The organism is Spirillospora sp. NPDC049024 (assembly GCF_040649235.1).
In the GTDB taxonomy this organism is placed as follows: domain Bacteria; phylum Actinomycetota; class Actinomycetes; order Streptosporangiales; family Streptosporangiaceae; genus Spirillospora.
The window spans coordinates 1-57,671 of the sequence record NZ_JBEZFD010000016.1 but is presented as its reverse complement, the minus strand read 5'-3'; the positions used below and the strand labels follow the sequence as shown (position 1 = coordinate 57,671).

Sequence of the window (57,671 nt, the reverse complement as noted above, 5' to 3'; positions counted from 1 at the left end):
CGCATCTGGGAGTGGACCCGAGACTTCGGGCGCCTCCAGGTCCTCCCCCCGGGGTTCCGGCCCTATGCGGAGGTGGAAGGGGACGCCTCCTACGTCAAGGCGTTTGCGCCCTTGCTTGTGCCGGGGCTTCTGCAGACTCCCGAGTACGCACGAACAGTTCTGGAGGTAGGTCAGCGGCCCGAGAAGCTCGAGGAGTTGCTCACGGTGCGCTTGCGGCGGCAGGAACTGCTGGCCAGGGCCGGTTCGCCGTGGTTCCTTTTCGTGATCAGTGAGTATGCCGTTCGGCGGCCTGTGGGCGGACGCGAAGTGGTGCGCGGGCAACTTGAGCGCCTCTTGAGCGCGGCGAGCGAACCGCACATCACTCTGCAGGTCGTCCGGGATGATGCTCCGGTCTATCAGGCGAGCGGCTTCGTACTGCTGGAGTTCGAAGATCGTCCCCACATGTGTTACATGGACAGCGGCGGCGGTTATGGACCCCTCCTGGAGAACCCTCGCGACGTGAACGAGCGTGCCGTAGCCTTCGATCAAGTGCGGTCTGCTGCACTACCGGCTGGCGACTCCGTGCGGTTCATTTGCGCGGTCATGGAGGGGCTATGAGCGTGGTCAACCTGTCGTCCTGCATCTGGCGCAAGAGCAGCCGCAGCGATTCGTCAGGTGCCGAGTGCGTCGAGGTCGCGTGGGTTCCGACAATGGCTGACGCTACTTGGCGCAAGAGCAGCCATATTGACGACACTGGCGCCCAGTGCGTCGAGGTGGCGGATCTGGCGTCCGGGGTGGCGGTGCGGGACTCCAGGGACCCGGACGGGCCGAAGTTGGTCTTTGGTGCCGCCGTGTGGGAGGCGTTCGCGGGCCGGGTCAAGGGCGGGCACCTCGACTTGAGTTGAGATCGACCAGACGCTGCCGCGGGTTCGACGGAGGCGGTGACCTGGGAGCCGCTGGTGGAAGAGGACAGTCCCCGGGTCGACCCCGGTGCTAGTTGTGGGTGAGCCGCCAGCACTGTTGAGACCGCGAGGAGACCTCTGATGGCGGCGATGGCTGAAGGGGCGCCGTTCGTCCGCGACGACCTGCGGGAGGCGTTCGCTGCGCTTGAGGTGATGCCGGGTTTTCGTGCCGAGTTGGTGGATGGAGAGATCGTTGTGTCTCCGCCTGCCGATGGGCGGCACGAGACCGTCGTCGTGGCGGTCGATGACTGGGTGCGTGACGTCCATGGTCTGCGGTTGCATCGCAACCTGACGCTGATCAGCCCGGAGGGGGAGTACGTGCCCGACGGAATCGCCGCCCCCAAGGGCGCGTTCGCGGGACGCGAGTGGCACAGCAAACCCGACGGGGCGGCGATGGTCCTGGAGGTGACGTCCGGGAGTCGGCGGGACCGCAAGGGCGCCGAACGCGATCGCGGGCCCAAGCGGCGCGGCTACGCCGCCGCCGACATCCCGCTTTACCTGCTGATCGACCTCCTGGACGGAAAGGCCACGATCTTCTCCGAGCCGCGCGGGGATGACTACGCCCACAGCGTCTCGGTCGCCTTGGGAGAGGACCTCCCCATCCCCGCCCCGCTCGATGGTGTGCTGCCCACCCGCGATTTCTGACCCCAGCGCCCCACCGGCCTGCCCCTCCATCGGCCCGCCGCCCCGCCGCCCCGCCGCACGGGCGCCCGTGTACCTGGGCGCAGCAAGAGGGGGCATGGGCACCCGCTCGCGGTGCGTCCGTTTCAGGGGTGGGGGGCGCGGAGGCCGGCTACGAGGATCGACAGCAGCCGTGGGGCTCGCGCGTCGAGTTCGGTGTCGTCCAGTCGGGACAGCCAGCTGATGAGCACGATGACGTCGCGGGCTTCGGCGTCGGCGCGGACGCTGCCGGCCGAGCGGCCCGCGGCCAGCAGCAGTTCCACCGCCTCACCGATCGGGCCGAGGCTGTGGGCGGTGAGGTCCTGCCACGTCGCCGCCTCGACGGCGGCGAATATGTCGCGCTTGACCCGGGCGTAGGCGGCCACCCGGTCGAACCATGCCGCCAGCGCGTCGAGCGGCTGGTGGGTCGCCAGCAGCCGCGGAGCCTCGGCGACCAGTTCCTCCACCTCCCGGCGGTAGACCTCGGCGAGGAGGTCCTCGCGTGTCGGGAAATGCCGGTACAGCGTGCCCTGCCCGATGCCGCATGCCTTGGCGACCGCGTTGAGCTTCAGCTCTCCCGGCTTGTGGACGAGATCGCGGGCCGCCTGGAGGATCCGCTCCCGGTTGCGCTGCGCGTCCGCACGTCGCGATCCGCGGCTCTCGGCAGAAGCGGACACGTGTCCGCTATGGTGGTCGTCGTAACCGGACATGTGTCCCATTCTAGGTGGAGGTTCTTCATGACCGTTCAAGGCAAGGTCATCGCCATCACGGGCGCCAGCAGCGGAATCGGCGAGGCGACGGCTCGCCACCTCGCCTCGCTCGGCGCTGCCGTCGTCCTCGGCGCCCGGCGCACCGAGCGGCTGGACCGGCTGGCCGCCGAGATCAAGGCCGCCGGCGGCGAGGCCGCCGCAACGCGCGTGGACGTCACCGACCCCGAGGACCTCCGGTCGCTCGTCTCCCTCGCGGTCGAGCGCTTCGGCAGGCTGGACGTCCTGGTCGGCAACGCCGGGATCAGCAAGATCAGCCCCGTCGCCGACCTTGACGTCGAGGGCTGGTCGGCGATGGTCGACGTGAACGTCAAGGGTGTCCTGCACGGGATCGCCGCGGCCCTGCCGGTGTTCCGCCGCCAGGGCAGTGGCCATCTTGTCACCGTCGTCTCGACCTCCGGCCTGAAGATCGTGCCCACTCAGGCGGTGTACGCCGGGACGAAGAACGCGGTACGCACCCTTATGGAGGGCCTGCGGCAGGAGAGCACCGACGGGGTCCTGCGGACGACGTCGATCTCCCCGGGGTACGTCCGCACCGAGTTCGTGGACAACGCCGTCGACGACCCGGCCCTGCGCGAGCAGGCCAGGCGGAACATGGCCGATCTCGGCATCGACCCCGTGGCGGTGGCCCGGGCCATCGCCTTCGTGATCGACCAGCCCGAAGACGTCGAGATCGGGGACCTGACCATCCGGCCCGCTCGCCAGGGCTGAGGGAGGGCGTCCCGCATCTGGACAGCCTTTCGGACAGGTGTCCGATTCGGGTACGGTCGAGCCCGGCACAGGCGGAGGAGGCCTCGTGGACGATCTGCCAGAGCTCGGGTTCTATGGATTGGCCGGGCATTCGGGAGCCCCGCGTGACCTGCTCGGCGAGGTCGCGGAGGCCGAGGCGCTTGGGCTCGGCTCGGTGTTCCTGTCGGAGCGCTTCAACACCAAGGACGCGGCGGTGCTGGCGGGAGCCGCGGCGGCGGCCGGCACCCGGATCGGCATCGCCACCGCGGCGACCAACCACAACACCCGCCACCCCCTGGTCACCGCGACGTTCGCCACGACGATGCACCGGATGACCGGCGGGCGGTTCGCGCTCGGCCTCGGCCGGGGCTTCGACATGCTCTTCGACGTGATGGGCCTGCCCCGCGTCACCCAGGCCCAGCTGGACGACTCCATCGGCATCATGCGCCGGCTGTGGCGGGGAGAGGCGGTCGTCGGGCACGACGGTCCCGCCGGGAACTACCCGTACCTCAACCAGGACCCGGCGTTCCGCGAAGACATCCCGGTCATGCTCATGGCGATGGGCGAGCGCACGCTGGAGTTCGCGGGCCGGGTCGCCGACGGGGTCGTCCTGCACACCTTCTTCACCGACCAGACCCTGGCCCGCGCGGTCTCCGCGATCCGCCGGGGCGCCGCCGAGGCGGGCCGCGACCCCGCCTCGGTGCGGGTGTGGTCGGTCCTGGCCACGGTCGGCGACCATCTGGACGAGGAGGCCCGCCTGCGCAAGCTCGCCGGCCGCCTGGCCACCTACCTGCAGGGTTACGGGGATCTGCTGGTCCGGGTCAACCGCTGGGATCCGGCCGACCTGGCCCGTTTCCGCGCCGATGACCTGGTCGACGGCTACCCCGGCGCCTTCGACGCGCTCGCCACGCCGCACGAACTCCGCCGCCTGGCCGAACTGCTTCCCCAGGAGTGGCTGGACGCGGCGGCGACCGGCTCTCCCGAACGGTGTGCGCGACGCGTCCTCGACCAGTTCGACGCCGGTGCCGACAGCGTCGTCCTGCATGGCGCCACCCCCGCCGAGCTGGCTCCGATCATCGACGCGTACCGGGCGGTGCGACCCGCTGACCGGTTCGACGGACTGCCCCGCAACCCCGGCCGCTCCCGTGCGGGCGACTCGTGATTGACGCCGAACCGGCTCGGCTGAACGCCGCCTGGCTGAGCGAAGTGCTCGGTGCGACGGTGACCGGCGTCCGGTGGCGGCCGGTCGGGACGGGGCAGATGAGCGGCTGCTTCCGGTGCGCTGGCCCCGGCCACCGAGATCTTCATCGACCGGTTCGCGGGCCGGCTGGCCGCCGAGGACAGGGCGACCCTGCGGGCCGTCGCCGTCCACGCCGGACGGTGGATCGCGGCGCGTCCGGAGCGCTTCGCCCTCGTCCACGGCGACTACCGGCTCGACAACATCATCTTCGCGGCCGGCGGCGGAACCGGGGTCGCCGCGGTCGACTGGCAGACCCTCACCGTCGGCCTGCCCGCCCGCGATCTCGCCTACTTCCTGGGGACCGGCCTCACCGTCGCAGACCGCCGGACCCACGAGCGCGATCTGGTCGCCGCCTACCATCGCGCTCTGGTCGGGCACGGCGTCACCGGCTACTCCCTGGAGCAGTGCTGGGACGACTACGCCTTCGCCTTCCTCCAAGGCCCACTGATCACCGTGCTCGGCTGCGCCTACGGAACTCCCACCGAACGCGGCGACGAGATGTTCCTCGCCATGGCCGCCCGCTCCTGCGCCGCGATCCGCGCTCACGGCTCCCTCGGCAAGGTTCCCTGACCCGTCCGCCGAGGCGGAACACGCCCTCGCCGCTGACCGGTCCTAAGCGGGCTTGCCCATGTCGATCCAGCGCTGGAGCTTCTCCACGTCCGCCTCGGGCCACGTTCCGTCGCAGGGCATGTCGCCGGCCACCAGGGAGACCAGGATGGCGTCGGCGTGTTCGGCGACATCGGCGTGGTCGAACAGGTCGAAGTAGCTCAGCATCGCGTTGCGGTCCTTCGTCCGGAACAAGGGCTTGATGTCCTGCTCGAAGCTGAGCTTGTCGTCCTGCACGGGGGATGGCATGTCCTGCGCTCCATTCGCGGAATGGCGGGATCGGTCTCCTGGAAAGACCGGTCAGCTCCCTGATCCGTGACAGGCCCCGCGCAGATGCGGACGAACGCGCGATTTCCGCTGGAGCTGTCACAGGCGAGGCGGATCGGCTGTCTCTGGCTGGTGACCGGGCGGCGACGGACCCCCGGTGAACGGCGTGACTGGAGGGACAGTGACGACCAACGACGGCACCGGCACAGGCCGCGCCGGGCGGCCTCTCCCCGCGCGGGTGCGGCCATGAGCAAGACCACCCTGAACTGGGAGGAGGCGGCGGCATGCCGATCGCTCGATCCCGAGCTGTTCTTCCCCGTGGCGGAGGAGAACGTCTACGCGACACAGATCGCGGCGATCCGCCGGCTCTGCGCCGCATGCCCCGCCAGGAGCCGCTGCCTTGAATGGGCCCTGACCACGGGCGAGCCGCATGGCATCTGGGCCGGTACCACCCCGGCCGAGCGCCGCCGCCTCCGAGCGGCCAGGAGGGCGTCCCGTCCCACGGACGACCCTGCTCGCCTTCGCGCCCGGGAAGCGGACGCCGCATGACCGGCCAGGCATAGCCCCACCCAGGAAGACCATGGCGGACGGATCGACCGTTCCGTTTCTTCGCGGATCGGGCGGCGCCGCGGGGCTGGCATCGCCCATGACCTGCGGGCACCGTCGGCGGCGAGGAGCCGCCCGGTTCAGTGCGGCCGCAGGACCGGCCGACGACGGCCGGGCGGTCGGCGCGCTCACCCTGGGGCCGTCACAGGGGCCGCCGACCCCGGGCTCGTGGAATTGGTGCGGGCGACCATTCTGGGTCACGATGGGGCGTCCCGATATGCGGTCGAACGGGTCCGGGCGCGCGACGAAGGCGGTAACGGTGGAACAACGCAGGCGCGGCGCGGGCCACGGGGAGAACGCCGCGCTGCTCGGGCGGGGACCCGAGCGCGCCGCCGTCGACCAGTTGCTCGCGGCCGTCGACACCGGCGAGAGCCGCGTGCTGGTGGTGCACGGCGTGCCGGGAGTCGGGAAGTCGGCGCTGCTCGGGTACGCGGAGAAGGCGGCGACGGGCATGCAGGTGCTGCGCGCGTCCGGCGTCGAGTCGGAGATGGAGCTGCCGTTCGCCACGCTGCACCAGTTGTGCGCGCCGCTGCTGGACCGGCTGCCGCACCTTCCCGCGCCGCAGCGCGCCGCGCTCGAGACGGTGTTCGGGATCCGGGCGGACGCGCCGCCCGAGCGGTTCCTGGTCGGGCTCGCGGTGCTCAGCCTGCTGTCGGACGCGTCGGGCGAACGTCCGCTGCTCTGCGTGGTCGACGACGCCCAGTGGGTGGACCAGGCTTCGCTGCAGGTCCTCGGCTTCGTGGCCCGGCGGCTGCTGGCGGAGTCGGTCGTCCTCCTGTTCGGGGCGCGGGAGCGCTCCCAGGATCTGCTCGGGCTCCCCGAGATGGAGGTCACCGGCCTACGGGACGCCGACGCCCACGCCCTGCTGGACTCGGTCACGTACGGACGTCTCGACCAGCGCGTCCGCGAGCGGATCGTCACCGAGACCAGGGGCAATCCGCTGGCCCTGCTGGAGCTGCCGCGCGGGCTGACCGTGACGCAGATGGCGGGCGGGTTCGGTCTCCTGCGCTCGGACACGCTGCCGGGCCGGATCGAGCAGAGCTTCCTGGCCCGGATCCGCGGCCTGCCCGACCAGGCGCGGCTGCTCCTGCTGATCGCCGCGGCCGAGCCGGTCGGCGACCCCACCCTGGTGTGGGGCGCGGCCGCCCGGCTCGGCGTGACGCCGGCGGAGGCGCTCGCCGACGGCACGCGGGAATGGCTGTCGCTGGACGCGCGCGTGACGTTCCGCCATCCGCTCGTGCGGTCGGCGGTGTACCGGTCGGCGTCGAAGGAGGACCTCCGGGCGGTGCACCTGGCGCTGGCGGAGGTCACCGACCCGAAGGCCGACCCCGACCGCCGTGCCTGGCACCTCGCGGCCGCGGCGCCCGCGCCGGACGAGTCCGTCGCCGCGGAGCTGGAGCGGTCCGCCGACCGGGCGCAGGCGCGCGGCGGGCTGGCCGCCGCCGCGGCGTTCCTGCAGCGGTGCGTCGCGCTGACCGTCGACCCGTCGCGGCGCGCCGAGCGCGCGGTTGCCGCCGCCGAGGCCACCCTCCAGGCCGGCGACCTCGACACCGCGCGCCGGTTCGCCGACATCGCCGACCGCAACGCCCGCGACGAGTTCCAGCGCGTCCGGGCGCACCTGGTCAGGAGCCGGATCACCTTCGCGGCCGGGCTCGACCAGGAGGCGCCGCCGCTGCTGCTGTCGGCCGCGCGGCGGCTGGAGCCCTTCGACATGGACCTCGCGCGCGAGACCTACCTGATCGCGTGGGGCACCGCGGCGCTGATCGCCGTGCACTCCGACAGCCTCATGGCGATCTCGAATGCGGTGAAGGCGCTGCCGGCCCCGGCGGGGCCCCCGCACGCCCTCCACCTCGTGCTGGAGGGCTACGCGCTGCTGGTCACCGAGGGCCGTGCCGCCGCCGCCCCGGCGCTGCGGCGGGCGCTGGCCGCGCTCGCCGACCTGCCGGTGGACGAGGTCCTGAAATGGGGCTGGGTGGCCAACGGCGTCAGCGCCGCCGCCTGGGACGACCGGGCGATGCGCGTCCTCGTCGGCCGGGTCGTCGAGGGGGTGCGCGCCGCCGGCGCCCTGACCGAGCTCCCGTTCTGCCTGACCTCCCTCGGGATCGCCATCGCCTGGACCGGGGACTTCACCGCCGCCGCCGCGATCGTCGCGGAGATCGAGGACGTCTCCGCCGCGACCGGGGTGCCCATCGCCCCGCACGTCGAGCTGCGGCTGACCGCGCTGCGCGGCCGGGAGGCCGAGGCCGAGGCGCTGATCGCCGCGACGATCGAGGAGGTCGGCGCCGGCGGCCAGCTGATGGGCGTCACGGTCGCCCAGTGGGCGGCGGCGGTGCTCTACAACGGTCTCGGCCGCTACCGGCAGGCGGTGGCGGCGGCCCAGGTCTGCACCCGGATGGCCGAGCTGTGGGTGTCGGTCTGGGCGCTGCCCGAACTGGTCGAGGCGGCGGTGCGGGCCGGTGAGGACGACATCGCGCGGGCGGCCCTGGACGACCTGGCGGACGCCGCGGAGCCGTCCGGGACGGACTGGGCGCTCGGCGTGCTCGCCCGCTCCCGGGCCCTGCTCAGCGATGGGACGGCCGCGGAGGAGCTCCACCGCGAGGCGGTCGAGCGGCTGGGCCGCACGGAGCTGCGCCCGGAGCTCGCGCGCGCCCACCTGCTGTACGGAGAGTTCCTGCGCCGGAACCGCAGGCAGGTGGAGGCGCGTGAGCGGCTGCGGACCGCGTACGACATGTTCGCGGAGATGGGCATGGAGGCGTTCGCCGAACGGGCCCACCGCGAGCTGCTCGCCACGGGGGAGAGCGTCCGCAAACGCGCGGTCGGCGTCTCGTCCAGCGAGGAGCTGACGCCGCAGGAGCGGCAGATCGCGCTGCTGGTGCGGGAGGGGCTGACCAATCCGGAGATCGGTACCCGACTCTTCATCAGCCCGCGCACGGTCGAGTGGCACCTGCGCAAGGTCTTCACGAAGCTGTCGATCACCTCCCGCAGGCAGCTGCGCGACGTCCTGCCGCCCAGCGAGCACGCTCTGACCGCGGGGTGAGGCGCCGGCGGCCCCGCCCTCCGGCGGGCGCCGCAGCGTGCGCGGCGGTCGAGTCGGGAGCTCGGTCGGTCATCCGCCTCCGAAAGCTCGGGATCAGCTCCCGCAGGCAGCTCGCCGACGCCCTGCCCCGCGGGGGGTTCCGCACGGGGCCGGGCTGACCGCCGCTCCCTGGTCCCGGCCGACCGGGGAGACACCCTGGTGCGGCCCGGCGGCGACCGCCGCGAGGCTTGCGGTGTCGGCGGCCACGCCGCACGCAGCCCGGGAACGCCTGGACCCCTCGGTCACCGCGCCTCCCGTCATCGCGGAAGGGAATGAGGCAGTCATGTCCGATCAGCCGCTGGACGGAGCCGTCGCGCTCGTCACGGGCGCCAGCAGCGGGATAGGCGCCGCGACCGCGCGCCGCCTGGCCCGGGAGGGCGCGGCGGTCGCCCTGGTCGCCCGCCGCCGCGACCGCCTGCGGGAGGTCGCGAGCGGCATCGCGGCGGCGGGCGGGCACGCCGTCGCGGTGGAGGCCGACATCACCGAGCCGGAACGCGCGGAGGGCGCGGTGCAGGAGACGCTGGACCGGCTCGGACGCCTGGACATCCTGGTCAACAACGCCGGGATCAGGCTCCTCAGCTCGGCGCTGCACACGGCCGTCGAGGAGTGGGACCGGATGGTCGCGCTCAACGTGGCGGCGCTGCTGCACATCACGCACGCCGCCGTCCCGCACCTGATCTACGCGGCGTCGACGTCGCCGCGGCAGACGGCGGACCTGGTGAACGTCGGCTCCGCGGCCGGCCGGGCCGCCCGGCCGTCGAGCAGCGTCTACAGCCTGACCAAGTCCGGGCTGAGCGCGTTCAGCGAGTCGCTCCGCCGGGAACTGCTCGGCGAGCGGGTCCGGGTCAGCGTCGTGGAGCCCGGCGCCGTCGACACCGAGCTGGTGGACCACCTCAACGAGACCACCAGGGACGCGGCCCGCCGGCAGCTCGCCGGCATGGAGGCGCTGCGGCCGGAGGACGTCGCGGACGCCATCGGCTACATCGTCACGCGGGAGCGGCGGGTCGCCGTCAGCCGGCTGCTGGTCCGCGCCGCAGACCAGACCTGGTGACCGCGGCCGCCAGGCGTTCGGCGGCGGTGGCGCGGCCTGCTTCGAAGGCCGCGTGCAGCAGGGCGCCGTCGGACTCCAGGCGGCTGATGCGCGGCGAGTCCTCCGGCGGGCGGATCGACAGCACGGCGGGCTTGTCGTGGTCCTGGTCGGCGTCGTACCCGGCGAGGAGCAGGTCCGCCTCCGCCAGCCGGGTGTCGCGGGCGAGGAAGGTGGCCTTGAGCTCCGCGGTGTAGCGGCGCAGCCCGACGTTGGCGAGCAGCCGGGAGCCGAACGAGGGGGCCTGACGCTCGGGCGCCCGGTCGCTCAGCCTCCGCGAGCGGAGGACCAGGACGTGGGTCGCCCCGTCCCGGAGCGCCTGGCCGAAGGGGATCGCCTCGGCGACGCCGGCGTCGTAGTAGAGCCCGGGCCCGATGGCGACCGGGCGTCCCGCCAGGAGGGGCAGCGCCGCGCTGGCCCGCAGCGCCAGCCGCAGCGCGCGCTCGTCGACGAGGGCGTCGTGCAGGTCGACCGGGCCGCCGGTGACGACGTCGGTGGCCAGGGGATGGAACTCGACGGGGTTGGCCAGCACCGAGGCGTAATCCAGCGGGAACCGGCGGATGTAGACCTCCTCGACGAGCTGCTCGACGTTCACGATCGGACGGCCGCGCAGCAGGTTGCGCTTGCGGATGAGCGTCCGGGCGAAGACCGGGTCGGTCCAGCCGCGCACCCCTTCGGGAGTGGAGCTGAGCAGCCAGGCCGCCGAGATCGCGCCCGCCGACGAGCCGTACACGGTGTCGAACAGCGGCAGCAGCCCGAGCTCGTGGACGGCCAGCGCCATGCCCGCCGAAACGGTGCCGCGCATCCCGCCGCCCTCGATGGCCAGCGCCACGCGGTGCCCGTCCTCCCGGGCGCCCGGCCGGCTGCCCGCGGCGGCGCGTTCGGCAAGGACCGACAGCAGCCGGTGCCGGGTCTCGACCCGTCCCACGTTTCCTCCTCTGTGCGGCGGGCGCCCTGCTCGGGCGCTCCCACCGAAGGTCATCGTGCCGCCCGGACGCCGGACAGGTCCAGCGCGATGACGATGATCACACCCCCGGCCGGCGGCGAGGACGCCCCTGCCAGGACGGCGGGACGTCCGCAGCGGGCCCGCCGGAAGGGTTCGGCTCGCCGGGGCGATTCGGTGGGAAGGGTGTCGGAGGACCCATTTCGGGGCGGGCCGCCGACATAGGATCGGGGGATTCGGGGCGGATGGGGAAAGGGTCGTTCTTTGGGGCTGGGCGGCGGCGCCGGTGAATTTCCGGTGGCATTGCGGGGGAGTTTCCGGCCGGTTCGGATCGAGGCGGTCGGCGCCGAGTCCGTCGTCCACCTGGCGGAGCCGCTGGGCGGCGGGTGCGCGGGCGCCGACCTGGTCGTCGTCAAGGTGCACCGGGAGTCCCGGCTGGAGACCGACCAGCTCGTCGTGCTGGGGCGGCTGGAGGCGACCCGGCACGTCCCCCGGATCCACGATTACGGGAACGTCGTCGTAGACGGCGCCGAGGTCGGCTGGATGGCGCAGGAGTACTGCGCGCACGGTTCGCTGGACGCGCTGATCCGGGACGCCCTCCCGCTCGGCGACGCGGAACTGCGGGCGATCGTCGCCGAACTCGCCGAATGCCTGAACTTCTGGCTGGGCGCCATGGGACTGACGCACACGGACGTGAAACCGGCCAACATCCTGGTGCGGTCCCGGAACCCCTACGAACTGCTGATCGGCGACTTCGGGGGCATCGCCCGCAACGTCCGGGTCCACGGGCGCGATCCGGGCGGGCTGCTGACCACCTGGGCCTACGCGGCGCCCGAGACCGCGCGGGGCCGCCGTGGCGCTCCGGCCGCCTGGTGGGCCCTCGGGATCATCGCCTACCAGCTGCTCCTCGGGCGGACGCCGTACGAGGGGACGCCGTCCGCGCGGGTGCGGGAGCTGCTGCGCGCCGGGCGGCGGCCCGCGCTGGACGCCGTGACCGACCCGGAGTGGCGGCGGCTGATCGACGGGCTGCTCGTCGTCGACCCGGCGCGGCGCTGGACGTACGAGCACGTGGTGGCGTGGGTCGCCGACGAGCACCGCCCGCCGCGGTTCAACGGCCGCACCTACCGGGACGTCCGCGGCCTCGCCGACGACCTGGAGCGGAACTGGCGGGACGGCGCCGCCTGGCTGGCCGGCAACGGCGGGCGGCTGGCCGACTGGCTCGTCCGGCAGGGCGCCGACCCCGCCGACGTGCGGTACCTGCGCGGGCTGGGCGGGGACCGGGCGCGGCGGGCGCTGATCAGGCTCACCGCGCAGGTCATCCCGGACGTGACGCCGCGCTACGAGGGCCGTCCGATCGACGCGACGGGGCTGCTCGGGCTCGCCCGGGGCGGCCCCGCCGACCGGGAGCTGCTGCGGGAGGTCGTGGACGGCGGCGTGCTGGCCGACGCGGCCCGGCACCGCTGCGGGCATCCCGGCTGCCGGGGGCGCTGCGCCGTCCTGGACCGGGTGCACGCGGACGTCCCGGAGATCGTCGCGCGGGCGGAGGGGAAGCTGAGCTGGCTGCGCGGCCGGGTGCTGCGCAGCCGCGCGGGCCGGCCGCCGGCGGAGCTGCCGTCGGAGCGGGAGTGGCCGATGCTGTGGGCGTGGGCGGCGGAGCTCACGCTCCTCGCCGACGCCGCGGAGCGGGTCCGCGCGCTCGCCGCGGCCGTGCCCCGCGACGTCCCGTGGTGGCCGGACCGGCTGCGGCTCGCCGAAGCGGCCGACCCCGCCACCGTGGAGGGGTGCGCCGACCTCGTGGTGGCGCAGCTCCTCGCCCCGCACGCCTGGCGCGCGGCGGGCCCGCAGCGGAGCTGACCTCCGCCCCGGCCTCAAGCTGGGCCCGGAGGCTCAGCTCCGCAGCGGAGCGGAGCTGAGCGCCCGCCCGGCGTCGAGCGGGCGCCCGAAGGCTCACAGGTACTGGCCGGGCTCCTCGGTGTCGATCCGAGGGATCAGCCCGGTGGCGCTGAACAGTGAAAGCAGCGGGCGCAGCACCCGCGTCGGGCGGAAGTTCCGGTGCGGGAACACCCCCTCCTCCGGGATCGGCGGCACGCCCGACGCGGACGCGAAGTGGAGGGACGTGGGCGAGCCCGAGTGGAACGGGGCGAGCCACAGTTCGGCGTCGTGCCGGTGCAGGAACGCGTAGGCGGCCTCGTTCTCGTCCTCGACGGTGCGCAGGTCGCCGAGCACCGTCTCGTCGTCCCGCGCGAGCCAGTGCGCGACGGTGCCGTCCACCTCGGCCAGCATGTCGGACTTGGCGACGACGATGGCGCCGGGCGGCAGCAGGCCGTCGCTTGCCTGCCGGGTGTGCAGCAACTGGGTGATCGCATGCGTGAAGCCGGGGTCGGGCACCCACGGGTTCCAGTCGTCGCCCGTGCGGAGCTGCTGGCCGTCCGCGACGTAGAGGATCGCGTCGGCGAGGCTGAGGAACGGCGTCTCCCCGTACTCGTACCGGTGGTAGTGCTCGCCGGGGACGTCGAAGAAACCGACCGCGTGGGTCCGCCCGGTGTACTCGCTGGACACGCGCAGCGCGTAGACGAACTCGGCCCGCGCGGAGCGGCGGGTGGCGGGCAGGACCTGGCGCTGCTCCAGGAACGGCCGGATCCGCTCCTCGTAGAACCGCTGCCGCAGGTGCCCGTCGAGCGGCTCGATGCGCAGCTCGGGCGCGAGCATGGACTTGCGCCGTTCCAGCTGCGCGATCATCGCGGTGAGCAGGTGGGTCTTGCCGGCCGCGCTGGCGCCGACCAGCCCGATGATGAGCGGGTCGAGGTCGCCGTAGTCGGCCGGGAGGAAGTGCGGGTCGCCGTCGCCGTGGCACTGCCGCATCGCGCCGAGCGTCCGGTGCCGCCAGCGGACCTCCGGCTCGTCCGGCGCCCGCGTCAGCACCTCCGGCCCCTCGGGGGTGTTCCTGACGAGCGGGACCTCGCCGTAGTCGGACCAGTCGAGGTGGTTCAGGCAGTACGGGCAGAGCGTGCGGGCGCGCGGGTCCGGGCCGGGGTAGGCGGCGGGGCCGGGCTGCCAGGGCGGGGCGATCATGTCACAACACCACCAGGAGGACGAGGACGACCAGGACGAACACCACGGGCCACACCAGCGCGGGATGCGGCCTGCGCCTGCCGTCGTCGCCGACGCGGAAGGGGAAGTCGCGGGGCAGCGAGGGGACGCCGATCCGCTCCGCGGCGTCCGGCCGTCCGGTTCCCGGCCCCAGGCCCCGCCCCGTGCCCGGCGCAGGAGGCAGCGGGGGCGCGGCTCCCCTGGACGGGTGCGCGGGCGCGCCGTGCCTCCGCTGGCCGAGCCACTGCTTCTCCCTCCGGTAGTTCTCGATGGCGCGCGCGGCGCCGCTTGCCGCCGGGGGCGCCGGCGGAGGCGGCGGAAGCGGCGGCTTCGGCGCGGCCCGTTCCGCCGTCCCGGCCTGGCCGGTGCGCGTGTTCTGTCCGGCCTGCGCCGCATGGGCCGCGACCTGGATCTCCACGGTGTGCGTGTCGTCGTCCTCGGGGACGTCCTGCTCGGTGGGGGAGTCCTGCCCGGCGGACGCGTCCCGCTCCGTCGTGTCTCCGGAGACGGGCCAGCCCTCCATGCGGGCCAGTACCTCCGCGGCCGTGGGGACCTCCTCGTCGAAGACGGGACGCAGCACCATGCCGAGGTCGGGGTGGTGCCGGACCAGCCAGCTCAGCTCACTCGCGTCGGCCGGGCCCGCGCCGTCCGGCCCGAACGACGACAGCTCGCCCGACGCGAGCCAGAACAGCAGCCCGGCCGCCGCGCGCACGTCCCGCGCCGCCCGGAGGTCGTCCGGCTGGCCGACCGCGTTGCCCAGGTCGGCGATCTGCAGCCGCCTGCCGTCCCACAGGAGCATCCCGGGGGACAGTTCGCCGAGCGCGTAGGCGTTGTCCGCCAGCACACGGAGCGCGGTGAACAGGTCGTATGCCGGTTGCCGCAGCCGCTCGGCGGTGAGCGGGGAGGTCCCGGCGAGCGGACGGCCGCGCCGCGTCTGCACCAGCCGGGCCGGGCCGTCGGGGGAGTCGACGTCGAAGCCGAGCAGCGTCCCGAACTGGTCGGCGCGCACGTCCTCCATGCGGAGGCCGCCCCAGACGGCCACCTCGTTGCTCAGCGCGCGCTTCCCCGTGGCGCCGGTGGCGACCTTGTAGACGCACTCGACCTCGGCGCCGCCCGCGGGCCGGACCGTTCCGTAGTGGCTTCTGTAGCGGGCGCCGACGCGGCTCCCCTGGTCGAGGGTCAGCGCGAACTCGACGCGTCCCGCGCCGGACGGCGTTTCGAGCAGTGCGGTTTCGGTGGTCACCCCGTCACGTCCCTGTGTCGATCGATCTGGGATCAGTTCTGGTAGAAGAAGACGACGAGCTGGACGGAGCCGTCGCCCTCCCCGCCCGTCCACGCGGCCCGGTAGATCGCCTCGCGGAACCGGGGGTTGCCGGACTTGATGGCCTTGGCGGCGTTCCTGCCGAGGGTGACGCCGCTGCCGGTGTCGTTCCGCGCGCCGTAGGCGAGGAAGAAGCCGACCTGGAGCCTCTGCCGGAGCTGCTCCATGCAGGCGGCGCGGGGCCCCTCGCGCCGCATCTCGTCCCCGTACAGCCAGGACGGGTGCTCGCCGCGCAGCGCCTCGTCGACCTTCTTCAGCAGGTCGGCGCGGGCCCCGCCGGAGCCGGAGAGCAGCCCCCCGGCCTGCACCGGGATCAGGAAGTCGCAGAAGTCCTGGCCGAGGACGCGCGGACCGGACGGCCGCGGCTTCTTCTGCTCCGGCAGGCCGGTGGTGAGCTGCGCGCGGGGCTGCACCGCCATGGCGACGAGGAACAGCACGAGCATCAGGTCGGCGAACAGCCAGCCGGCGAGGTGCGCCGCGCCGAACCGGGAGGTCCGCCGTCCCCGCCGGGACGCGCGCCTCCTCGCGGGCCCCGTCACCGGTGCGCACCGCCGTCGTGCCGCACGTAGGCGACGAACTCGCGGGTGTCGTCGACGAGGTACTCCAGCTGCTCGAGCGCCTTCGACAGCCGGTCGGTGCCGGCGGACAGCCGGGTGACCGCGTCGGCGAGCACCGCGTTGCCGGCGTCCTGGTAGTGCTGCGCGGCCTCGGCGTGGTCGGTGGTGGCGAGTGTCGCCCGCTCCACCTGCGTCACCATGGCGGCCAGTTCGGCGCGCAGCTCGCGCTGCCCGGCCGCGATGTCGCCCTGCAGCTCCCGGAAGCGCTCCAGCGTCTCGGCGGGCGCCTGCATGCCCGCGATCGCCCGCTCCAGCGACTCGGCCTTGTCGATCCAGGTCTGGACGGCCTCCTCGATCCGCTTGCCGGTGCTGCCCTCCAGCGCCGCGCGGACGTCCTCGGCGGTGGCCGCGAGGCGGCCGATGAGCCCGCCCACGCTGGTCTCCATCCGCTGCACGAGCGCCTGGAGGTCCCGGTAGGTGACCCGGTCGTCCCGGGAGCCGGACAGCAGGTGCGACGCGAGCGCCACGTCCTGCGCGATCTGCACGCGCTCGGCCTCGTAGCGCGGGCGGTCGAGAAGGTTCTCGCAGGTGGTGACGAGGGCGGTGAACCCGATGACGACGAGGACGGCGATGACGACCCACCACGCCGTCTCCGACAGCGGTGCGAAGTCCTCGACGCCGCGCCGGATGTGGTCGGGGTCGAACGAGCCGGCCTGCCAGCCGAGCAGGAACGAGCCCTCGCTGTGGGCCCGGCCGTAGGCGTTCAGGGCGTCGTGCAGCTTCCACCAGGTGACGACGATCGGTGCGAAGACCAGCACGTTCTGGAAGAGCCGGCCCCAGAACAGCGCGATCTCCAGCGACCGGCGCGGCGCCGGGTCGGGCAGCAGCGCGTCCGCCGGGTAGGCGGTGACGAGGTCGACGCCGGCCGGCGGCGGCCCGCCCGCCGGGTCGAGGTCGTCGGCGAGGCGTTTCAGCAGCGCGGGGCCGCTGGCGGCGTCCCCGGGGGAGTCCCGCAGCGCCCGGTCGGCGTACCGGTGGAACCGCGTGCTGATGCCTCTGAGGATGTCGTCGGAGGTGAGGGGCTCGGTCGGGCTGATCGTCTCTCCAGGCGCCATCAGGGGGTCTTTCCAGTCGTCGGTTGCGGGGAGCGGCCGCCGGCCGGCGTCCCGCCCTCGGCGGCGGGCGACTCGGCGCCGGCCGTCGGAGAGGTGGACGTCGGGGAGGCGGACGGCGAGACGGTGACGGTCACGGTCGGGGCGACCCGCCGCGGCGGCGGGGCCTCGTCCGAGCCGCCGAACAGCCAGAGGCCGAGCAGGACGGCGACTCCGAGGCCGAGCACCGCGATCGCCCACTCCTGGACGGTGCGGCCGGTGATCCAGACGACGACCGGGTGCCGGCCGTCGTCCGGCCGCTCCCGCTCGGAGTCGGACGGGAAGTGGTCCCGGCGCGGGGCCGGCGGGTCGAACGAGAAGTGCTGCGGCGGGATCGACTGCTCGGGGAACGCGGAGGCGGCGCGGGCCGGGCCGCCCCCGGCGGGCTGCCCCTGGGGCGCGCCCTGCGCCTGCGGCAGGGCGCCGCGCGCCGGTTCGGCGGGCGTCCTCGCGGCGGTCCGCGCCTCGGCGGCCCGGTGCGGCCCGCGCAGCGCGAACTCGACGGTCTCGGACGGCAGGCCGAGGTCGGCCGCGTGCCGGTGGGCCGCCTGCAGGAGGGCGGGCACGACCGCGTCCCGCGCCGCGTGGGCGACCACGGCCAGCAGGAACGGCCCCGTGCCGCCGTCCCGCACGAGCTCGTCCACCTCCGCCCGCGTGAGCCCGCCGCCGTCCGCCCGGTCCCCGGCCTGGTAGACGACCTTGAGCAGGTACGAGTACGCGTCGAACCGCGTCCCCGGCTCGTCGGGCCACGCCTCTTCCACCAGGCCCGCCAGGAACCGCTCGGCCAGGGCGGCCTCGCGGATCGCGCGCTGCTCGGCGGGCGCGGCCGCACGCTTGCGCAGCACCTGGCCCACGGCCCCGAGAAGGCTCGGCTGCCCGGACTGCTCGGCCAGCCCCCGGACCAGGTCGGCGCTGGACAGGACGCCCAGCATGTCCTCCAGCACCGGCGCCGGGGCCTTCCGGCGGCGCGCCTGCGCGACGAGCTGGAAGACGTGGGCGCGGTCGCCCGCGAGCACCTCGGCGAGGGCCGCCCACGGCCGGAACTGCGTCGCCTCCGCGTCGGCGGGCAGCGCGCCGAGCACCGGGGCCAGGTCCGTGACGGGGTGGCCGTACGCCAGGTGCAGGACGTTCCGGTACAGCTCGTTCTCGTCCTCCGGGCGCAGGCCGCAGCGCGAGACGATCTCGTGGATCGTCTCGTGGAACATCTCGGTCTCGCGCATCAGCGCGCGGACGTCCTCGTCGCCGCGCCGGTCGCCGCGGCTCCACTGCCGGTGCGCGGTGCGCAGGAAGTGCAGGGCGGCGCTCACGTGCTCGCTCGGCGCCAGCACCCTGCTCCACCCCAGCAGGTCGGCCGCCTTCATGCCGGGCAGGAGCCGGGCGAAGGTGTCGTCGGATGCGGGGTCGATGCCGGCGTCTACCGCGAAGTACACGGCGCTGTACCGGTCCGCCGAGGTGGCCTCGGGCAGTCCGGCGTACCAGTTCGCGAGGACGCGGCCCGCCTCCGGCGCCGTGAGGCCCGTCCGGCGAGCGGCCTGCAGCAGCTGTTCGGCGGCCTCGCGGTCCTTCCCGGCCTCCGCCAGGTACCGGGCGGCGGCGACCTGCCGGAGCGTGCGGGCGGCCTCCGTCAGCCCGTGCGGGTTCGCCTCCGTCCAGCGCAGCAGCCGCTCGGTGAGCCACTCCATGCCCGCGTTCCGGAGATGGGCGCGCAGCTGCTCCTGCGCGTCAGGGCCGTTCAGGTAGTGGCGCGCGCGCTCGTCCAGCTTGCCCGCGATCGCCCGGTCGACGAGTTCGAGGACGCCGGTGGCCCGCTGGTGCTCCGCCTCCACCCAGTCCGCGAGCGCCGCGGCGGTCGTCAGCGGCGCGCGCGGCCGGGTCAGCGAACCCGGCGGCAGGTCGGCGAGGAGCCCGGCCACCCGGGCGGCACCGGGCTCGGCGCCGCCCGCGGTCGTCAGCGGCGTCCGCCCGTTCCTGGCGTCGGGCAGGCCGACCGCCAGCAGCCGGGGCCGCAGCTCGGGACGGGTGACCTGCGCGCCCAGCAGCATCGTCAGCGGAGTCGCCCCGGCCACCCCGTCCAACCGGCGCACGAGCCCGGCGGCCAGGCCGACGTCGTCCGGGGAGATGTCGGCCAGGTACGAGTCGCAGGGCGCGGCGAGCACCCCGGCGAGCAGGCCGGCCAGCGCGTCGCGGGGCGCGGACGGCTCGTCCAGCCCGGCCCGGGCGTGCGTCCACAGCGCGGTCGCGTCGAGCGGTTCGAGGTCGGAGGGCGTCCCGTCGAGCCGCTCCGGCGTGCTCCACCCCTGCCAGCGGTGAAGCCCGAGCACCAAGGCCGCGTTCACCACCGACGCCGGACCGACGAGCGCGTGCACGAGCTGGGAGGGCCGGCCGTTCGGGTCGCGGGCCGGGACCAGCCGCAGCGCGGCGCCGTGCTCGCCCCGCCGGCCGAACCGCAGCGCGCCGAGCGCCGCGCACTCGGCCAGGCCGGACAGCCACTGCCCGACGGCGACGTCGCCGCCGGCCAGCCGCTCGTTCCACACGCGCAGCCCGTCGGCGTCGAGGGACGTCGCGACCGGGCCGAGACCGCGGCCGCCGGCCAGCAGCCGGTCCGACCAGGCGAAGACGATCTGGTCGACGCGGTCGGACGCGGGAAGGGGACCGGTCGTCATGACGCCGCCCCCGCCCGGTCCGCGGACGCGTCGAGCACCTCGCGCGGCAGCACGCCCTTCATCGCGAGCAGCGACAGCAGCGGCCGCAGCACCCGCTGCCGCCGGAACGACTGCTCGGGGTACTCGCCGCTCTCCAGGTCGACGCCGACACCGGTCGCCGACGCGAAGTGCAGGGTCGCGTCCTCGCACTTCTGGACCGGGACGAGCCACGACCCCGCGCCGCGCGAGCGCAGCAGGGCGTAGGCGTCCTCGGACTCCTGCTCGACCGTGCCGAGTTCGAGGTCGTCCCGGCGGTCGAGCCACCGGTCGACCTCCTTGAACGCGCGCAGCGTGTCCGACTTGGCGATCACCAGCGCGGCGGGCAGCGGCAGGAACTCCAGGCCCTGCCCCGCGCGGACGTGGTCGATGTGGCTGAGCACCGCGGTGAACCCCGGGTCGCCGGTGTGCCGGCCGTGCCGGACGTCCAGCTCGGTGCCGTCCGCCACGAAGATCAGCCCGTCCGCGATGCTCATGAACGGGGTGTCGTCGCGGGTGTGGCCCTGGCTGAAGATCTCCCCCGGCACGTCGAAGACCAGCAGCGCGTACTGCTCGCCGGTGTGCCCGCTGGTGATCCGGTAGGCGCAGGTGAACTCCGGGCTCAGCGCCCGGCGGGTGACCGGCAGCGGCTTGCGGTCGCGCAGCAGGTCGAACCGGTTCCTGGCGAACAGCTCCCGCTGCAGCCGCGGGTCGAGCGGCAGCACGTCCAGCCGGTGCGAGATCTTCAGCGCGGCCTGGTCGAGCTCCTCGGTCATCGCCGCGAGCAGGTGCGACTTGCCCGACCCGGACGTGCCGACCATCCCGACGATCAGGACGGTCATGCCGCCGAGCGACGCCGGCACGAAGTGGTCCTTGCCGGTGGCCTCGCAGACCCGCCAGGCGTGCATCGTCCGGGTGCGCCAGCGGACGTCGCCCTCGCCGGGCTCCCGGGTCAGCGCGATCTCGTCGCCGTCCACGGTGCGGTCGACGAGCGGGGCGGTGTTCCAGTCGAACTCGCTCAGGCAGTACGGGCACACCATGGTGCGGTCGGGTCCGTCCGGCGGGCCGGGCACGCGGGGCCGGTGCGGGGACGCCGAGCCGAGGTCCTCGCCCATCACCGTCTCGGGGCGCGGCTCGTACGGGGGGTCGGCGGGCCAGTCGCCGGCCGCCGTGCCCTCGGCCGCGGTGCTCTCGGCCGCCGTGGCGCCCGCCGCCGTGGCGCCGGCCGCCGTGGCGCCGGCGAGCGCGTCGCCGGGCGCGGCGCCGTTCGGCCGGGCGTCCAGGCCCGGAGGCGCGACCTGGGCCAGGTTCAGCTCCAGGTCCGTGTTCGCGGCGGGCATCGGGAAGGGCGGCCCGTCGAGCTTCGGAGGAAGTTTGGGCCTGGGCGGTTCGGGGTCGCTCACGTTCACCTCACGAGCAGGACGGCGCTGACGATCAGGGCCACGGCAAGGACCCCGAGGAGGAGGAAGAGCAGCGGGCCGTGCCCGCCGGTGGGGGGCGTCCCGTCCGCTGCCGGGAGCCGGGCCGGCCGGGGCGGAGCGACGGGGCCGTCCGGGGCCTGCGCCCGCGGCGGCTCGGCCGCGACCCGGCGGCTCTCGCGGAACTCCCGCTGCCGGCGGCGCAGCTCGCGGAACTCGGCCCGTCCGTTCTCCTGCGCGGCGAGCCGCTGGTCGCGGACGGCCGAAGGCGGCCTGGCCTCGGGCCGCGTCGTCTGAGGGGTGGTCGCACCAGAGGTCGCCTGATCCGGGGGCGGCTGCCGGGGCGGGGCCTCCGGGACGTGCCGGTCCTCCGGACCGCCCGCGGGCGGCGGCGGTATCGGACGGCTCCGCCACAGCCGGTCCTTGATCTCCCCGGGGGAGACGGCATGGCCGCCGGTGGCGTGGAAGGCCGGTTCGAGCGCCCGCGCGAGGTCGGCGTCGACCTCGGCGAGCTCCGCGACGAGCGCCGCGGGCGTGCCGCCGCCGGGCGACCCGGTGGCGAGCCGGAGCAGCAGGTGGGCGGCCGCATGGACGTCCGGGACGTCGCTGACCGGCAGCCCCGTCGGCGAGCCGAGCGCGGACCCGGCGAGCGCCTCGGGCGGGCCGAGCGGCTCCACGTGCCCGAAGCCGTGCAGCTCGACGCGGCGGCCGTCCCAGAACACCGTGTCCGCCGAGACGGCCCGGTGCGCGAAGCCGAGGTCCGCGAGGAACGCGAGCGCGCCGAACAGGTCGCGCGCCGCCCGGCCGAGCTGCACGTCGTCGAGCCGCGGCGCCGGATCCCACCGGGAGACCGGCACGCCGCGGCGGGTGACCATCAGGCGCACGGGGCTCTGCGCCGCCTGGAAGCCGATCATCCGCCCGGCGGACGCCTGCCGTCCGCCGATCCGGTCGTAGACCTCGGCCTCGCGGCGCAGCACCTTCGCCCCGGCGGGCGAGAGGGCCGTCTTGAGGAGGACGTCGCGGTCGTCGGCGCGGCCGTAGCGGTGGCTGAGGAGCGCGTCCCCGTGCTCCAGCTCGCCCTGCGTGAAAGTGACCGTGACCCGACCGGATTGCCCGAAAGATGACTTCTGCAGGGTGAATGTCTCTTCCACTGGCGCCCCCGCCCGTTCTGTGTAGATAGCGCCCCCTCCGGGTCATATTTGCGGCGTGACGATTAAGTGCTGCATGCGATCCGGTAGGTGTGACGCTCGGAGTTGGGGGAAGGTTGCCACTTTTTTCGATTTGAGATCGACCCAGGCCAGAGCGGGAACCGCCCCGGCCGCAGTGGCCCGCCAAGCCGCATCGGCGGCGTGCACGGCGCTCCCGCCGCCGCCCCCCGTTCCGCCGCCCCGGCCGTCGCGGCCGGACGCGGACAAATGTCCGTGAGTGTGTAAAACGCAATGGACAAAGCGCCACGAAATGCCACACACCCTACGGGGACGTCCGACCGGCTCGGCGCGGAATGAGCCCGCCGGCCAGGGAGTTCTACTAGAGATGAGCGACGGGACGGACGTGGAAGCGGCGCGGACGCGCGAGGTGCTGGAGGCCGAGCGCGAGCGCACGCTCGCCGCCGTCCGCGCGCTCGACCGCGACCGCGAGGGGATCGTGGAGTCGGCGCGGCTGGCGGCCGTGGACGACGAACACGACCCCGAGGGCGCGACGCTCGGTTTCGAGCGAGCCCACGTCGAGGCGTTGCTGGCGGCGGCCCGGAACCGTCTCGACGACCTCGACCGCGCTCTCGAACGCCTCGCCGCGGGGACCTACGGCATCTGCACCTCCTGCGGCGGCCCCATCGGCGCCGGCCGGCTGGCGGCCCGTCCCGCCGCGGCTCTCTGCATCTCCTGCGCCTGACCCCCTTCCGCGCCGACCGAATGGCCCCCTAGGTCGAGGAGGTCATGGCCTCGTCATCAGCGCGCGAGGCAGGTGGCGTAGGGGGGAGTCACAGAGTGCTCACCTTCCGGCACAACCGAACTCCATCACGCTCTGTATTGGAGTGAACGCTCTATGGGCAGGAGTGAGGGGACCGTCAGGCCTCCTGGAATCACTACGGAGCAGGAGAAGCTCATGCGCACCTCCACCATGGCCGTGGTCGGCACGGCCTCCGCCCTCAGCCTCGTCCTCGCCGCCGCCCCTGCCGTCGCCGGGACGAGTGCGGCGCTCGCCGCCGTCGAGGCCGTCCAGCTCACTTCCCAGGGTTACGGTGACCTGAAGATCGGCAGTTCCGAGCGGGACGCGCTGCGCACCGGGATGCTGGTGCGCAAGTCGACCGGACCGTGGTGCGACGGCTTCGACCTGAAGGACCACCCCACGGGCCCCGACGAGGTGTCGGTCTACGTCTCCAAGAAGTACGGGGTCGCGATGATCCAGCCGCCCCGGGGCACCCGCACTCCGCGCGGCGTCCATCTCGGCTCCACCTTCGCCGAGCTCAAGCGCGGCTATCCGGACGTCCGGCGCGACATCCACGGCTTCTGGGACGTCACCGCGCCCGGCAACCGCCGCGCGCTGTACCAGTTCGAGGTGGAACGCGGCCGCGTCACCATGATGGCGCTGAACCTGAAGGACCAGGACTGCTTCAACTGATCGCGGCGGTCGCGGCAGCCGGCGCTGAACCGATCGTCCGGCTGAGCACCGGCCGGGGCAGGTGCCGCGCCCCGCCCGGTCGCGCCGCACTCCAGATCGCCGCCCTGCTCACCATCCCGGCCCCGCCCCCCGTTTCCACGGCTGACTCGGCGAAAGGGGCATCGGTGCGGGCTCCCTTCAGACGCGACCACCGCGGCCGAAGGCATGGCAGGCTCTATGTGCTTGGCTGCTCCGGCGGGCCATCGCCCGTCGTCCCCGCGGGCTGGATGAACACCCCTTCGGCCTCGACGGTCACACCGTCGGCGTCGGCGATCGACCCCGCCACGAACACCTTGCGCCCCTCCTCGCGGACGATCTCCGCTTCGAGGCGGAGGGCGCCGAGGGGGGTGCCGCGCCGGTAGCGCATGGTGAGCGTTCCCGTGAAGGTCGCCCGGCGCATCCCGGACGCCGTCTCGCCCATGATGTGGTCGAGGAGCATCGCGGAGACCCCGCCGTGCACCAGCCCGGGAGGTCCCTCATAGGCCGCGCCGAGGACGACGTCGGCGTGGCATCCGGACGGGCCGTGGACGACGCGGAGTGGCGGAGCGATCGCGTTCGCGGCCCCTATCACGGCATTGCCCCAGTTCCACGCCCGGAGTTCGGCGTTGTACCTGATGCCGGCGGGGCCGGGCAGCTGGGCGGCCCGCAGCCGGTCGACGAGTGCGGCGAGGTCGTCGCGGACCCGCTGCACCTCCTCGTCGTCGACGGTCGTGCGGATCGTGGCGTCGACCAGCTCGCGGACGGTTCCGGCCAGCGAAGCCATCACCGCCTCCCGGCGGTCCACCTCGGCGGTCGGCGTGTCGTCGCGGACGAAGCCGCCGACGTTCATCGCGGACGCTTCGGGCGAGGGGCGGCGGCTCGTCATGCGCCGACCGTATACCGCCGGGGCCGGCGCCAACGGCACCTGCGCCGCGAAACGCGCCGGGGTCACCTGGGGCACGGTCGGCCCCGAGCTGACGAGCACCCGCTACGTCCGTCCACGACCTGCGCGTCCGGGCGCGCCGCCCTCGATGCGCGGCAGCGGTCGGCGCGGTCCCAGGACCGACGACAGGAGGTACTGGCTGAACGCGTCCCGCTCCACCAGCTCGTTCACCGCGTGGACGAGCGCGTCGTCGAGCGTGGCGCCCGCCGCGCAGTCGTTGGTCGTGGTGTACAGCTGTAGGACGGCCAGGTCTGGTTCGTCGTCGCCGCAGTGGTAGGCGAGATCGGCCACCGCCCCGCTCCCTGTCGCCTGACGCCGCCCGGATGCGGGCAGGACGGTCTTGTCCGGGGCAAGAGCGACACCTTCCAGGCGATGGGTGGCCGGTCGCCGCACCGCCGCTGCGGCGCCGCGACCGGGGGCGGCGTGTTCGCCGCCGCGGGCTACCGCTTCTCCTGCTCCTTGGCAGGGACGGCCGGGACGGCGGTGGAGCGCAGTGCCTCGCCGCATCCAAGCCGGGCGGTGGCCGTGAATCCGAGTGAAGTCGGCTGGGGCGGCAATACCGGAGGACACGTCCCCCCGGAGGTGCGCATGGTTTGGCTCGGGCTTGTCCTCCTTGTCGCGGGTGCCGTCCCCGCTCTCACCGCGGACGGTGACCTGGGCGGCGTCGACATCACCGTGGCGGGCGCCGCCGTCATGGCCGTCGGCGCGGTCCTGCTGATCGCGGGCATCCTGCGGCTGCGCAGGCGACGCCGCGTCGGGCCGACCGGCAGGGCCGCGCAGGCGTACTACCGGACCCCGACCGGCAAGATCGTCGCGATGGTGGTCGCGGTGATCTACATCGTCTCCCCGGTCGACCTGATCCCGGACGTCTTCCTGCCGTTCGGCGTCGTCGACGACGCCACCGCCCTCACCTGGCTGCTGTTCGCGCTCGGCCAGGAGTACACGCGGCGTTCCCGCACGGAACGCCGCGCGCCCTGAAGCGCGGCGGGCGGCTTCAGCGGCGGCGGTGGCCTTCCTCGCCGGGGTCGCCGGACGGCATGGCGGAGTGGGCGCGCCGGTGGGCCGCGACGCGTTCGCGGGTCGCGCATCGGCGGGAGCAGTAGCGGCGTTCTGGTCCGCTGCCTTGCGCGATGAAGACGTTCCGGCAGCTGGGCGACGAGCAGACGCGGCCGGGCGGGCGTTGCCGGTCCCAGACCAGGACGGTCAGGGCCATGCAGGACGAGGCGAGGAGCCACTCGCCCCACGGGGCGTCGTCGTCGCGGTCGAGGTGCGGATGCCAGGGCGTGCCGCCGCCGTGCGAGGTCAGACGGAGCGGCCCGGTGTGCTCGCGCAGGAGGCGGTTGAGGGCGGTGGCGGCGTCGTCGGCGTCCTCCGCGGCGAAGACGTCCCGGAGCAGAGCGGCGGCCGCGCGCATCTCGGCGATATCGCCGGTGCTGAGGCCCGGCGCGGGGACCGTCTCGCCGTAGGCGCCGAGCACGCCGGCAACGGTCGCCGGGTCAGGGCGGTCATCGGCGAGGACGTTGACCAGGGCGGCGGTCCGCCGGGCCATGGACAGCACGGAGTGCCGGGTGGACCAGTCGTCGACGGTGGGCCGCATCCAGCCAATGTAACGCATATTGCTATGTTTTGAGTTACCTCCGTAACGTCCTGTCGATGAAGAGGCGTTACTCGTTGTTCTCGTTCCTCGCCGGAGCGGTGGCGGCCCGTCTCGGGGACGAGATGTCCGGTCCGGCGCTGATGCTGGCGGGCTTCGCCCTGGCCGGATCGACCACCGAAGCCTCGTCGCTTCTCGCGGGCATCACGGTCTCCGCGGCGGTCGGGGGACCGGTGCTCGGGGTGCTCCTGGACAGGGCGAGCCGGCCGGGCCGCCTGCTGGGCGGGGCCGTCCTGCTGTACGCGGCGGGGCTGGGTGTGGTCCTGCTGGGGCTCGGCCGCGTGCCGTTCGCCGTGACCATCGTTATCGCCGTGGCGGCGGGGCTGCTGGGACCGGCCCTGTCCGGCGGATGGACGGCCCAGCTTCCCCGGGTGGCGCCCGGCGACCGTCTGCCGCGGGCGAGCGCCCTCGACGCCATGACCTTCAGCGCGGCGAGCCTGGCGGGCCCCGCTCTCGCGGGCGGTGTGGCGGAGGTCCTGGGGGCGCCGATGGCCGTGGTGGCCGCTGCCGTGCTCATCGTCTCGGCGCTGCCCGCCGCGTGGTGGCTGCCCTCCCCGCCCGTCCGGGCGCGGGCGGCTCAGGCGGCCTCACTGATCGGCGATCTCGCCGCCGGCGCACGGGTCATCGTCGGCAGGCGCCTTCTGGCGCGAGCGACCCTCGCCTCGGTGGTCTGCTGCGCCGCTCAGGGCATGCTGACCGCCTGCGTCCCGCTGCTGGGGGAGCGCGTCCTGGGCGGCGCGGGGCGCGGCACGGTCCTGCTGTCCTGCTCGGCGGTCTCCGCCCTGGCGGCCAACGCCCTGCTGGCCCGGTTCCCGCGCGCCGTCGCCCCCGACACGATCATCTGGGTCGCGGCCCTGGTCCAGGCCGCCGCGTTCGCCCTGGCGGCCGCGGGACGGCCGGCCGCGCTGATCGCGGCGGTCGTCGTCGCCGGGATCGGCGAGGGCCCCCAGCTGGCCGCGCTGTTCTCGATCCGGCACCGGGAGGCCCCGGAGAAGCTGCGCGGCCAGATCTTCACCACCGGCGCCAGCCTCAAGATCACCGGATTCGCCGTGGGTGCGGCGGCCGCCGGACCGCTCGCGGCCCGGTCCCTCCCGGGCGCCCTGGCACTCGCGTCGGTCGTGGCGGCCTCGGCGGCACTGGCCGCCGTCATCATCCCCTCTGCTCCGGTCAACTCCCGGAGGGAGAAACCAGCTGACCGTGTTCGACGCTGAAGGGCCGTTGTCCTGGGGGGCTGGGCCGGTCAGGGTCGGCGATCCTCCCGGGGCGGGAGGTAGGGGCGGAAGTGGTCGGCGACGATGTCGGCGACGGCGTCGGCGTCGCGGGTTCCGTCGACCTCGACGACGCGGATGCCGTGGCGTCGGGCGGAGCGGACGGCGTCGTCGGCGACGAGGCGGTCCCGTTCGAGCCGGTTGCGTTGGGCCCGGGCGGGGTCGCTGACGCGGCCGCCGAATGCGGCGGCTCGGGGGAGTTCGCGCAGTTGCCGGTCGCGGAACGCCTCGGTGGGCACCATGACGACCATCCGCCGGGACGAGTCGATGAGGGGTGCGACCAGTTCGGGGCGCAGCCCCCAGCCTTCGGCGATGACGGGCCGGCCGGGGATCAGGGCGCGCAGGTCGTCCAGCGCCCACTCGAAGCGGGCCGGGAAGCCGGCGAGGGTGTCGGCGGCCATCTCCTGCGGGGTGGTGTTCACCCAGACCGCGTCGGGGTCCGGGGCGTCGGGCGGGTGGCCGAGCCTGATCCGGCGGGCGATCCGGCGGTCGTTGTGGCCGCGTGCGTCGTGGTAGTCGTAGTTGTAGGCGGTGAGCCCGTACCGCTCGGCCAGCAGCCGGGCCACGGTGGACTTGCCGGCCCACTGCCCGCCACCGATCCACAGGACCCGGCGAAGCGTGCCGAACGGATCCCAGACCTCGCCACCGTCGGCACGCATGGTCCCAGGCCTCCTTCTCGAATGCCGCTGATGCGATCAAACGCAATCGTCTGAAGGGTGCAGCACGCAAGCGGCAGGCGCATCGTCACCGCGTCCCATGGCTGGTCTGGGTGCTCGACTGGTCAGGGGGTGCTGGCTTTGACTGCCCCGGGGATGTTTTGCGGATGGTGCTGGGTGGGTGGCCGGTCCAGCGGATGTAGGCACGGCGGAACTCGCGGGCGTCGCTGAAGCCGACCTCGTGGGCGATGGCGTCGACGGGGAGGGCGGTCTCGAGGAGGAGGAAGGTGGCGCGGCGCTCGCGTACGCGGTCGCGGATGGTGCTGTAGTGCTCGCCTGAGGCGGCGAGCTGGCGGCGCAGGGTGCGTTCGGTGATGTGGAGGTGCCGGGCCGCCTCGGCCATGGTGAGCGGGCGGCGGAGGTCCTGGTCGAGCAGGGTCTCGACGGTGACGGTGATGTCGGAGCGGGCGGTGCCGAGGTCGAGGAGGCCGCGGCAGGCGGCGATGGCGGCGGCGCGGGTCGGTTCGCTGTGGGTGGGGAAGGCGAGCCCGAGCAGGGCGCCCGGGTAGACCATGCGGTTGGCGGCGGCGTCGAACAGGATGGGGCAGCGGAAGAAGCGCCGGTACTCCTCGGCGTAGGGCGGGGCGGGGTAGGCCAGCTCGATGCGGGTGGGCGACCAGTCCGCGCCCAGCATGGAGCGGAGGAGGACGAGAGTGCTGCACATCGCCTCCTCGCAGAGGAAGGCGATCAGTTCGGGGTCGGGGCGCCGCTCATGGAACCGGAGCGCGGCCGTGTCGCCGAAGGCCTCGGCCTCCACGTCGAGCAGGCTTCCCGCGGCCTGGTGCAGTTCGAGGGCCAGGGAGAGGGCTTCCTTCGCGGTGGAGCAGGAGCGCAGGGCGACGCCGAGCATGCCGAACAACAGCAGGACGTCCCGGCCGCCGACCCGCATGCCGAGCGGCTTGCCGGGCATCGCCCGCATGGCGCGCCGCAGGATGGTGCTCGCCTGCCGGAAGGAGACCTTCAGGGTGCCCGAGGTGAGCAGTACGGCCGGATCCAGCCCGGTGCCGGCGAACCAGGAGACGATCGGAAGGCCCTCGCCCTGCCCGATCTCGACCAGCCCGACGAGGACGCTCGGGGGGATGACCGCCTCGTTGAGCCGTGCGTCGCCGCTCACACGCCCCCCTAGGTGTCCGGTCTGCCCCCCACGCTAGCCCGGAATGGCCCTCCCGGGCTCCTGAGCCTGGACGTTGGATCGAGCGTAGTCACACGTCCAGAGGAGCATTAATGGCGGGGAACGGATCGGAACCGGAGCGGGTGTGCGTCGTCGGCGCCGGGCCGGCGGGCCTGTCGGCCGCCCGTGCCTTCCGGCGGCTCGGCATCGCCTACGACCAGTACGAGCGGCATTCCGATGTCGGCGGCATCTGGAATCTCGACAACCCGGGCACGCCGATGTACGAATCGGCGCACTTCATCTCCTCGCGGAAGACCTCCGGGTTCTTCGACTTCCCGATGCCCGAGGACTTTCCCGACTATCCCGGCCACCGGCTGATCCTGCAGTACACCCGGGACTTCGCCGACGCCTACGGCCTGCGCGAGGCGATCCGCTTCGGCACCGCCGTCAGCGCCGTGGAACGGTCCGGCGACGCATGGGCCGTGACCGCGGAGGACGGCTCATGCCGCCGCTACCGGGCGGTCGTGTGCGCGACCGGCGTGACCTGGACGCCGCGCATGCCGCGGCACCCGGGCACGTTCAACGGGGAGATCCGGCACTCGTCCTCCTACCGCAGCCCGGAGGAGTTCCGCGGCAAGCGCGTTCTGGTGGTGGGCCTGGGCAACTCGGGCGCCGACATCGCCTGCGACGCCGCCGCCAGTGCGGAGGCCGCCTTCGTCAGCATCCGGCGCGGCTACCATCTGATCCCCAAGCACATCTTCGGCGTCCCCAGTGACGAGTTCGCCGCCAAGGGGCCGCGGTTGCCGCTGCGCTTGGAGCGCCCGCTGTTCGCGGCGACGCTCCGGCTCCTCCAAGGCGATCTCACCAGGTACGGGCTGCCCAAGCCCGACCACAAGCTGTTCGAGTCGCATCCGCTGCTCAACAGCCAGCTGATCCACCACCTCCAGCACGGCGACGTCGCGGTCCGGCCGGACATCGCCGGCCTGGACGGCGACCGGGTCCGCTTCACCGACGGCACCGCCGAGCGGATCGACCTGGTGCTCTACGCCACCGGCTACGACTGGGACATCCCGTACGCCGAGAAGTACTTCACCTGGAACGACGGCCGACCCGACCTGTACCTGACCGCGTTCAACCGCGAGCACCGCAACCTGTTCGGCCTCGGCTACCTGGAGATCAACTCCAGCGCGTACACCGTCTTCGACCACATCAGCAACATCCTGGCCCAGTACCTCCACGACCAGGAGCACGCGCCGGCCCGCGCGGCGCGGTTCGACCGCATGATCGCGGAGGACCGTCCCAGGCTCGACGGCGGAATCCGCTTCCTCGACTCGGCGCGTCACCGGTCCTACGTCGACGCCCACGCGTACCGCGGACACCTCGGCACGGTAGGCGGACGCATGGGCTGGACCGGCCTGACCCCCGGCATGTTCGACCGGCAGCGGAGGTCGGCATGAGGGTCGCCGTCGTCACCGGCGCGGCCGGAGCCATCGGAACCGCGATCACCCTCCGCCTCCAGGAGCGCGGCTTCCATGTCATCGCCGTCGACCTGGACGCCGCCGGGCTCGACCGCCTTCCCGGTCCCTTGACGCGGCTGCGTCTAGATCTGACCGAACCCGGCTTCCACCAGGACGTCATGGCGGCCGTCGAGGCCTCCGGCGGCCGGTGCGACCTGCTCGTCAACAACGCGGGGATCGTCGTCACCCGGCCGTTCGAGGAGGTGACCGTCGAGGACAGCCGCCGCGAGCAGCTGATCAACCTCCAGGCGCCCATGCAGCTCAGCCGCGCGCTCTACCCGGCCCTGCGCCGGGGCCCCGGCCGGATCGTCTCCGTCGTGTCGCTGGGCGCGATGATGCCGCTCGCGGAGAGCGCCGGCTACTGCGCGTCGAAGGCGGGGCTGCGGGCGTTCATGCTCGCGCTCGCGATGCTCGAACGTGAGACCGGCGTGCGCATCGGCATGGTCCACCCCGGCGCCGTGGACACCCCGATGCTCCGCCACGAGGCCGCCAACGGAGGCTCCGCCCTCAACTTCCTCAGCGGGCCGCTCAGCCCGGACGCCGTCGCCCGGGCGGTCGTCGCCAACTTGGACCGGCCCCGCCTGGAGACCAACCTGCCCCGGCACGACGGGTGGCTCCTCAAGACCGCCGGCCTCACCCCCGGCGTCCTCCCGCGCGTCCGGCCGCTGCTCGAACGGCTCGCACAGCCCGGGCTCCGCAAGTACCGGCGGGACCACGGAATGTGATGAAAGCCGGGGCGGCTTATCAGCCAGGATTTGACGGTTTCGGTGACGACTCGATGGCGCCGGACGTGGCGTACCGTTCGGCGCCCGATTAGCGGACATATTTCGGCCCGTGCCTGCTCCGACAGCTCGTCCTCGGCCGCGCCGTCGGGCAGCGCCAGCCATCTCATGCATTCGTGTCATGCCTCGCCTCCATGGACCGGGGAGGGTGAGGGGGTGTCATCGACACCACCGCATTGAAGGCGTGCGGGTGCGTCGCACGTCCGCAATGGAGTCACCGGTCCAATGATCATGCAGAAGCCCCTCCACCCCGTCCGACGGGGACTGACATCAGGTGAGGCCGCCGCGCGGCTGCGGCGGGACGGGCCGAACCTGCTCCCGGCGGAGCGGCCGCCCTCTCCGCTGGTGTCGCTGGCGAGGCAGATGGTGCACTTCTTCGCGCTGCTGCTGTGGGCGGCCGCGTTCCTCGCCTATGTCGGCGGCCTGCCGGAGCTCGCGGCGGCCATCGTCGTGGTGATCGTCCTCAACGGGGTCTTCGCGTTCGCCCAGGAGTACCGCGCCGAGCGGGCCGGCAGGCGGCTGCGGGAGCTGCTGCCGGCCCGGGTGACGGTCCGCCGGGACGGGCACCGCACAGTGATCGACACCAAGGACCTCGTAGTCGGGGACATCGTTCTGCTGGAGGCCGGCGACCGGGTCTCGGCCGACCTCGAACTCCTGGAGACGCATGCCCTGGCGGTAGACGAGTCGACGCTCACCGGCGAGAGCGTCCCGGCCCGGCCGGAGGCGGGCGGCCGCGCGCACGCGGGCACGTTCGTGACCGAGGGCGAGGCGGAGGCGAGGGTCACGGCCACGGGGGCGCGGACCCGGCTGGCGGGCATCGCCGCGCTGTCCCGCACCGCCGGGCGGCGCCCCAGCCCGCTGACGAGGCAGCTGCACCGGGTGGTGCGGGTCGTCGCGCTGACCGCGGTCGGCGTCGGTGCGGCGTTCTTCGGGGTCGCCGTGCTGCTCGGACTGCCGCCCGGCAAGGGCTTCCTGCTGGCCGTGGGCGTCACCGTCGCGCTGGTGCCGGAGGGGCTGCTGCCGACCGTCACGCTGTCGCTGGCCCGCGCCGCGCAGCGGATGGCCGGGAGCAAGGCCCTGGTGCGGCGGCTGGAGGCGGTGGAGACGCTCGGCTCCACCACGTTCATCTGCACCGACAAGACCGGCACGCTGACGTACAACGAGATGACGGCCGTCCAGGTCTGGACGCCGTCCGGAGAAGTGCGGATCGAGGGAAGCGGATACTCCCCGGACGGCCGGCTCATCGGCGGACCGGACGCGGTGGAGGCCGTCCGGAGGCTCGCCGTCACCGCCTACCGCTGCTCCACCGGGCGGACGCGGCGCCAGGACGGCCGCTGGCGAGCGGTCGGGGACCCGATGGAGGCGGCCCTGCACGCGCTCGGGCTCCGGGCCGGGGCGGATCTGTCCGACGAGCCCGAGCGGCGCCGCTACCCCTTCGACGCGAAGCGGCGGCGCTCCTCCTCGCTCACCGCCAGCGGACTGCACCTGAAAGGCGCTCCCGACTCGGTGCTGCCGCGCTGCGCGCCGGTGCCGGGAGCCGAAGAGGCCCTCGCCGCCATGACCGGACGAGGCCTGCGCGTCCTCGCCGTCGCCGTCCGCCCGCCCGGCGACCTGCCGGACGACCTGCCCGCCGACCCCGACCAGGCCGAGCGCGGACTGGCGCTGCTCGGCCTGGTCGGCCTCCAGGATCCGCCCCGTGACGACGTCGCCGGCGCGATCGCGTCCTGCCGCCGGGCGGGCATCCGGCTCGCCATGGTCACGGGGGACCATCCGGCGACCGCCCGCGCCATCGCCGCCGAGGTCGGGCTGGCCGAGCCGGGGAGCCCGGTGGTGACCGGGGCCGACCTGCCTCGGGACGAGGCCGAGCTCGGGCGGCTGCTGGACGGCGACGGCGTGGTCGTCGCCCGCGTCACCCCCGAGGACAAGCTGCGGATCGCCCGGGCCCTGCAGGGACGCGGGCACGTGGTGGCCATGACAGGCGACGGCGTCAACGACGGCCCGGCGCTGCGGCAGGCCGACATCGGCGTGGCGATGGGCGCGTCCGGCACCGACGTCGCCCGCGAGGCCGCCGACCTCGTCCTCCTGGACGACCACTTCGCAACGATCGTCGCGGCGGTGGAGCTGGGCCGGGCGACCTTCTCCAACATCCGCCGGTTCCTGACCTACCACCTCACCGACAATGTCGCCGAACTGGTGCCGTTCGCGGCGTGGGCGGTGACGGGCGGGCAGCTCCCGCTGGCGCTCGGCGTGCTGCAGATCCTCGCCCTGGACGTCGGCACCGACATCCTGCCCGCGCTCGCGCTCGGAGCCGAACCCGCCGGGCGGCACACCCTGGAGGGGCGCGCCCGCGACGACCGCCTGATCGACCGCCGCCTCCTCGGCCGCGTCTTCGGCGTCCTCGGTCCCGTCGAGGCCGCCGCGACCATGGCCGCCTTCGCCGCCGTCCTCGTCGCCGGAGGATGGAGCTGGGGCGAGACGCCCTCCGCCGCGCTGCTGTCCACGGCGTCCGGCACCGCGTTCGCCGCCATCATGCTCGGGCAGATGGCGACCGCGTTCTCGTGCCGCAGCGAATCGCGGTGGGCGGGACGGCTCCGCTGGAACGGCAACCCGCTGCTGCTGTGGGCGGTCGCGACCGATCTGGTGCTGATGTTCGTCTTCCTCGGGATTCCGCCGGTGGCCCATCTGCTCGGCGGCGGCCTCCCGTCCGCGCTCGGGTGGGCGGTCGCCCTCACCGCCGTGCCGGCCGTCCTGCTGGCCGACGCGGCCGCCAAGGCCGTCCGGGGACGCGGAGCCGCAGCGGCGGGCCGGACCAGGCCGAGCCGCAGCGTGCTCGGCCGGCTGACCACGGGGAAGCGCGGAACCCAGCCGCGGTGAAGTAGGCGGTCATGAGCGTGCCCCCCGGCCCATCAGGGGCCGGGGGTGCGGACGGCGGCCGGTGCACGTCCCCGCCGCTTTCACGGGCTGCCTCCCCGCCAGCTGATCAGCTCGTCCTTGGTGATGCCGTACCGGGCGAGAAAGCTCTCCGCGAGGTCGTATCCGACGGGATCCGGCAGGACCCGCCCGGCCTCGTCCGCCACGCCGGGCAGACCCGCTGTCAGGAGCATCTGGACGACGTGCCGCTTGGGGACTTCCAGTTCCTCCACCGCTGTCTCCTCTCCTGGGCGCCACGGTCTGGCTCCCCACGCCGGAGGCGGGCGCCTGGCGGCGCCGTGCTACTTGCCGCCCGCGGTCCCGCCGCCATCGGGGGACCGTCGCCGCTCGCCAGTGAGCCGGCGGTCGGCGACGCCGCTGCCGCGCTCGCCGGGGCCTCCGCCGGCCCTCGGTCATCAGTTACGACAGGGCGGCCTTGCGTCCTGTGACAGCTCCGGCCCGCACCGGTGACTGTCACAGACGTGGGGGCGGCCCTGTCTTAGCTGGCGGACCCCCTCCTGGACGAGGCCGGTCCGGGCCAATCGTGGAGGTGCGGCGCAATGGAGACCGTGATCATCGGTGCGGGGGCCGGCGATTCCGATCGCCGGCTGACGGCATGAACATCCGGTACGCGACGGCGCAGGGGCGGTGGGTGATCGCCGCGACCGTCCTCGGATCGGCGATCGCCTCGCTCGACGCGACCGTGGTGGGCATCGCGCTGCCCGCCATCGGCCGCGACTTCGGCACCGGCCTGGCCGCCCTGCAGTGGATCGTCACCGCCTACACCCTCACCCTCGCGGGGCTGCTCCTGGTCGCGGGCGCCCTCGGCGACCACTACGGCCGCCGCCGCGTCTTCCTCGCCGGAGTCGTCTGGTTCGCGCTCGCGTCCACCCTCTGCGCGTTCGCGCCGACCCCGGGCACCCTCATCGCCGCACGTGCCCTGCAGGGCGTCGGCGCGGCGCTGCTCACTCCCGGCAGCCTCGCGATCCTGGAGGCCTCGTTCCATCCCGACGACCGCTCCCGGGCGATCGGCGCGTGGTCCGGGCTGAGCGGCGTCGCCTCCGCGGCCGGCCCGTTCGTCGGCGGCTGGCTCGTCCAGGCGGCGAGCTGGCGGCTCATCTTCCTGATCAACCTGCCGGTGGCGGCGGTGGTCATCGTCCTGGCCGTGCGGCACGTCCCCGAGTCCCGCGACCCGGACGCGTCCGGCCGGATCGACATCGCCGGCGGCGCCCTGGCCACCCTGGGCCTGGTCGGCCTGACCTACGGACTGATCACAGGCGCGGCCGGGATCCCGGCGATCATCGCGGGGACGGCCCTGATCGCCGGCTTCGTGCTGCTGGAAGGCCGGATCCGCCGCCCGATGCTGCCGCTCGGCCTCTTCCGCTCCCGGCAGTTCAGCGTGACGAACATCGTCACCTTCGTCGTGTACGGGGCGCTGGGCGGCGCCTTGTTCCTGCTGCCCATCCAGCTGCAGCAGGTCTCCGGCTACAGCGCCTTCGAGGCGGGCGTCTCCCTCCTGCCGATCACCGCGATCATGCTCGCCCTGTCGGCCCGTTCCGGCGCGCTCGCCGCACGCATCGGACCCCGGCTCCAGATGAGCCTGGGGCCGATCGTCATCGGCACCGGCTTCGGGCTGTTCGTCCGCATCGGCCCCTCGGGGAACTACCTCACCGAGTCCCTGCCCGCGGTCACCGTCCTGGGCCTCGGCCTGGCGATCACTGTCGCGCCGCTGACGGCCACGGTCCTGGCCGCCGTTCCCGCCGAGCACGCGGGCATGGCCTCGGCCGTCAACAACGACGTGGCCCGCGCCGCCTCGCTCGTCGCCGTCGCCGTCTTCCCGGCCCTCGCCGGGATCACCGGGAACGCCTACATGCATCCGGCAGCGTTCTCCACCGGCTTCCACACCGCCGCGCTCCTCGCCGCGGGCCTGTGCGTCTTCGCCGGGATCCTCGCGGCGGCCGCCGTCCGCAACCCGCCCGGACCGGCACAGGCCCCGGGCTTCCACTGCGCGGTGGACGCGCCACCGCTGCGCGAAGGTCGCGGCAGGTGGAGGCGACATGCCTCTGGCGCAGGGCTGCGCGACCGTTCCTGAGGCACCGCGGCATCGCCTATCGGGGTCAGGGCGGGGGCGGGGTGGTGTGGTACAGGTGCAGCAGGCCGCGGGTCACGGCGGCCGGCCATACGGTCGCGTGCTGCTCACCGGGGATGATCTCGCTGCGCACGTCGATCTCCTCATGGTCGCGCAGCCGCTCGGTGAACGCGCCCAGATCGGCCACCATGTCGAGCCCCGACAGGGATCGCCGCATCGCGGCGGGCATGACGGGCCAACTTCGATCGGGGCTGTCCTCCCGCTCGCCCACGGCGAGGTAGACGTCGCCGGCATCTCGGGCGGCGAAGGGCGTCCGGTGACGATCCAGGAGCAGGTGGTCGTCCCACCACAGCGACGGGCTCACCGCCAGGAACCTCCGGAACCCTTCCGGGCGGCGCACCAGCGCCCAGCAGGTGAACAGCCCGCCCAAGGAGAAGCCCGCGAGCCCTCGGTCGGACGGATCGAGCCGGTGAACCGCCTCCAAACGCGGTGCGATCACCCGGCGGATCAGGTCGAGCATCGCGCCGGCGCGTCCGGTCCCGTAGAGCGTCTTTCCGGGGTGGTATCCCGGTTCTGCCGCCGTGGGGGTCAGGTCGCGCGGGCGCCGGCTGAACAGTTCGGCGCGGTCGGCGGTGGCGGGCGAGATGCCCACGACGGCCACGGGACGCAGTTGCCCCAGCGAGAACGCCAGCGTGTTCTGCGCGATCTGCGCCGTCGCCAGGAACGTCAGGAAACCGTCGAGTAGATACAGCACAGGGAGGGGCTCCCGCCGGGCCCGCGCGGCGGCCGGTGGGACCGCCACCTCCACGTGCCACCGGTCGGTGGGTTCGCATCCGGTCACGAGCGTGTACCGCACCGCGCCCGGCAGTTCCACCGTCCCGGCCGACCATCGCACGGTCATGCGACCACCCTTGGAACTCGTCTCGGAGATCACCGCAGGGCCGTCCTGCGGGTCGGGTGTTCAGGCGAGCGAGACCTTCTTCTCGTCGTACCTGAACCGGACCAGGAAGACCGCGGTGAAGGCGGCCGTGAAGGCGGCGAGGACCGCGACCGGAAGCGCCACCGAGCCGATACCGCCGTTGTCGAGCACCACCGACCGGAAGCCGCGCATCGCCCAGTACGCCGGGCTGGCCGGCGCGACCGCCCGGACCCAGCCTGGGAGCAGCGTGACCGGTGCCAGCGCACCCCCGAGGCCGCCGAGGACGAGTGCGCCGACATTGGCGATCGCGTTGACCTGCTGGAACGTACGGACGACGGCGGTGAGCATCAAGCCGAGTGCGGTCAGGCAGCACGCCAGGGCGATGACCAGCAGCATCAGCGCGACGGGTGAGCCGCGCGTCCTCATGTCGAAGAGCGCCGCGCCCAGGCCGAACAGCACCGTCTGCTGGACGAGCGCGACGGCGAGCACTGGTGCCAGTTTCCCCAGGACGATCTCGGCGGGCCGGGCCGGGCTGGCCCTGAGCCGGTCCCAGGTGCCCCAGCCGTGCTCGCGGAAGAACGCGAACGGGACGAACGAGACGAGGAAGAAGGCGAACAGCACGGTCATCCCGGGGACGGCCTCCTCGGCGCCGTTGGCGCCGCGGTACCCCTGGTTGACCAGGACGAAGCCCCGCTCCGGCCGGAGGAAGGCCATCAAGACGAGCGGCATCAGCACCAGGCTGAGGACGGGCAGCGGGTCCCTGCGCAGGATGCGCAGCTCCTGGCGGAAGATCACCATGGTCCTTCGTGCGGACACCTCACACCTCGTTCCCGGCGGTCCCGCTTGCCCCGTACCGCCTCCCGGTGAGCGCCAGGAACGCGGTCTCCAGGCTCGGGCGGACGACGTCGATCGACCGGAGCCGGCCCGCCTCGTCCGGGCCCAGAGCGCTCAGCACCCGGCCGGCGGTGAGCTCCGGACCGGGGTTGTTGATCAACAGTCTGGAGCCGGCGCGGGTGACGTCGAGCGGGCCGAGCGCGGCCAGGTCCGGGGCTGTCCCGTCGAAGACCGCCTCGATCAGCGTCGTGCCGTGGGCTTCGATGATCTTCTGCGGCGGGTCGCAGGCGATGAGCCGGCCGCGGTCGAGGATGGCGACCGTGGTGTCGAGGGACTCGATCTCCTCCAGGTAGTGCGTGGAGTAGAGCACGGCGGTGCCGTCGGCGGCGGCCTCCCGGACCAGGTCGAGGATCCGCCGCCGCGTCCGCACGTCCGCGGCGGCGGTCGGCTCGTCCAGCAGCAGCAGCGGCGGGCGGTGCAGCAATGCCATCGCGGTGTGCAGCCTGCGCATCTCGCCGCCGGACAGGCCGCGTCCCGTCCGGTCGAGCAGCGGGGTCAGCAGCAGCCGCTCGGCCACCTCGTCGATCCGCGCCGTCAGCGCGCGCCCGCGCAGGCCGTGGAGCTCCCCGCTGAACCGGAGGTTGTCCCGGACGGTGACGACCGGGACGATTCCCAATTCCTGAGGAGCGAGGCCGAGAAACTTGCGGGCCTTCTCGGGATGGTCGGCGACGTTCACTCCGCAAATGTGTACCGAGCCTCGGTCCGCTCGTCTGAGGCCCGCGATAATGGAGACCAGGGTCGTCTTCCCCGCCCCGTTGGGGCCGATCAGCGCGACGATCTCGCCAGCCGATACGGTCAGGTCGACGCTGCGGAGCGCGGGGACGCCATCATACGATTTCCGCACATCGACGATCGTGATAACCGGGTGCTGCGAGAGCATCGCCACCAGCCAATGTGAGAGTTCGCGTTGTTTTCACAGGATCGTCAAAACCGCCACTTCATCACTGCGCGCTCAGTCTTACATAAACCTTGGTTCCGGCCAAGAGCCGGTACCCCACGCCGCGGATCCGGCCGCGGAGCCGGGGTGCGACACCCTTGCTGCCCTGGCGGCCACGTGAAATGGCCATCGGAACAAGGCCCTCCGTCCACCCTCTCCGTCGGCGCGCGAGCCATGCTTTGCCAGTGGGCGATGTTGCCGGGGAACGGCGATGCGGCAACGATCTGAACTGCGGCGGAACACGCTTCGCAACCGGCTCTCACACTTCGCGTCAGAGTCGCGTGGCTGACCGTTGTCGTAGGTCATGGTTGAACGCCCTGTTTAGAACGCCTCTTGACAAGTCTGAGGGGCACGTGCCTATCTTCGGGGTGCATGATCCTGGTGCCGGGAATATGGACGCCGGGTTCACTGTGTGTAGTCCCCGAAATCGGTTCGCCGAGAGCGCGCTCATCGGTGATTCGTTCGCGTCCCGGTCGTGAGCGCGGATTTCCGGGCGGCGGTCAAATCCGATCCGACGTCGAGGGGGAAGACGTGAGCGATGCCGTCGCTTCGTATGACCGACTTCTGGACCGGCTCAACCGGAGTTCGGCGAACAAGCAGTACCTGGCCTTCAAGGACATCGCCTGGGACGACCCCGAGATGTCGGTCGACGTGTCCGATCCAGGGTGGGAGCTCACCGAGGAGGACCCGCTCGGCGCGGACGACTGGTACCGGCGGCAGCCGCCCGCCACGCGCCGCCGCATCGGCCTCGGCAAGACCACCGACATGATCAAGATGGCGATCGAGTTCGAGAACGTCCTGCAGCGGGGCCTCCTGCAGTACGCCGCGACGCTGCCGAACCGGTCGCCCGAGCTCACGTACTTGTACCACGAGATCGCCGAGGAGACGCAGCACACGCTGATGTTCCAGGAGTTCATCAACCGGACGGGGATCGATCCGGAGGCGTTCCCCGGTCGGCTGGACCGGGCGCGCCGGCGCTTCATCAAGGCGTCCAACTCGTTCCCGCACATCCTGTTCACCGAGGCCCTGGTCGGGGAGGAGATCTTCGACCACATCCAGCGGCGGCGCCTGAGAGTGGAGCCGATCCCGCCGATCCTCCGGGTGCTGTTCAAGATCCACGTCGACGAGGAGGCCCGGCACAAGTCGTTCGCCCGGGCCTGGCTGCGCACCCACATGGATTCGCTTTCGGACGCCGACAGGCGGTTACTGGGCCGGTACATGAACGTCCTCACCGGGGCGCTCGGCGCCCGAATCCTCCTGCCGGGAAACCGGCTGAAGGAGGAGTTCGGCATTCCAGACCACGTCATGGTCCGCGTCACCGAGGGGCCGGTTCTCGTGGACGTGCTGACCCGTGCACTGGCGCAGGTCATCGCTTTCGGTCGCAAGCACCGTCTGCTCTCCGAAACGGCGACGACCCTGCCGTCCATCCGTGGGAGCGAGGCCGCGGAACCCGCCTGAGGCGACCAAGTCGTCCGGGGCGGCGCCCGGTCGTCAGGCGCGGTCATCTGGCTCAGCGACGAGGCACGATGCGGCCATTGTGCCGCCTCCACGCGAAGGCGGGTTGATCGGTCATGGAACGCGAGGTGCGGCGTCTGCCATTACTGGCGGCCCAGTCCGCCGTGTGGTACGCACAGCAGTTGGACCCCGGCGACCCGATGTTCAACATCAGCGAGTACATCGAAATCCGGGGTCCGATCGACGTCGGGCTGATGAAGGCCGCGATAAGGCGGGCGGGCATGGAGGCCGAGTCGTTCCACGCCCGCTTCGTGGAAGACGACGACGGCGTCCACCAGATCATCGAAGTGTCGGACGACTGGCCGGTGCCCTACCTCGACCTCACCGCGGAACCGGACCCGGAACGGGCGGCCGGCGCATGGATGCGGGAAGACCAGCGCCGCCCCTTCGACCTCGCCGCGGGAGCTCCTTTCCGAGCCGCACTGATCAAGGTGGCCCCCGGCCTTTTCCTTCTCTACTTCACGGCGCACCACATCGTCATCGACGGCTACAGCGCCGCGCTGTTCGTCGCCCGGGCCGCCGAAATCTACACCGCCCTGAAGAAGGGCGGCGACCCGCCGCCGTCCACGTTCGGATCCGTGCGCGACCTCGTCGAGGAGGAGAAGGCATATCAGGAGTCGGAGCAGTTCCAGCGCGACCGCGGGTTCTGGGCGGCGCGCGTGGGGGAGGAGGCCGCGCCAGCCTCGCTGACGGGCCGCCCGAGCGTCCCGGGACGCGCGTCCAGCGGGTTCACCCGCCACACGACGTACCTGTCCGACGCGGACATCGCGCGGCTGCGCGACGCCGCCCGAAAGATCGGCACCGCCTGGCCCGCCCTGATGGTGGCCGCGTGCGGCGCGTACGTCCACCGGATGTCCGGTGAGGACGACGTGGTCCTCGGGCTGCCGGTCACCGGCCGCAAGACCCGCGCGTCGCGCGCCACCCCGTCGATGATGGCGCACGTTCTGCCGCTGCGCCTGCGGGTCACCGGCGGCACCTCCTTCGCCGACCTCACCCACCAGGTGTCGCGCGAGATCAGGCAGATCCTGCGGCACCAGCGGTACCGGGCCGAGCACATCCGCCGCGACCGCGGTCTGCCTGGCCACGGCACGAGGCTGTGGGGCACCGAAATCAACATCCTGCCGTTCGAGTACGACGTCGAGTTCGACGGCAACGGCACAACCGCGCACGACCTGGTGACGGGCCCGATCACCGACACGATGGTGGCCGTCCACTACGGGGCGGACCTCAAGGGGATGCGGATCGACTTCAACGCGAACCTCGCCGCCTGCGCCGACCGGGAGTCGGCCGGCCACCTGGACCGGTTCCGGCGCCTACTGGAGTCGGCGATCGCGGACCCCGGGCGGCGGATCGGGGACGTGGACGTCCTCGGCCCCGCCGAGCGCCGCAAGGTCCTGCTGGACTGGAACGACACCGCGCACCCCGTACCGGCCGCCACACTCCCAGGACTGTTCGACGAGCAAGCGGCCCGCACCCCGGACGCGACCGCCGTGGTGTCCGGGGACGAGTCTCTTTCCTACGCCGAACTCGTGGACCGCGCCGACCGGCTGGCGCGGCACCTCGCCGCCAGGGGTGTGGGCCCGGAGACCGTGGTCGCGGTGACCCTGCCCCGCTCGGCGGACATGGTGGTCGCGCTGCTGGCGGTCATGAAGGCCGGCGGCGCGTACCTGCCGATCGACCCCGCCCAGCCCGCCGACCGGATCGCGTTCGTTCACGACGACGCCCGCCCGCTGCTGACCCTCATCCCGTCCGACGTGCCGGCCCCGGACGGCGACGCCGCCGACCGCCTCACGCCCCCGGCGCCCGCCAACACGGCGTACGTCCTGTACACGTCGGGGTCGACGGGGCGTCCGAAGGGCGTCGCGGTCGAGCACGCGGCGATCGTGAACCGGCTGCTGTGGATGCGGGACCACTACCGGGTGACCCCGGCCGACAGGATCCTGCAGAAGACGCCGCTCGACTTCGACGTGTCGGTCTGGGAGCTGTTCCTGCCGCTCGTCACGGGCGCGGCCCTGGTCCTTGCCCGCCCGGACGGCCACCGGGACCCGGCCTACCTCGCCGGACTGATCCGGCACGCCGGGGTCACGATGGTGCACTTCGTCCCGTCCATGCTGCAGGCGTTCCTCCTGGAACCCGCGGCGGCCGGCTGCGCGAGCCTGCGTGAGGTCATCTGCAGCGGCGAGGAACTGCCCGACCACCTGCGCGACCGGTACCACGCGACCCTCGGCGCCCGGCTGCACAATCTCTACGGCCCCACCGAGGCCGCGGTCGACGTCACCGCCGCGCCGTGCCCGCCCGGCGGCGGACCGGTCACCATCGGCCGTCCCGTGTGGAACACCCGCCTCTACGTCCTGGACGTGCGGCTGGCGCCGGTCCCCCCGGGCGTCGCGGGCGAGCTGTACCTCGCCGGGGACCAGCTCGCCCGCGGCTACGTCGCCCGGGCGGCGCTGACCGCGGAGCGGTTCGTGGCCGACCCGTTCGGGCCGCCGGGAACCCGCATGTACCGGACCGGGGACGTGGTCCGCTGGGACGCCGAGGGCCGGATCGAGTACCTCGGCCGGGCCGACCACCAGGTCAAGATCCGCGGGCGGCGCATCGAGCCGGGCGAGATCGAGAGCGTGCTGGCCGGCCACCCGGGCGTCGGGCAGGCCGTGGTGACGGCCCGCGAGATCGCCGCGGGCGGGCGGCAGCTGGTGGGGTACGTCGTCCCGGAGGGCCGCACGGCCGCGGCGGTCGCGAACCTGTGCCGCCTGCGGCGCGAAGGCCGGCTCGACGGGCGGGAACTCCACGAACTGCCCAACGGCATGACGGTGTGCGCCCGGAACCCGTCGAACACCGCCTTCCTCTACGACGAGATCTTCGTGCGGAACGAGTACCTGCGAGCCGGGGTGGCGCTGCCCGAGGACGCGTGTGTGGTCGACGTCGGCGGCCACGTCGGCCTGTTCTCGCTGTTCGTCGGGTCACGGCTGCCGGGCTGCCGCGTCCACGCGTTCGAACCGATCCCCGAGCTGGTCGAGATGTTCCGGATCAACGCGGAACTGCACGGCGTCGACGCCGCCGTCACCGCCTGCGGCCTCGGGCGGGAGGCGGGGACCGCGCGGTTCACCTACTACCCGGACATGTCGCTGCTGTCCGGGCGGTTCGCGGACGAGCGCGAGGAACGCCGCATGCTGGAGCGGTACCTGCGCAACGAGCAGGCCGAGGCGCCTGACGGCGTCCTCGCCGAGCTGCTGACCGAGCGGTTGCGCGGGGAGGACGTCGAGGTCGAGGTCCGGACGCTCTCCCAGATGATCCGGGAACAGGGCATCACCCGGATCGACCTGCTCAAGATAGACGCGGAGAAGAGCGAGCTGGACGTCCTGCGCGGGATCGAGCCCGCGCACTGGCCGATCGTCCGGCAGGTCGTCGCCGAGGTCCACGACATCGGCGGGCGGCTCGGCGCCGTCACCGGCCTGCTGCGCGACCGCGGCTTCCGGACGACGGTCGAGGCCGCCCCCGACTTCGCGGGCACCGGCGTGTACTGCGTCTACGCGGTGCGCCCCGACGCCCCCGTGCGTCCGGCGCCCGAGCCGGGGGGCGACGGCCCGCGGTGGCGCAGCCCCGAGCGCCTCGTCGACGACCTGCGCGCACACGCCGGGACCCGGCTTCCGGACCACATGGTCCCGGCGGCGTTCGTGGTCCTTGACGAGTTGCCGGTGACGTCGAACGGGAAGCTGGACCGTGCGGCGCTGCCGGCACCCGACTTCTCCGCCGCGGTGGCCGGTCGGGCGCCGCGGACTCCCCGCGAGGAGATCCTGTGCCGGCTGTTCGCCGAGATCCTCCACCTGGAGCGGGTCGGGATCGATGACGGCTTCTTCGACCTGGGCGGGCACTCGCTGCTGGCGACCCGGCTGATCAGCCGCATCCGGTCCGTGCTGGGCGTCGAGGCGGCGATCGGGGACCTGTTCGGCGCTCCGACCGTCGCCGAACTGGCCGAAAGGCTCGGCGGCGCCGGCCGGGCGCGGCCGGTGCGGGAGCCGCGGCGTCGTCCGGAGAAGGTGCCGCTGTCGTTCGCGCAGCGGCGCCTGTGGTTCCTCAACCGCCTGGAGGGCGGCGGCCCGGCCTACAACATCCCGTTCGCGCTGCGGTTGCGAGGCCCCCTCGACCGTGCGGCGCTTGCCGCCGCCCTGGCCGACGTCGTCCACCGGCACGAGAGCCTCCGGACGGTGTTCCCGGAGAGCGACGGGGAGCCGTATCAGGTGGTGCTCGATGCGGAGCCGGTCGTGCTGGAGGCGGCCGGCGCCGAGGAGGAAGACCTTCCCCGGATGATGGCTGACGCCGCGGCGCGGGGCTTCGATCTCCTGGCGGACCCTCCGTTCCGTGCCGAGTTGTTCGGTCTCGGCCCACAGGACCATGTGCTGCTGGTGGTGGTGCACCACATCGCCGGTGACGCATGGTCGATGGCACCGCTGGGGCGTGATCTCGCAGGTGCCTATTCGGCCCGCTGCCATGGGCTGCCGGTCGAGTGGTCGCCGCTTCCGGTGCAGTACGCGGATTACACGTTGTGGCAGCGGGAGTTGCTGGGGGATGAGGGTGATCCGGAGAGTGTGATCGGTGGGCAGGCGGCGTTCTGGCGTGAGGTGCTGGCGGGGCTGCCTGATCAGCTTGATCTGCCGGTGGACAGGCCGCGCCCGGCAGTGGCGACGTATCGCGGAGATTCCCTGCGGTTCACGCTGGACAGTGGTTTGCATCGGGCACTGGTCGCTCTGGCGCGGGACAGTGACGTCACGTTGTTCATGGTGTTGCAGGCTGGTTTGGCGGCCTTGTTGACGCGGTTGGGGTGTGGGACGGACATTCCCATCGGGAGTCCGGTCGCGGGTCGTGGGGATGAGGCGCTCAACGATCTGGTGGGGTGTTTCGTCAACACGTTGGTGCTGCGGAACGACACCTCGGGTGATCCGGGTTTCCGTGAGTTGCTGGGGCGGGTGCGTGAGGTCGATCTTGCGGCGTTCGCGAACCAGGATGTTCCGTTCGAGCGTCTGGTGGAGGTCCTCAACCCGCCGCGGTCCCTGGGCAGGCATCCGCTCTTCCAGGTGATGCTCGCGTTCGACAACACGCCGATCGCCGGGCTCGACCTCTCCGGCATCGAGGTGGAACTGCAGGACATCGACGTCAAGGTCGCAAAATTCGACTTGCTGTTCGGACTTTCCGAGCGCGCTGCCCCCGGCGGGGACACCGGCGGCCTGGAAGGCGTGATCGATTTCGCCATCGACCTGTTCGACCGGCAGACGGTCCAGAGGATCGCGGCGTCCTTCGAGCGGTTTCTGAGGGCGGTGGCTGCGGATCCTGATCGGTCGATCGGGAGTGTGGAGGTCCTCGGTGCTGACGAGCGCCGCAAGGTGCTGGTCGAGTGGAACGCCACGGATCACGACGTGGTTCCGGGGACCGTGCCGGAGTTGTTCGAGGCGCAGGTGCGGCGCTCGCCCGACGCGGTCGCGGTGGTGTGTGAAGGCATCGAGGTCAGCTATCGGGAGTTGAACGAGCGGGCGAATCGGCTGGCCCGATACCTGATCGACCAAGGCGTTGGCCCCGATCGGATCGTCGCGGTGGCGCTACCGCGCTCGGTCGAGCTGGTGGTGGCGTTACTCGCGGTCCTGAAAGCGGGGAGTGCCTATCTCCCGCTGGATCTGGACTATCCGCCCGAACGACTCGGGTTCATGGTCGATGACGCGGGACCGGTCGTGCAGCTCACCGCCCTGCCGTCGAACGCGGAGTTGGCGGGCCGGTCGGCGGAGAACGTGACGGACGCGGATCGGACCGCTCCGCTGCACCCCCTGCATCCGGCCTATGTGATCTACACATCCGGGTCGACCGGGCGGCCGAAGGGTGTGGTGAGTACGCATGCCGGGCTGGCGAACCGGTTGCAGTGGATGCAGGACCGGTACTCGCTTCGAGGGGACGATCGGGTGCTGCAGAAGACGCCGGCGAGTTTCGATGTGTCGGTGTGGGAGTTCTTCTGGCCGTTGCAGACCGGTGCCGCACTCGTTCTGGCCGAGCCGGGGGGCCATACCGATCCGGCTTACTTGGCCGAACTGATCCGCTCGGAGCAGGTCACTACTGCGCATTTCGTTCCGTCCATGCTGGCTGCGGCGGTGGCGGAGCCGTCCATGCGGGACTGTCCGAGCCTGCGGCGGGTGATCTGCAGTGGTGAGGCGCTGCCCTTGGAGCTCGCCCGCAGGTTCGGAGACGTTTTCGATGCCGAGCTGCACAATCTCTACGGGCCGACCGAGGCGTCGATCGATGTCTGCGGAGTCGAGATCACACCGCAGACCGCGCAGGAGAGCGTCCCGATCGGGCGGCCGATCTGGAACACCAGCCTCTTCGTCCTGGATTCGGGGTTGTCGCCGGTGCCGGTGGGTGTGGTCGGCGAACTGTACATTGCCGGGGCCGGGTTGGCTCGCGGCTATCTGGACCGTCCGGGGCTGACGGCGGAGCGCTTTGTGGCGTGCCCGTTCGGGGCTGCGGGGGAGCGGATGTATCGCACCGGGGATCTGGTGCGGTGGCGGTCGGACGGGGAGTTGGAGTTCGTCGGCCGGGCCGATGACCAGGTGAAGATCCGCGGCTTCCGCATCGAACCGGGCGAAGTCGAGGCGGTGCTGGCGCGCCAGGCGGGCGTGGCACAGGCCGCCGTGGTCGCGCGTGAGGGGCGGTCCGGTGATCAGCAACTGGTCGGGTACGTCGTGCCCGAACCGGACGCCGAGTGCGAGGCGGACCGGCTGCGTCGCGGCGTTGCCGAGACGCTGCCCGATCACATGGTCCCGGCCGCAGTGGTGATGCTGGACGCCTTCCCGCTCACGCCCAACGGCAAGCTGGATCGCAGGGCTCTGCCGGCACCGGACTTCTCCGCCTCGGCCACGGGCCGGGCGCCGCGGAACGCCGTCGAGCAGGCGCTGTGCCGGTTGTTCGCCGAGACCCTCGGCCTGGAGGAGGTCGGGATCGATGACGGCTTCTTCGAACTGGGCGGGCATTCACTGCTGGCCACCCGGCTCGTCGGCCGGATACGTTCCACCCTGGACGTCGAAGTCGCACTCCGGGACTTGTTCGAGGCACCGACCGTCGCGGGGTTGGCTGAGGTGCTTGAGCGCGCGGGTGGGGCACGGCCCGCGCTGCGGCCACGGCGTCGCCCGGAGCGGGTGCCGCTGTCGTTCGCGCAGCGGCGCCTGTGGTTCCTCAACCGGCTGGAAGGCCCTGGCCCGACCTACAACATGGCGATTCCGCTGCGGCTGAACGGCGTCGTGGACCTGAAGGCGCTGGAGTCCGCGCTGAACGACGTGATGGCCCGGCACGAGGCGCTGCGCACCGTCTTTCCGGAGGCGGACGGTGAGCCCTACCAGGAGGTGCGCGGCGGTGCGGATGCGCGGATGGCGCTGGCAGTGCCGGAGGTGAACGCGGCGCAGGTGCCGCGTGCGCTCGCGGCGGATGCCGCCAAGGGATTCGACCTGGCCGAAGAGCTTCCGATGCGGGCCCATGCGTACCGGGTTTCGGAGTGCGAGCACGTGTTGCTGGTGGTGGTGCATCACATCGCTGGGGACGGTTGGTCGTTGGCGCCGTTGGCTCGGGATGTGGTGGCGGCGTATGCGGCGAGGTCGGCGGGGCGGGTCCCGGAGTGGTCGCCGCTTCCGGTGCAGTACGCGGATTACACGTTGTGGCAGCGGGAGTTGCTGGGGGATGAGGGTGATCCGGAGAGTGTGATCGGTGGGCAGGCGGCGTTCTGGCGTGAGGTGCTGGCGGGGCTGCCTGATCAGCTTGATCTGCCGGTGGACAGGCCGCGTCCGGCAGTGGCGACGTATCGCGGAGATTCCCTGCGGTTCACGCTGGACAGTGGTTTGCATCGGGCACTGGTCGCTCTGGCGCGGGACAGTGACGTCACGTTGTTCATGGTGTTGCAGGCTGGTTTGGCGGCGTTGTTGACGCGGTTGGGGTGTGGGACGGACATTCCCATCGGGAGTCCGGTCGCGGGTCGTGGGGATGAGGCGCTCAACGATCTGGTGGGGTGTTTCGTCAACACGTTGGTGCTGCGGAACGACACCTCGGGTGATCCGGGTTTCCGTGAGCTGCTGGGGCGGGTGCGTGAGGTCGATCTTGCGGCGTTCGCGAACCAGGATGTTCCGTTCGAGCGTCTGGTGGAGGTCCTCAACCCGCCGCGGTCCCTGGGCAGGCATCCGCTCTTCCAGGTGATGCTCGCGTTCGACAACACCCCGGAGCCCGAACTGCAGCTGACCGGCGTCAAGGTGGATGTCCACGCCGCCGAGGTGAATGTCGCCAAGTTCGACCTGTTGTTCGGTTGCTCGGAGCGCCCGTCCGCGGATGATGCGCCCGGGGGCCTCGACGTCGTGGTGGAGTTCGCCGCCGATCTGTTCGACCGACAGACCGTCGAGCAGGTCGTGGTCCGGTTCGAGCGGTTTCTGAGGGCGGTCGCCGCCGATCCCGACCGGTCGATCGGGAGTGTGGACGTCCTCGGTGCTGACGAGCGCCGCAAGGTGCTGGTCGAGTGGAACGCCACGGATCACGACGTGGTTCCGGGGACCGTGCCGGAGTTGTTCGAGGCGCAGGTGCGGCGCTCGCCCGATGCGATCGCGGTGGTGTGTGAAGGCGCCAAGGCCAGCTATCGGGAGTTGAACGAGCGGGCGAATCGGCTGGCCCGATACCTGATCGACCGGGGTGTGGGCCCTGACCGGGTCGTCGCGGTGGCGCTACCGCGCTCGGTCGAGCTGGTGATGGCGTTACTCGCGGTCCTCAAGGCCGGCGGCGCCTACCTGCCCCTGGATCTGGACTACCCGGCCGAACGCATTGGGTTCATGGTCGATGACGCTCGGCCGGTCGTGCAGCTCACCGCCCTGCCCACCGAGATCGAACTCGCGGGCCGGTCGGCGGAGAACGTGACGGACGCCGACCGGCTCGGCCCGCTGCACCCGCTGCACCCCGCCTACGTGATCTACACATCGGGGTCGACCGGGCGGCCCAAAGGCGTGGTGGTCGGCCAGGGCAACATGGTCGCCCTGTGCGGCTGGGCGGCCGGGACCTCCGGCCGGACGGGACTGTCGCATGTAGTGGCGTCGACCTCGTTGAACTTCGACGTGTCCGTGTTCGAGATCTTCTGTCCGCTGATGGTCGGCGGTCGTGTCGAAGTGGTGCGGGACGTCCTTGAGCTGGCCGAACGTGCGGCCGGACCGGTGGGGCTCGTGAGTGCGGTGCCGTCCGCGCTGACCGAGATCCTGAGGTCCGGCCGTCCGGAGACGTCGCCCGCGTGCGTCGCGCTGGCGGGTGAGGCACTGCAGGCCCAGACGGTCCACCGGATCCGGGAGGCATGGCCCGAAGCCCGGATCGCGAACATCTACGGTCCGACCGAGGCGACGGTGTACGCGGCGGCATGGTTCGCCGACGACCTGAATGCCGATCAGCGCCACGGTGACGAGAGACCCCCGATCGGGCGGCCGATCTGGAACACCAGACTCTTCGTGTTGGATTCGGGGTTGTCGCCGGTGCCGGTGGGTGTGGTCGGCGAGCTTCATATCGCCGGTGCCGGGTTGGCTCGCGGCTATCTGGATCGTCCGGGGCTGACGGCGGAGCGGTTCGTGGCGTGTCCGTTCGGGGCGCCGGGGGAGCGGATGTACCGCACCGGGGATCTGGTGCGGTGGCGCCCGGACGGGCATCTGGAGTTCGTCGGCCGGGCCGATGACCAGGTGAAGATCCGCGGCTTCCGCATCGAACCAGGCGAGATCGAAGCGGTGCTCGCCCGGCAGCCGGGGGTCGCGCAGGCCGCCGTGCTGGTCCGAGAGGACCGGCCCGGCGACCGGCAACTGGTCGGCTATGTCGTGCCCGATCCGAACGCCGGTTGCGACCCTGCTCGGTTGCGTCGCGCGGCTGCCGAGGTCCTGCCCGACTACATGGTCCCGGCCGCGGTGGTGGTGCTGGACGCCTTCCCGCTGACGCCGAACGGCAAGCTGGACCGAAGAGCGCTTCCGGCGCCGGACTTCTCCGCCGCGGCCACGGGCCGGGAACCGCGAAACGCTCGCGAGGAGAGGTTGTGCGGGTTGTTCGCCGAGGTCCTCGGCCTTGAGCGGGTCGGGATCGATGACGGCTTCTTCGACCTGGGCGGGCACTCGCTGCTGGCGACCCGGCTGGTCGGCCGGATCCGTTCGGCCCTGGGTGTCGACGTGGCGATCCGGGACCTGTTCGAGGCGCCGACCGTGGCGGAGTTGGCGGGGAGGCTCGGCGGCGCGGGGCGGGCCCGTCCCGTTCTTGAGCCGTGGCATCGTCCGGATCGGGTGCCGCTGTCGTTCGCGCAGCGGCGCCTGTGGTTCCTCAACCGCCTGGAAGGTCCCAGTGCCACCTACAACATTCCCGTCGCGCTGCGGTTGCGGGGCCCGCTTGACCGGACGGCGCTCGCCGCAGCCCTACGCGACGTGGTGGATCGGCACGAAAGCCTGCGCACCGTCTTCCCGGAGCATGAGGGTGTCCCGCATCAGGTGGTGCTCGATGCGCGACCCCCGGCACTGGATGTAACCGAGGTCAGCGAGGACGAACTCGCCACCGCTGTGGCAGGTGCGGCAGGTCGGGGTTTCGACCTGACGGCCGATCGGCCTCTCCGGACGGAGTTGTTCCGTTTCGGCCCGCACGACAACGTGCTGCTCTTGGTGGTGCATCACATCGCTGGGGACGGTTGGTCGTTGGCGCCGTTGGCTCGGGATGTGGTGGCCGCGTATGCGGCGAGGTCGGTCGGGCGGGTTCCGGAGTGGTCGCTGCTTCCGGTGCAGTACGCGGATTACACGTTGTGGCAGCGGGAGCTGTTGGGTGATGAGGGTGATCCGGAGAGTGTGATCAGTGGGCAGGTGGCGTATTGGCGTGAGGCGCTGGCCGGGCTGCCTGATCAGCTCGACTTGCCTGCGGACAGGCCGCGTCCGGCGGTGGCGACGTATCGCGGGGATTCCGTCCAGTTCACCCTGGACGGTGGGCTGTATGAGGCGTTGACGGCTCTGGCGCGGGATAACGACGCGACGTTGTTTATGGTGTTGCAGGCTGGGTTGGCGGCGTTGCTGACGCGGCTGGGATGCGGGACGGATGTTCCTGTCGGCAGTCCGGTCGCGGGTCGCACGGACGAGGCGCTCGACGATTTGGTGGGGTGCTTCGTCAACACGTTGGTGCTGCGTAACGACACCTCGGGTGATCCGGGCTTTCGTGAGTTGCTGCGGCGGGTGCGTGAGGTCGATCTTGCGGCGTTCGCGAACCAGGACGTTCCGTTCGAGCGCCTGGTGGAGATCCTCAACCCGCCGCGGTCGCTGAGCCGGCACCCTCTCTTCCAGGTGATGCTCGCGTTCGACAACACGCCGCCGGCCGGGATCGAATTGCCCGGCATCGAAGCGGACGCGTGGTCCGCAGAGGCGAATGTCGCCAAGTTCGACCTGTTGTTCAGTTGCTCGGAGCGCCCGTCGACGGGGGATGCGCCCGAGGGGCTCGATGTCGTGGTGGAGTTCGCCATCGATCTGTTCGAGCGGGAGACCGTCGAGCAGCTCGTCACCCGATTCGAGCGGTTTCTGAGGGCGGTTGCCTCCAACCCCGACCGGCCGATCGGGAGCGTGGACGTCCTTGGCCCCGATGAGCGCCGCCAGGTGCTGGTCGAGTGGAACGCCACTGAACACGACGTGGGTCTGGAGACCGTGCCGGAGTCGATCGAGGCGCAGGTGCAGCGGTCGCCCGATGCGGTCGCGGTGGTGTCCGAAGACACCGAGCTGAGTTACCGGGAGCTGAATGAGCGGGCGAATCGGCTCGCCCGGTACTTGATCGACCAGGGTGTGGGCCCTGACCGGGTCGTCGCGGTGGCGCTTCCACGCTCGGTGGAACTTGTGGTGGCGCTGCTCGCGGTCCTCAAGGCCGGTGGCGCCTACCTGCCCCTGGACCGGGACTATCCGGCCGAACGGCTGGCGTTCATGGTCGACGACGCGCGACCGGTCGTGCAGCTCACCGCCCTGCCCACCGAGATCGAACTCGCGGGCCGCTCGGCGGAGAACGTGACGGACGCCCTCCGGCTCGGCCCGCTGCACCCCCTGCACCCCGCCTACGTGATCTACACATCCGGGTCGACCGGGCGGCCCAAGGGTGTGGTGAGCAGCCATGCCGGGCTGGCGAACCGGTTGCAGTGGATGCAGGACCGGTACTCGCTTGGAGCGGACGACCGGGTGCTGCAGAAGACACCCGCGAGTTTCGATGTGTCGGTATGGGAGTTCTTCTGGCCGCTGCAGACCGGTGCCACGCTGGTACTTGCCAGGCCGGGAGGACACAGTGATCCGGCCTACCTCGCCGATGTCATCCGTTCGCAACGGGTCACTACCGCGCATTTCGTTCCGTCCATGTTGGCTGCGGCGGTGGCGGAGCCGTCCATGGAGGACTGCCCGAGCCTGCGGCGGGTGATCTGCAGTGGTGAGGCGCTGCCCTTGGAGCTCGCCCGCAGGTTCGGGGACGTTTTCGACGCCGAACTGCACAACCTCTACGGGCCCACCGAGGCCTCGATCGACGTCTGCGGAGTCGAGATCACACCACGCACCGCACAGCAAAGCGTCCCGATCGGGCGGCCGATCTGGAACACCAGACTGTTCGTCCTGGATTCGGGGTTGTCGCCGGTGCCGGTGGGTGTGGTCGGCGAGTTGTACATCGCCGGTGCCGGGCTGGCTCGCGGCTATCTGGACCGTCCGGGGCTGACCGCCGAGCGGTTCGTGGCGTGTCCGTTCGGGGCGCCGGGGGAGCGGATGTACCGCACCGGAGATCTGGTGCGGTGGCGCCCGGACGGGCACCTGGAGTTCGTCGGCCGGGCCGATGACCAGGTGAAGATCCGCGGCTTCCGCATCGAACCAGGCGAGATCGAAGCGGTGCTCGCCCGACAGCCGGGGGTCGCGCAGGCCGTGGTGGCGGTCCGAGAGGACCGGCCCGGCGACCGGCAACTGGTCGGGTACGTCGTGCCCGAACCGGATGCCGAACACGCCCCGGCACGGCTACGCCAGGCGGTCGCCGAAACGCTGCCCGATCACATGGTCCCGGCCGCAGTGCTGGAGCTCGACGCATTCCCGCTGACACCCAACGGCAAGCTGGATCGCAAAGCCCTCCCTGCACCGGACTTCTCCGCCGGGACCACGGGCCGGGAACCGAGAACCTCTAGGGAACAGGTCTTGTGCGAGTTGTTCGCCGAGACCCTCGGCCTGGAGGGGGTCGGGATCGATGACGGCTTCTTCGACCTGGGCGGGCACTCGCTGCTGGCCACCCGGCTCGTCGGCCGGATACGTTCCACCCTGGACGTCGAAGTCACCATCCAGGACCTGTTCGAGGCGCCGACCGTCGCGGACCTGGCCGCACGGATCGACGCCGAGCCGGACGGAGACCCGCTGGCGATCCTGCTGCCGATCCGGAGGACAGGGAACCGGCCTCCCCTGTTCTGCCTGCACCCCGCCGGAGGAATCAGTTGGACCTACTCCGGTCTACTCCGGCACCTCGATGAGGATGTCCCCATCTACGGCCTGCAAGCACGTGGGCTGAAGGGGACGGAACGTCCGGCCGGCAGCCTCCAAGAGATGGCCGACGACTACATCCGGCATATCCGCTCCGTCCAGCCGTCCGGCCCCTACCGGCTGCTCGGCTGGTCGTTCGGGGGTGTGATGGCCCACCTCGTGGCCACCCTGATGCAGGCGCAAGGCGCCGATGTCGCGACCGTCGTGATACTCGACAGCTATCCAAGCCTTCCGGAACCGGACGCCGCCGCCGATCCCGCCGGACCCGGGGCGCTGGACGTGGTGGCGGACGTCCTCGGCGATGGCGCCGGACTGCTGGACAGCACGCTGCTCGACTCCCCGGTCGGCGGTGCGCAGGGCGTGGATCGTGAAACCATCGATGCCTTCACCAGGATGTTCGCGCTCAACCAGCGACTCCAACGCGACTTCACGCCGGGAGTGTTCAGAGGGACGCTGATCTTCTTCGGCTCCAGGCACAGCAGAAAGGAGCGGGGCTGGGACCCGAACGCCTGGGACCCCTTCGTCGACGGCGAGTTCTACGGTCATGAGCTGGACTGTCACCACAACCACATGACGAGCCCGCGCTCGCTCATGGAGATCGGCGAAGTGCTCGGCCGGAAGCTGTGACCGCCTGACCGCCTCCGCGCCGCCCATCGAGCCCGGTCCTGTCGGTTCAGGCCTTGACGGAAGTAGAGATTGAAGAATTATTCAATTTGCTATCCTTGCAAGGCAGGGTCGAGTCGTGCGGGGAGCGCGGTCGCGAGCGAGGGGAGCGGCGTCATGGGGCGTGGGCGGGCTAAGGCGAAGCAGACGAAGGTCGCGCGCCGGTTGAAGTACGGCGGTGCGGGCGGCGATCTGGAGCGGCTGCGGCGGGAGCTGGGGGTCGACGCCTCCGCGGCGCAGAGCGCCGACGACGCCGAGGAGACGCAGAGCGGTACCGACGACCAGGACGGGGAGCGCTGATGCCGGTTCCGCTCTACCAGGCCAAAGCCGAGCTGTTCAAGACGCTCGGGCATCCGGTGCGGGTGCGGGTGCTGGAGCTGCTGTGCGAGCGGCCGATGCCGGTGCGTGACCTGCTGGCGGCGATCGAGGTCGAGGCGTCCAACCTGTCCCAGCAGCTGGCGGTGCTGCGCCGGGCCGGGATCGTCACCGCCCGCCGCGAAGGGGCGACGGTGACCTACGAGCTGGCCGGCGGGGACGTGTCGGAGCTGATGCGCGCGGCCCGCCGGATCCTCACCGACCTGCTGGCCGACCAGGGCCGGCTGCTGGCCGAGCTCAAGGCCGAGGCGCAGTGACCGCCGCCTCCATGGTCCGGCGGCTGGGCGGGCTGCTGCCCCGCCGGTCGGACTGGACGCCCGCGCGCCGCTCGCCGGGCCGGGACCTGACGGCCGGACTGATCGTGGCGGTGGTGGCGCTGCCGCTGGCGCTGGCGTTCGGGATCAGCTCCGGGCTCGGCGCACAGGCCGGGCTGGTCACCGCGATCGTGGCGGGGACGCTGGCGGCGGTGTTCGGCGGCAGCAACCTGCAGGTGTCCGGGCCGACCGGCGCGATGACGGTCGTGCTCGCGCCGATCGTCGCCCGGCACGGGATCGACGGCGTGCTCATGGTCGGGCTGATGGCCGGGCTCATCCTGCTGGGGATGGCCGCGCTGCGCGCGGGCCGGTTCGCGGCGCTGCTGCCCACCCCCGTCATCGAGGGCTTCACCGCCGGGATCGCCGTGGTCATCGCCCTCCAGCAGGTGCCCGCCGCGCTCGGGGTGACCGGCCCGCACGCGGAGAAGGTGTGGCGGGCCGCGGGGCAGGCCGCCGTCGAGTTCGCCCAGCGCCCCACCGCCGCGGCCCCGGCCATGGCGGTGGCGGTCGCCGCGCTGATGCTCGTCGGCGCCCGGGTCCGTCCGGCGGTGCCGTTCTCGCTGATCGGCATCGTGGGCGCCACCCTGGTCGCCGAGGCCGCCTCCCTGGACGTCGCCCGCATCGGGTCGCTGCCGGCCGGGCTGCCCGCGCCGAGCCTGGGGTTCCTGGACGCCGGCGCGGCGATGGCGCTGCTGCCCTCGGCGATGGCGGTGGCGGCGCTGGCCGCGCTGGAGAGCCTGCTGTGCGCCACGGTCGCCGACGGCATGAGCGTCGGCGAGAAGCACGACCCCGACCGCGAGCTGTTCGGGCAGGGCGTGGCCAACCTGGCCGCGCCGCTGCTGGGCGGGGTGCCGGCGACCGCGGCGATCGCCCGCACCGCCGTCAACGTCCGGGCCGGCGCCCGGTCGAGGCTGGCCGCCCTCACCCACGCCGCCGTGCTGGCCGTCATCATCCTGGCCGCCGGAGGCCTGGTCGGCCGCATCCCGCTGGCCGCGCTCGCCGGGGTGCTGCTGGCCACCACCGTCCGCATGGTGGAGGTCGGGTCGCTGCGCGCGATCGCGCGGGCCACCCGCGGCGACGCGGTCGTGCTGGTCCTGACCTTCGCGGTGACCGTGGTGTTCGACCTGATCACCGCGGTGGCCGTCGGGGTCGCGCTGGCCGTCGTGGTGGCGCTCCGCGCCGTCGCCGCCTCCGGCCGGCTCGACCAGGTCTCCCTCAAGGACGGCGATCGCGACGGCGACCACACCGCCGAGGAGCGGCGGCTCCTGGACGAGCACATCGTCGCCTACCGCTTCGACGGCCCGCTGTTCTTCGCCGCCGCGCACCGCTTCCTGCTGGAGCTGTCGGAGGTGAGCGACGTCCGGTTCGTCATCCTGCGGATGTCGCGGATCTCCGCGCTGGACGCGACGGGCGCCGGGGTGCTCGGCGACGCCATCACCCGGCTGGAGGACCGCGGCATCACCGTCCTGGTCTCCGGTGTCAGACCCGGCCACGACCAGATCCTGGCCGCCCTCGGCGTCGCCGAGCATCTGCGCCGCGACGGCCTGGTCTTCCCGACCACCCCCGAAGCGATCGCCCATGCCCGCGCCCGCCTCCGGGCCGCCGGAGTCCTGCCGCCCGACGGCCCCGCGGAACAGCCCGTCCTCACGCCTGAGCCGTCCACCTAATGGGAGCTACCGGGTCGGCCGCCGCTGGCAGACTCGGTGCCTGGTAGCCGCTGGTGAGTGAGCACTTTTATCACCTGGACCTTGGAGT

At 72.6% G+C, this 57,671-nt stretch carries 41 protein-coding genes and 1 pseudogene (1 of these 42 running past the window's edge); 23 read left to right on the top strand and 19 right to left on the bottom strand.

The window, feature by feature from the left end; translation table 11 throughout:
* The 3 genes from AB0C21_RS27555 to AB0C21_RS27545 all read left to right on the top strand — a co-directional run.
* On the top strand, positions 1–597 hold the 3' portion of the coding sequence (locus tag AB0C21_RS27555; protein WP_500208031.1) for a helix-turn-helix domain-containing protein. The gene continues 240 nt to the left of window position 1, outside the view; the window shows 597 of its 837 coding nt (coding positions 241–837); the start codon falls outside the window, past its left edge; its stop codon occupies positions 595–597.
* Complete coding sequence (locus AB0C21_RS27550; protein WP_500208029.1) at positions 594–884, top strand: DUF397 domain-containing protein; 291 nt, start codon at positions 594–596, stop codon at positions 882–884. Before AB0C21_RS27555 ends, AB0C21_RS27550 begins: the two co-directional genes overlap by 4 nt.
* A 138-nt stretch (positions 885–1,022) precedes the next feature.
* Positions 1,023–1,586, top strand: coding sequence for a Uma2 family endonuclease (locus AB0C21_RS27545; protein ID WP_500208027.1), 564 nt, complete (start codon positions 1,023–1,025; stop codon positions 1,584–1,586).
* Positions 1,587–1,708: 122 nt separating this feature from the next.
* Here the strand turns inward: AB0C21_RS27545 and AB0C21_RS27540 are convergent, their stop codons facing one another.
* Entirely contained in the window at positions 1,709–2,311 is a 603-nt protein-coding gene (locus AB0C21_RS27540) for a TetR/AcrR family transcriptional regulator (RefSeq protein ID WP_500208025.1), read from the bottom strand.
* Positions 2,312–2,338: 27 nt separating this feature from the next.
* On the opposite strand from AB0C21_RS27540, the gene AB0C21_RS27535 reads away from it, so the two are divergent.
* The 3 genes and pseudogenes from AB0C21_RS27535 to AB0C21_RS27525 form a co-directional block, all read left to right on the top strand.
* Positions 2,339–3,079, top strand: coding sequence for an SDR family oxidoreductase (locus tag AB0C21_RS27535; protein ID WP_500208023.1), 741 nt, complete (start codon positions 2,339–2,341; stop codon positions 3,077–3,079).
* Positions 3,080–3,164: 85 nt separating this feature from the next.
* The gene (locus tag AB0C21_RS27530) at positions 3,165–4,259 is read left to right on the top strand and encodes a TIGR03857 family LLM class F420-dependent oxidoreductase (protein WP_500208022.1); all 1,095 of its coding nucleotides are present in this window, start codon (positions 3,165–3,167) and stop codon (positions 4,257–4,259) included.
* 120 nt (positions 4,260–4,379) lie between these two features.
* Positions 4,380–4,769 (top strand): annotated as a pseudogene (locus tag AB0C21_RS27525) (phosphotransferase); the annotation flags it as partial.
* A 180-nt stretch (positions 4,770–4,949) separates the two neighbouring features.
* Here the strand turns inward: AB0C21_RS27525 and AB0C21_RS27520 are convergent.
* Positions 4,950–5,192, bottom strand: a complete 243-nt coding sequence (locus tag AB0C21_RS27520; RefSeq protein WP_500208020.1) for a hypothetical protein — start codon at positions 5,190–5,192, stop codon at positions 4,950–4,952.
* Positions 5,193–5,456: 264 nt separating this feature from the next.
* Between AB0C21_RS27520 and AB0C21_RS27515 the strand changes: the two genes are divergently transcribed.
* The 3 genes from AB0C21_RS27515 (at position 5,457) to AB0C21_RS27505 (ending at position 9,943) form a co-directional block, all read left to right on the top strand.
* Entirely contained in the window at positions 5,457–5,759 is a 303-nt protein-coding gene (locus AB0C21_RS27515) for a WhiB family transcriptional regulator (protein ID WP_500208019.1), read from the top strand.
* Positions 5,760–6,075: 316 nt separating this feature from the next.
* On the top strand, positions 6,076–8,853 hold the full coding sequence (locus tag AB0C21_RS27510; RefSeq protein ID WP_500208017.1) for a helix-turn-helix transcriptional regulator: 2,778 nt from the start codon (positions 6,076–6,078) through the stop codon (positions 8,851–8,853).
* Between the two features lie 322 nt (positions 8,854–9,175).
* The gene (locus AB0C21_RS27505; RefSeq protein WP_500208016.1) at positions 9,176–9,943 is read left to right on the top strand and encodes an SDR family NAD(P)-dependent oxidoreductase; all 768 of its coding nucleotides are present in this window, start codon (positions 9,176–9,178) and stop codon (positions 9,941–9,943) included.
* Here the strand turns inward: AB0C21_RS27505 and AB0C21_RS27500 are convergent.
* Positions 9,903–10,907, bottom strand: a complete 1,005-nt coding sequence (locus tag AB0C21_RS27500) for a patatin-like phospholipase family protein (RefSeq protein WP_500208015.1) — start codon at positions 10,905–10,907, stop codon at positions 9,903–9,905. The genes AB0C21_RS27505 and AB0C21_RS27500 overlap by 41 nt on opposite strands.
* Positions 10,908–11,219: 312 nt before the next feature.
* Between AB0C21_RS27500 and AB0C21_RS27495 the strand changes: the two genes are divergently transcribed.
* Positions 11,220–12,776 (top strand): protein kinase domain-containing protein, encoded by a 1,557-nt coding sequence (locus AB0C21_RS27495; protein WP_500208014.1) that lies wholly within the window; start codon positions 11,220–11,222, stop codon positions 12,774–12,776.
* Positions 12,777–12,869: 93 nt separating this feature from the next.
* Here AB0C21_RS27495 and AB0C21_RS27490 read toward each other — a convergent pair whose 3' ends face one another.
* Genes AB0C21_RS27490 through AB0C21_RS27460 form a run of 7 tightly spaced genes read right to left on the bottom strand, consistent with a single transcriptional unit; the run spans position 12,870 to position 22,288 of the window.
* Positions 12,870–13,994: a TRAFAC clade GTPase domain-containing protein gene (locus AB0C21_RS27490; RefSeq protein ID WP_149263951.1), complete on the bottom strand. Its 1,125-nt coding sequence runs from the start codon at positions 13,992–13,994 to the stop codon at positions 12,870–12,872.
* 1 nt (position 13,995) lies between these two features.
* The gene (locus tag AB0C21_RS27485; RefSeq protein WP_500208012.1) at positions 13,996–15,255 is read right to left on the bottom strand and encodes a hypothetical protein; all 1,260 of its coding nucleotides are present in this window, start codon (positions 15,253–15,255) and stop codon (positions 13,996–13,998) included.
* 32 nt (positions 15,256–15,287) lie between these two features.
* Entirely contained in the window at positions 15,288–15,872 is a 585-nt protein-coding gene (locus tag AB0C21_RS27480; protein ID WP_500208010.1) for a hypothetical protein, read from the bottom strand.
* On the bottom strand, positions 15,869–17,005 hold the full coding sequence (locus AB0C21_RS27475; RefSeq protein ID WP_500208009.1) for a hypothetical protein: 1,137 nt from the start codon (positions 17,003–17,005) through the stop codon (positions 15,869–15,871). The genes AB0C21_RS27480 and AB0C21_RS27475 overlap by 4 nt, the downstream gene beginning before the upstream one ends.
* Complete coding sequence (locus AB0C21_RS27470; RefSeq protein WP_500208007.1) at positions 17,005–19,704, bottom strand: hypothetical protein; 2,700 nt, start codon at positions 19,702–19,704, stop codon at positions 17,005–17,007. Before AB0C21_RS27470 ends, AB0C21_RS27475 begins: the two co-directional genes overlap by 1 nt.
* Entirely contained in the window at positions 19,701–21,122 is a 1,422-nt protein-coding gene (locus AB0C21_RS27465; RefSeq protein ID WP_500208006.1) for a hypothetical protein, read from the bottom strand. Before AB0C21_RS27465 ends, AB0C21_RS27470 begins: the two co-directional genes overlap by 4 nt.
* Positions 21,123–21,124: 2 nt before the next feature.
* Positions 21,125–22,288: a hypothetical protein gene (locus tag AB0C21_RS27460; protein ID WP_500208005.1), complete on the bottom strand. Its 1,164-nt coding sequence runs from the start codon at positions 22,286–22,288 to the stop codon at positions 21,125–21,127.
* Positions 22,289–22,670: 382 nt separating this feature from the next.
* Here AB0C21_RS27460 and AB0C21_RS27455 point away from each other — a divergent pair, with 382 nt between their 5' ends.
* Positions 22,671–23,027 carry a TraR/DksA family transcriptional regulator gene (locus tag AB0C21_RS27455; protein WP_500208003.1) on the top strand — a complete coding sequence of 119 codons (357 nt, stop codon included), beginning with the start codon at positions 22,671–22,673 and terminating at the stop codon, positions 23,025–23,027.
* 213 nt (positions 23,028–23,240) lie between these two features.
* Entirely contained in the window at positions 23,241–23,756 is a 516-nt protein-coding gene (locus tag AB0C21_RS27450; RefSeq protein WP_500208002.1) for a hypothetical protein, read from the top strand.
* A gap of 214 nt (positions 23,757–23,970) precedes the next feature.
* On the opposite strand, the gene AB0C21_RS27445 is transcribed toward AB0C21_RS27450, so the two are convergent.
* Together AB0C21_RS27445 and AB0C21_RS27440 are read right to left on the bottom strand one after the other, a co-directional pair.
* Positions 23,971–24,660 carry a PaaI family thioesterase gene (locus tag AB0C21_RS27445; RefSeq protein WP_500208001.1) on the bottom strand — a complete coding sequence of 230 codons (690 nt, stop codon included), beginning with the start codon at positions 24,658–24,660 and terminating at the stop codon, positions 23,971–23,973.
* 102 nt (positions 24,661–24,762) lie between these two features.
* Positions 24,763–25,008: a YcaO-like family protein gene (locus AB0C21_RS27440; RefSeq protein ID WP_500208000.1), complete on the bottom strand. Its 246-nt coding sequence runs from the start codon at positions 25,006–25,008 to the stop codon at positions 24,763–24,765.
* 81 nt (positions 25,009–25,089) lie between these two features.
* On the opposite strand from AB0C21_RS27440, the gene AB0C21_RS27435 reads away from it, so the two are divergent.
* A complete protein-coding gene (locus AB0C21_RS27435) occupies positions 25,090–25,695 on the top strand; it encodes a YkvA family protein (protein ID WP_500207998.1) in 606 nt (201 codons plus the stop codon).
* 16 nt (positions 25,696–25,711) lie between these two features.
* Here AB0C21_RS27435 and AB0C21_RS27430 read toward each other — a convergent pair whose 3' ends face one another.
* Positions 25,712–26,314, bottom strand: coding sequence for a CGNR zinc finger domain-containing protein (locus tag AB0C21_RS27430; RefSeq protein ID WP_500207997.1), 603 nt, complete (start codon positions 26,312–26,314; stop codon positions 25,712–25,714).
* A gap of 56 nt (positions 26,315–26,370) precedes the next feature.
* On the opposite strand from AB0C21_RS27430, the gene AB0C21_RS27425 reads away from it, so the two are divergent.
* Complete coding sequence (locus tag AB0C21_RS27425; RefSeq protein ID WP_500207995.1) at positions 26,371–27,582, top strand: MFS transporter; 1,212 nt, start codon at positions 26,371–26,373, stop codon at positions 27,580–27,582.
* A 29-nt stretch (positions 27,583–27,611) separates the two neighbouring features.
* Here AB0C21_RS27425 and AB0C21_RS27420 read toward each other — a convergent pair whose 3' ends face one another.
* Together AB0C21_RS27420 and AB0C21_RS27415 are read right to left on the bottom strand one after the other, a co-directional pair.
* On the bottom strand, positions 27,612–28,298 hold the full coding sequence (locus tag AB0C21_RS27420) for a hypothetical protein (protein WP_500207993.1): 687 nt from the start codon (positions 28,296–28,298) through the stop codon (positions 27,612–27,614).
* Between the two features lie 85 nt (positions 28,299–28,383).
* A complete protein-coding gene (locus tag AB0C21_RS27415) occupies positions 28,384–29,469 on the bottom strand; it encodes an AraC family transcriptional regulator (protein WP_500207991.1) in 1,086 nt (361 codons plus the stop codon).
* A gap of 110 nt (positions 29,470–29,579) precedes the next feature.
* Here AB0C21_RS27415 and AB0C21_RS27410 point away from each other — a divergent pair, with 110 nt between their 5' ends.
* From AB0C21_RS27410 to AB0C21_RS27400, 3 genes are all read left to right on the top strand, one after another.
* Positions 29,580–30,923 (top strand): flavin-containing monooxygenase, encoded by a 1,344-nt coding sequence (locus AB0C21_RS27410; protein ID WP_500207990.1) that lies wholly within the window; start codon positions 29,580–29,582, stop codon positions 30,921–30,923.
* Positions 30,920–31,708, top strand: coding sequence for an SDR family NAD(P)-dependent oxidoreductase (locus tag AB0C21_RS27405; protein WP_500207988.1), 789 nt, complete (start codon positions 30,920–30,922; stop codon positions 31,706–31,708). Before AB0C21_RS27410 ends, AB0C21_RS27405 begins: the two co-directional genes overlap by 4 nt.
* Before the next feature lie 282 nt (positions 31,709–31,990).
* A complete protein-coding gene (locus AB0C21_RS27400) occupies positions 31,991–34,639 on the top strand; it encodes a cation-translocating P-type ATPase (protein WP_500207986.1) in 2,649 nt (882 codons plus the stop codon).
* A gap of 80 nt (positions 34,640–34,719) precedes the next feature.
* Here the strand turns inward: AB0C21_RS27400 and AB0C21_RS27395 are convergent, their stop codons facing one another.
* The gene (locus tag AB0C21_RS27395) at positions 34,720–34,908 is read right to left on the bottom strand and encodes a hypothetical protein (RefSeq protein WP_500207985.1); all 189 of its coding nucleotides are present in this window, start codon (positions 34,906–34,908) and stop codon (positions 34,720–34,722) included.
* 383 nt (positions 34,909–35,291) lie between these two features.
* On the opposite strand from AB0C21_RS27395, the gene AB0C21_RS27390 reads away from it, so the two are divergent.
* Complete coding sequence (locus AB0C21_RS27390; protein WP_500207984.1) at positions 35,292–36,767, top strand: MFS transporter; 1,476 nt, start codon at positions 35,292–35,294, stop codon at positions 36,765–36,767.
* A 25-nt stretch (positions 36,768–36,792) separates the two neighbouring features.
* Here AB0C21_RS27390 and AB0C21_RS27385 read toward each other — a convergent pair whose 3' ends face one another.
* From AB0C21_RS27385 to AB0C21_RS27375, 3 genes are read right to left on the bottom strand one after another with little or no spacing between them, the layout of a single operon-like run.
* Positions 36,793–37,665: an alpha/beta hydrolase gene (locus AB0C21_RS27385; RefSeq protein ID WP_500207982.1), complete on the bottom strand. Its 873-nt coding sequence runs from the start codon at positions 37,663–37,665 to the stop codon at positions 36,793–36,795.
* 60 nt (positions 37,666–37,725) lie between these two features.
* On the bottom strand, positions 37,726–38,499 hold the full coding sequence (locus tag AB0C21_RS27380; RefSeq protein ID WP_500207981.1) for an ABC transporter permease: 774 nt from the start codon (positions 38,497–38,499) through the stop codon (positions 37,726–37,728).
* A gap of 1 nt (position 38,500) precedes the next feature.
* Complete coding sequence (locus tag AB0C21_RS27375; protein ID WP_500208286.1) at positions 38,501–39,457, bottom strand: ABC transporter ATP-binding protein; 957 nt, start codon at positions 39,455–39,457, stop codon at positions 38,501–38,503.
* A gap of 588 nt (positions 39,458–40,045) precedes the next feature.
* Here AB0C21_RS27375 and AB0C21_RS27370 point away from each other — a divergent pair.
* The 5 genes from AB0C21_RS27370 to AB0C21_RS27350 all read left to right on the top strand — a co-directional run bounded on the left by AB0C21_RS27370 (position 40,046) and on the right by AB0C21_RS27350 (position 57,583).
* Entirely contained in the window at positions 40,046–40,972 is a 927-nt protein-coding gene (locus tag AB0C21_RS27370; protein ID WP_500207980.1) for an AurF N-oxygenase family protein, read from the top strand.
* A gap of 113 nt (positions 40,973–41,085) precedes the next feature.
* Entirely contained in the window at positions 41,086–55,191 is a 14,106-nt protein-coding gene (locus tag AB0C21_RS27365) for an amino acid adenylation domain-containing protein (RefSeq protein ID WP_500207978.1), read from the top strand.
* 153 nt (positions 55,192–55,344) lie between these two features.
* Positions 55,345–55,527 carry a DUF3073 family protein gene (locus AB0C21_RS27360; RefSeq protein WP_500207976.1) on the top strand — a complete coding sequence of 61 codons (183 nt, stop codon included), beginning with the start codon at positions 55,345–55,347 and terminating at the stop codon, positions 55,525–55,527.
* Complete coding sequence (locus AB0C21_RS27355; protein ID WP_500207974.1) at positions 55,527–55,859, top strand: ArsR/SmtB family transcription factor; 333 nt, start codon at positions 55,527–55,529, stop codon at positions 55,857–55,859. Before AB0C21_RS27360 ends, AB0C21_RS27355 begins: the two co-directional genes overlap by 1 nt.
* 11 nt (positions 55,860–55,870) lie before the next feature.
* The gene (locus tag AB0C21_RS27350; RefSeq protein ID WP_500208284.1) at positions 55,871–57,583 is read left to right on the top strand and encodes a SulP family inorganic anion transporter; all 1,713 of its coding nucleotides are present in this window, start codon (positions 55,871–55,873) and stop codon (positions 57,581–57,583) included.
* Positions 57,584–57,671: the final 88 nt, after the last annotated feature.

Coding starts and splice junctions, on each gene's coding strand:
- AB0C21_RS27535 (WP_500208023.1), top strand. CDS start 2,339: ATGACCGTTCAAGGCAAGGTCATCGCCATCACGGGCGCCAGCAGCGGA.
- AB0C21_RS27400 (WP_500207986.1), top strand. CDS start 31,991: ATGATCATGCAGAAGCCCCTCCACCCCGTCCGACGGGGACTGACATCA.
- AB0C21_RS27490 (WP_149263951.1), bottom strand. CDS start 13,994: ATGATCGCCCCGCCCTGGCAGCCCGGCCCCGCCGCCTACCCCGGCCCG.
- AB0C21_RS27430 (WP_500207997.1), bottom strand. CDS start 26,314: ATGCGGCCCACCGTCGACGACTGGTCCACCCGGCACTCCGTGCTGTCC.
- AB0C21_RS27455 (WP_500208003.1), top strand. CDS start 22,671: ATGAGCGACGGGACGGACGTGGAAGCGGCGCGGACGCGCGAGGTGCTG.
- AB0C21_RS27445 (WP_500208001.1), bottom strand. CDS start 24,660: ATGACGAGCCGCCGCCCCTCGCCCGAAGCGTCCGCGATGAACGTCGGC.
- AB0C21_RS27355 (WP_500207974.1), top strand. CDS start 55,527: ATGCCGGTTCCGCTCTACCAGGCCAAAGCCGAGCTGTTCAAGACGCTC.
- AB0C21_RS27545 (WP_500208027.1), top strand. CDS start 1,023: ATGGCGGCGATGGCTGAAGGGGCGCCGTTCGTCCGCGACGACCTGCGG.
- AB0C21_RS27540 (WP_500208025.1), bottom strand. CDS start 2,311: ATGTCCGGTTACGACGACCACCATAGCGGACACGTGTCCGCTTCTGCC.
- AB0C21_RS27360 (WP_500207976.1), top strand. CDS start 55,345: ATGGGGCGTGGGCGGGCTAAGGCGAAGCAGACGAAGGTCGCGCGCCGG.
- AB0C21_RS27470 (WP_500208007.1), bottom strand. CDS start 19,704: ATGACGACCGGTCCCCTTCCCGCGTCCGACCGCGTCGACCAGATCGTC.
- AB0C21_RS27405 (WP_500207988.1), top strand. CDS start 30,920: ATGAGGGTCGCCGTCGTCACCGGCGCGGCCGGAGCCATCGGAACCGCG.
- AB0C21_RS27520 (WP_500208020.1), bottom strand. CDS start 5,192: ATGCCATCCCCCGTGCAGGACGACAAGCTCAGCTTCGAGCAGGACATC.
- AB0C21_RS27505 (WP_500208016.1), top strand. CDS start 9,176: ATGTCCGATCAGCCGCTGGACGGAGCCGTCGCGCTCGTCACGGGCGCC.
- AB0C21_RS27390 (WP_500207984.1), top strand. CDS start 35,292: ATGAACATCCGGTACGCGACGGCGCAGGGGCGGTGGGTGATCGCCGCG.
- AB0C21_RS27450 (WP_500208002.1), top strand. CDS start 23,241: ATGCGCACCTCCACCATGGCCGTGGTCGGCACGGCCTCCGCCCTCAGC.
- AB0C21_RS27350 (WP_500208284.1), top strand. CDS start 55,871: ATGGTCCGGCGGCTGGGCGGGCTGCTGCCCCGCCGGTCGGACTGGACG.
- AB0C21_RS27425 (WP_500207995.1), top strand. CDS start 26,371: ATGAAGAGGCGTTACTCGTTGTTCTCGTTCCTCGCCGGAGCGGTGGCG.
- AB0C21_RS27385 (WP_500207982.1), bottom strand. CDS start 37,665: ATGACCGTGCGATGGTCGGCCGGGACGGTGGAACTGCCGGGCGCGGTG.
- AB0C21_RS27410 (WP_500207990.1), top strand. CDS start 29,580: ATGGCGGGGAACGGATCGGAACCGGAGCGGGTGTGCGTCGTCGGCGCC.
- AB0C21_RS27375 (WP_500208286.1), bottom strand. CDS start 39,457: ATGCTCTCGCAGCACCCGGTTATCACGATCGTCGATGTGCGGAAATCG.
- AB0C21_RS27365 (WP_500207978.1), top strand. CDS start 41,086: ATGGAACGCGAGGTGCGGCGTCTGCCATTACTGGCGGCCCAGTCCGCC.
- AB0C21_RS27420 (WP_500207993.1), bottom strand. CDS start 28,298: ATGCGTGCCGACGGTGGCGAGGTCTGGGATCCGTTCGGCACGCTTCGC.
- AB0C21_RS27435 (WP_500207998.1), top strand. CDS start 25,090: ATGGGTGGCCGGTCGCCGCACCGCCGCTGCGGCGCCGCGACCGGGGGC.
- AB0C21_RS27475 (WP_500208009.1), bottom strand. CDS start 17,005: ATGGCGCCTGGAGAGACGATCAGCCCGACCGAGCCCCTCACCTCCGAC.
- AB0C21_RS27550 (WP_500208029.1), top strand. CDS start 594: ATGAGCGTGGTCAACCTGTCGTCCTGCATCTGGCGCAAGAGCAGCCGC.
- AB0C21_RS27515 (WP_500208019.1), top strand. CDS start 5,457: ATGAGCAAGACCACCCTGAACTGGGAGGAGGCGGCGGCATGCCGATCG.